This window comes from Bradyrhizobium hipponense, assembly GCF_008123965.1.
Lineage (GTDB): Bacteria > Pseudomonadota > Alphaproteobacteria > Rhizobiales > Xanthobacteraceae > Bradyrhizobium > Bradyrhizobium hipponense.
This window is the reverse complement of sequence record NZ_VSTH01000192.1, coordinates 1-43,530: the sequence shown is the minus strand read 5'-3', so window position 1 is coordinate 43,530 and position 43,530 is coordinate 1. Positions and strand designations below refer to the sequence as shown.

General features: G+C 64.1%; 38 protein-coding genes and 3 pseudogenes. 13 read left to right on the top strand and 28 right to left on the bottom strand.

Annotated features, from left to right (window positions below; translation table 11 throughout):
- Positions 1-87: 87 nt before the first annotated feature.
- From FXV83_RS39170 to murI, 6 genes are all read right to left on the bottom strand, one after another.
- Positions 88-1,155: a threonine aldolase family protein gene (locus FXV83_RS39170; protein WP_148745394.1), complete on the bottom strand. Its 1,068-nt coding sequence runs from the start codon at positions 1,153-1,155 to the stop codon at positions 88-90.
- On the bottom strand, positions 1,155-1,322 hold the full coding sequence (locus FXV83_RS43310; protein WP_187436470.1) for a hypothetical protein: 168 nt from the start codon (positions 1,320-1,322) through the stop codon (positions 1,155-1,157). The genes FXV83_RS39170 and FXV83_RS43310 overlap by 1 nt, the downstream gene beginning before the upstream one ends.
- Before the next feature lie 116 nt (positions 1,323-1,438).
- Positions 1,439-2,056, bottom strand: a complete 618-nt coding sequence (gene rpsD, locus FXV83_RS39165) for a 30S ribosomal protein S4 (RefSeq protein ID WP_148745393.1) — start codon at positions 2,054-2,056, stop codon at positions 1,439-1,441.
- A 200-nt stretch (positions 2,057-2,256) separates the two neighbouring features.
- A complete protein-coding gene (locus FXV83_RS39160) occupies positions 2,257-3,024 on the bottom strand; it encodes an acyltransferase (protein ID WP_148745392.1) in 768 nt (255 codons plus the stop codon).
- Between the two features lie 263 nt (positions 3,025-3,287).
- Positions 3,288-4,061 (bottom strand): HpcH/HpaI aldolase family protein, encoded by a 774-nt coding sequence (locus tag FXV83_RS39155; RefSeq protein WP_148745391.1) that lies wholly within the window; start codon positions 4,059-4,061, stop codon positions 3,288-3,290.
- A 62-nt stretch (positions 4,062-4,123) separates the two neighbouring features.
- The gene (murI, locus tag FXV83_RS39150; RefSeq protein ID WP_148745390.1) at positions 4,124-4,921 is read right to left on the bottom strand and encodes a glutamate racemase; all 798 of its coding nucleotides are present in this window, start codon (positions 4,919-4,921) and stop codon (positions 4,124-4,126) included.
- A 301-nt stretch (positions 4,922-5,222) separates the two neighbouring features.
- Here murI and FXV83_RS39145 point away from each other — a divergent pair, with 301 nt between their 5' ends.
- On the top strand, positions 5,223-5,864 hold the full coding sequence (locus FXV83_RS39145) for a glutathione S-transferase family protein (RefSeq protein ID WP_148745389.1): 642 nt from the start codon (positions 5,223-5,225) through the stop codon (positions 5,862-5,864).
- Positions 5,865-5,891: 27 nt separating this feature from the next.
- Here FXV83_RS39145 and FXV83_RS39140 read toward each other — a convergent pair whose 3' ends face one another.
- Positions 5,892-6,698 carry a Crp/Fnr family transcriptional regulator gene (locus FXV83_RS39140; RefSeq protein ID WP_148745388.1) on the bottom strand — a complete coding sequence of 269 codons (807 nt, stop codon included), beginning with the start codon at positions 6,696-6,698 and terminating at the stop codon, positions 5,892-5,894.
- A gap of 229 nt (positions 6,699-6,927) precedes the next feature.
- Positions 6,928-8,014 (bottom strand): annotated as a pseudogene (locus FXV83_RS39135) (SecDF P1 head subdomain-containing protein).
- Between the two features lie 244 nt (positions 8,015-8,258).
- Here FXV83_RS39135 and FXV83_RS39130 point away from each other — a divergent pair.
- Positions 8,259-10,166, top strand: a complete 1,908-nt coding sequence (locus FXV83_RS39130) for an acyl-CoA synthetase (RefSeq protein WP_148745387.1) — start codon at positions 8,259-8,261, stop codon at positions 10,164-10,166.
- Between the two features lie 80 nt (positions 10,167-10,246).
- On the opposite strand, the gene FXV83_RS39125 is transcribed toward FXV83_RS39130, so the two are convergent.
- Positions 10,247-11,617: an ABC transporter substrate-binding protein gene (locus tag FXV83_RS39125; protein ID WP_148745386.1), complete on the bottom strand. Its 1,371-nt coding sequence runs from the start codon at positions 11,615-11,617 to the stop codon at positions 10,247-10,249.
- Positions 11,618-11,778: 161 nt separating this feature from the next.
- Here FXV83_RS39125 and FXV83_RS44615 point away from each other — a divergent pair.
- The 3 genes and pseudogenes from FXV83_RS44615 to FXV83_RS39115 all read left to right on the top strand — a co-directional run.
- A pseudogene (locus FXV83_RS44615) lies at positions 11,779-12,300 on the top strand (CHASE3 domain-containing protein); the annotation flags it as partial.
- Positions 12,301-12,393: 93 nt separating this feature from the next.
- A pseudogene (locus FXV83_RS39120) lies at positions 12,394-13,689 on the top strand (sensor histidine kinase); the annotation flags it as partial.
- 256 nt (positions 13,690-13,945) lie between these two features.
- Positions 13,946-15,796 carry a caspase family protein gene (locus tag FXV83_RS39115; RefSeq protein WP_148745384.1) on the top strand — a complete coding sequence of 617 codons (1,851 nt, stop codon included), beginning with the start codon at positions 13,946-13,948 and terminating at the stop codon, positions 15,794-15,796.
- 54 nt (positions 15,797-15,850) lie between these two features.
- On the opposite strand, the gene FXV83_RS39110 is transcribed toward FXV83_RS39115, so the two are convergent.
- The 4 genes from FXV83_RS39110 to purB form a co-directional block, all read right to left on the bottom strand.
- Positions 15,851-17,023, bottom strand: a complete 1,173-nt coding sequence (locus FXV83_RS39110) for a M20 aminoacylase family protein (protein WP_148745383.1) — start codon at positions 17,021-17,023, stop codon at positions 15,851-15,853.
- Positions 17,024-17,285: 262 nt separating this feature from the next.
- On the bottom strand, positions 17,286-19,394 hold the full coding sequence (locus FXV83_RS39105; RefSeq protein WP_148745382.1) for a HAMP domain-containing methyl-accepting chemotaxis protein: 2,109 nt from the start codon (positions 19,392-19,394) through the stop codon (positions 17,286-17,288).
- A 410-nt stretch (positions 19,395-19,804) separates the two neighbouring features.
- Positions 19,805-20,641: a PAS domain-containing protein gene (locus tag FXV83_RS39100; RefSeq protein WP_148745396.1), complete on the bottom strand. Its 837-nt coding sequence runs from the start codon at positions 20,639-20,641 to the stop codon at positions 19,805-19,807.
- A 488-nt stretch (positions 20,642-21,129) separates the two neighbouring features.
- On the bottom strand, positions 21,130-22,437 hold the full coding sequence (purB, locus tag FXV83_RS39095) for an adenylosuccinate lyase (protein WP_148745381.1): 1,308 nt from the start codon (positions 22,435-22,437) through the stop codon (positions 21,130-21,132).
- A 585-nt stretch (positions 22,438-23,022) separates the two neighbouring features.
- Here purB and FXV83_RS39090 point away from each other — a divergent pair.
- Entirely contained in the window at positions 23,023-23,610 is a 588-nt protein-coding gene (locus tag FXV83_RS39090; protein WP_148745380.1) for a TetR/AcrR family transcriptional regulator, read from the top strand.
- A gap of 32 nt (positions 23,611-23,642) precedes the next feature.
- On the opposite strand, the gene FXV83_RS39085 is transcribed toward FXV83_RS39090, so the two are convergent.
- The 3 genes from FXV83_RS39085 to FXV83_RS39075 all read right to left on the bottom strand — a co-directional run bounded on the left by FXV83_RS39085 (position 23,643) and on the right by FXV83_RS39075 (position 26,128).
- The gene (locus FXV83_RS39085) at positions 23,643-23,945 is read right to left on the bottom strand and encodes a hypothetical protein (protein WP_148745378.1); all 303 of its coding nucleotides are present in this window, start codon (positions 23,943-23,945) and stop codon (positions 23,643-23,645) included.
- Positions 23,946-24,096: 151 nt separating this feature from the next.
- Positions 24,097-24,750: a response regulator gene (locus tag FXV83_RS39080; RefSeq protein WP_148745376.1), complete on the bottom strand. Its 654-nt coding sequence runs from the start codon at positions 24,748-24,750 to the stop codon at positions 24,097-24,099.
- Between the two features lie 7 nt (positions 24,751-24,757).
- Positions 24,758-26,128 carry a sensor histidine kinase gene (locus FXV83_RS39075; RefSeq protein WP_148745374.1) on the bottom strand — a complete coding sequence of 457 codons (1,371 nt, stop codon included), beginning with the start codon at positions 26,126-26,128 and terminating at the stop codon, positions 24,758-24,760.
- A gap of 181 nt (positions 26,129-26,309) precedes the next feature.
- Between FXV83_RS39075 and FXV83_RS39070 the strand changes: the two genes are divergently transcribed.
- From FXV83_RS39070 to FXV83_RS39050, 5 genes are all read left to right on the top strand, one after another.
- Entirely contained in the window at positions 26,310-27,080 is a 771-nt protein-coding gene (locus FXV83_RS39070; RefSeq protein WP_148745372.1) for a MotA/TolQ/ExbB proton channel family protein, read from the top strand.
- Positions 27,077-27,748 carry a DUF2135 domain-containing protein gene (locus FXV83_RS39065; RefSeq protein WP_148745370.1) on the top strand — a complete coding sequence of 224 codons (672 nt, stop codon included), beginning with the start codon at positions 27,077-27,079 and terminating at the stop codon, positions 27,746-27,748. Before FXV83_RS39070 ends, FXV83_RS39065 begins: the two co-directional genes overlap by 4 nt.
- Positions 27,741-28,346 (top strand): hypothetical protein, encoded by a 606-nt coding sequence (locus tag FXV83_RS39060; protein ID WP_148745368.1) that lies wholly within the window; start codon positions 27,741-27,743, stop codon positions 28,344-28,346. The genes FXV83_RS39065 and FXV83_RS39060 overlap by 8 nt, the downstream gene beginning before the upstream one ends.
- Before the next feature lie 116 nt (positions 28,347-28,462).
- A complete protein-coding gene (locus FXV83_RS39055) occupies positions 28,463-29,203 on the top strand; it encodes a metallophosphoesterase family protein (protein WP_148745366.1) in 741 nt (246 codons plus the stop codon).
- Between the two features lie 5 nt (positions 29,204-29,208).
- On the top strand, positions 29,209-30,642 hold the full coding sequence (locus tag FXV83_RS39050) for a serine/threonine protein kinase (protein ID WP_148745364.1): 1,434 nt from the start codon (positions 29,209-29,211) through the stop codon (positions 30,640-30,642).
- Between the two features lie 16 nt (positions 30,643-30,658).
- Here the strand turns inward: FXV83_RS39050 and FXV83_RS39045 are convergent, their stop codons facing one another.
- The 3 genes from FXV83_RS39045 to rpe form a co-directional block, all read right to left on the bottom strand.
- Positions 30,659-30,850 (bottom strand): hypothetical protein, encoded by a 192-nt coding sequence (locus tag FXV83_RS39045; protein WP_148745362.1) that lies wholly within the window; start codon positions 30,848-30,850, stop codon positions 30,659-30,661.
- A gap of 24 nt (positions 30,851-30,874) precedes the next feature.
- Complete coding sequence (locus FXV83_RS39040) at positions 30,875-31,054, bottom strand: hypothetical protein (protein ID WP_148745360.1); 180 nt, start codon at positions 31,052-31,054, stop codon at positions 30,875-30,877.
- A gap of 308 nt (positions 31,055-31,362) precedes the next feature.
- Positions 31,363-32,064 (bottom strand): ribulose-phosphate 3-epimerase, encoded by a 702-nt coding sequence (gene rpe / locus FXV83_RS39035; RefSeq protein WP_148745358.1) that lies wholly within the window; start codon positions 32,062-32,064, stop codon positions 31,363-31,365.
- Positions 32,065-32,316: 252 nt separating this feature from the next.
- On the opposite strand from rpe, the gene FXV83_RS39030 reads away from it, so the two are divergent.
- Positions 32,317-33,114: an EF-hand domain-containing protein gene (locus tag FXV83_RS39030; protein ID WP_148745356.1), complete on the top strand. Its 798-nt coding sequence runs from the start codon at positions 32,317-32,319 to the stop codon at positions 33,112-33,114.
- Between the two features lie 7 nt (positions 33,115-33,121).
- Here FXV83_RS39030 and FXV83_RS39025 read toward each other — a convergent pair whose 3' ends face one another.
- From FXV83_RS39025 to FXV83_RS39015, 3 genes are all read right to left on the bottom strand, one after another.
- Complete coding sequence (locus FXV83_RS39025; RefSeq protein WP_148745354.1) at positions 33,122-33,334, bottom strand: KTSC domain-containing protein; 213 nt, start codon at positions 33,332-33,334, stop codon at positions 33,122-33,124.
- A gap of 35 nt (positions 33,335-33,369) precedes the next feature.
- A complete protein-coding gene (locus tag FXV83_RS39020; RefSeq protein ID WP_148745352.1) occupies positions 33,370-34,386 on the bottom strand; it encodes a P1 family peptidase in 1,017 nt (338 codons plus the stop codon).
- A 61-nt stretch (positions 34,387-34,447) separates the two neighbouring features.
- The gene (locus FXV83_RS39015; RefSeq protein WP_148745350.1) at positions 34,448-37,258 is read right to left on the bottom strand and encodes a PAS domain S-box protein; all 2,811 of its coding nucleotides are present in this window, start codon (positions 37,256-37,258) and stop codon (positions 34,448-34,450) included.
- 240 nt (positions 37,259-37,498) lie between these two features.
- Here FXV83_RS39015 and FXV83_RS39010 point away from each other — a divergent pair, with 240 nt between their 5' ends.
- Complete coding sequence (locus FXV83_RS39010; RefSeq protein WP_148745348.1) at positions 37,499-37,885, top strand: response regulator; 387 nt, start codon at positions 37,499-37,501, stop codon at positions 37,883-37,885.
- 78 nt (positions 37,886-37,963) lie between these two features.
- Here FXV83_RS39010 and FXV83_RS39005 read toward each other — a convergent pair whose 3' ends face one another.
- The 6 genes from FXV83_RS39005 to FXV83_RS43645 all read right to left on the bottom strand — a co-directional run.
- Positions 37,964-39,082, bottom strand: coding sequence for a branched-chain amino acid ABC transporter substrate-binding protein (locus tag FXV83_RS39005; RefSeq protein ID WP_148745346.1), 1,119 nt, complete (start codon positions 39,080-39,082; stop codon positions 37,964-37,966).
- Between the two features lie 169 nt (positions 39,083-39,251).
- Positions 39,252-39,986 (bottom strand): ABC transporter ATP-binding protein, encoded by a 735-nt coding sequence (locus tag FXV83_RS39000; RefSeq protein ID WP_148745344.1) that lies wholly within the window; start codon positions 39,984-39,986, stop codon positions 39,252-39,254.
- Positions 39,983-40,816: an ABC transporter ATP-binding protein gene (locus FXV83_RS38995; RefSeq protein WP_148745342.1), complete on the bottom strand. Its 834-nt coding sequence runs from the start codon at positions 40,814-40,816 to the stop codon at positions 39,983-39,985. The genes FXV83_RS39000 and FXV83_RS38995 overlap by 4 nt, the downstream gene beginning before the upstream one ends.
- Positions 40,813-42,138: a high-affinity branched-chain amino acid ABC transporter permease LivM gene (gene livM / locus FXV83_RS38990; protein ID WP_148745340.1), complete on the bottom strand. Its 1,326-nt coding sequence runs from the start codon at positions 42,136-42,138 to the stop codon at positions 40,813-40,815. Before livM ends, FXV83_RS38995 begins: the two co-directional genes overlap by 4 nt.
- An 11-nt stretch (positions 42,139-42,149) precedes the next feature.
- Complete coding sequence (locus FXV83_RS38985; RefSeq protein ID WP_148745338.1) at positions 42,150-43,067, bottom strand: ABC transporter permease subunit; 918 nt, start codon at positions 43,065-43,067, stop codon at positions 42,150-42,152.
- A 253-nt stretch (positions 43,068-43,320) separates the two neighbouring features.
- A partial coding sequence (locus FXV83_RS43645) for a hypothetical protein (RefSeq protein ID WP_210250790.1) occupies positions 43,321-43,530 on the bottom strand: 210 nt, incomplete at its 5' end.

Sequence of the window (43,530 nt, the reverse complement as noted above, 5' to 3'; positions counted from 1 at the left end):
AGCCCGGATGGAGCGAAGCGAAATCCGGGAATCCATCCGCTCGGCGAGAATCCCGGATTGTGCTACGCTCCATCCGGGCTACGGGACTCAGGCCCCGCGCACGATCTCTCTGATGTGGCCGATCGTCTCCTCGATCTGGTTCGCATTGACATCGAGATGCGTGCAGGCGCGGATGCGGCCGTCCATCATCGCGAGCGTCACGCCGCGCTGGCGGAGCGCGGCGACCATCTTGTCGCCGGGAATGCCGGCGCCGTCGGGCTTGAAGAACACGAGATTGGTCTCGGGCTCCTGCACTTCCACGCCCGCGATCTGAGACAGCCCGCGCGCCAGGGCGCGCGCGTTGGCGTGGTCGTCGGCGAGACGGTCGACGTGGTGGTCGAGCGCGTAGATACAGGCGGCCGCGCAAATTCCGGCCTGCCGCATCGAGCCGCCGAGGCGCTGCTTCCACTGCCAGACCGCGTCGATGAACGCGCGCGAGCCCGTGAGCACGCCGCCAATCGGTGCGCCGAGGCCCTTCGAGAAGTCGATCCACGCCGAATCCCAGCCCGCGGTCATGTCGCGCGGAGAGATGCCGGTTGCCACCGTGGCGTTCAGCAGGCGCGCGCCGTCCATGTGGGTGACGAGGCCGTGTTGCTTCGCGATGGCAACGATCTCGTCCAGCGCGGCCTTCTTCCAGATCGTGCCGCCGCCGATATTGGCGGTCTGCTCGACGCTGACGACCGTCTGCGGCGGCTGGTAGCGGGTGCGGGGGTGCAGCGCCTTGCGCAGGGTTTCCGGTGTGAATTGGCCGTCGGGTCCCTTCAATTGCGTGACCTGAAAGCCGCCGATCGCGGCGTGCGCGCCGCCCTCGCGCGCGATGATGTGCGCGCTCTCATGGGCGAGAATCTCGTCGCCGGGACGGCAATGCACCAGCGTCGCCGTGACGTTGCACATCGTGCCGGACGGCATGTACACGGCGGCCTCCTTGCCGAGCAGCCCGGCGACGCGCTCGCACAGCGCATTCACGGTCGGATCGTCGCCGACCTGTTCGTCGCCGACCTCCGCCCGCGCCATCGCCTCGCGCATCGCCGCCGTCGGCTTCGTCTGCGTGTCCGAAAGCAAATTGATGCGCACCGGCGGCGCCTTGGAATCGACGGGGGGAGGGGTGTAGAGCATCACAAACCGTGTTTCTTCCACATGGCGCGAACTTCGTCGGCACAGGCTAACTCGCCGCGGGCGATTTCAGCTTCTGCCTCTTCTAGTTCGGCCTCTTCCATTGTTGTCAGCTGTAGTGGAGGCCGATCATCAACCTTGTCAAAGGCCTCGTCGAGAGGACGCGTCATGATCAATCTCCATCGATCGCGACTGTAGCACAGGGGGATCGTGGGATGGAGAGGCTGCCTCAAACGAAAAAGGCCCCGGAAAAACCGGGGCCTTTGAATATCGATCTTCCGAGCTATCAGCGCGAATAGAATTCGACGACCAGATGCGGCTCCATCTGCACCGGGAACGGCACGTCGGAGAGGCCGGGGATGCGGATGTATTTCGCGGTCATCTTGCCGTGGTCGACTTCGAGATAGTCGGGAGTGTCGCGCTCGGCGAGCTGGCTGGCTTCGAGCACATGGGCGAGCTGCTTGGAGGCTTCCTTGACCTCGATCACGTCGCCGACCTTGAGCTGGTAGCTCGAGATGTTGACCTTGCGGCCGTTCACCTTGATGTGGCCGTGGTTGATGAACTGGCGCGCGGCGAAGATCGTGGAGACGAACTTGGCGCGGTACACGACCGCGTCGAGACGGCGCTCGAGCAGGCCGATCAGGTTCTCGCCGGTGTCGCCCTTGAGGCGGCTCGCCTCGACATAGACGCCGTGGAACTGACGCTCGCTGATGTTGGCGTAATAGCCCTTCAGCTTCTGCTTGGCGCGCAGCTGCACGCCGAAGTCCGAGAGCTTGCCCTTGCGGCGCTGGCCGTGCTGGCCGGGGCCGTACTCGCGGCGATTGACGGGGCTCTTCGGGCGGCCCCAGATGTTCTGGCCCATACGGCGATCGATCTTGTACTTCGCCTCACTGCGCTTAGTCATCGCGTCCTCTGTCGGTTCATGGTTTGAGGAAACGCGCCCTCCTGTGTGACGGGCTATGCCCGGCACCGACAGGTCCGATCCCCAAAGCTGGAAGGGACAGGACCACGGGTCGCGAAACGCTTCGCGGGCCGAAATCGGCCCGCGAGCAGGCGGCTTTTAGGAGAGTTTGGGGCGTGCTGTCAATGAGAATAGCCGCGAAATCAGGTCCTGACCGCCCGAACCGACTTCGGTCCGGCCGCGCGCAATTCGGTAGCGATTTCAGTGTTCAGCACCTGTTCCAGCCGGGTTAGGACCCGGGCGATCGGGGCGGCGTCAGTGACCCGATGGTCCCAGCGGATCACGACATGGATGGTCTGGTCCGGCGCCACCGCTCCGTAGCTGACGATGAAAGGGCCCGGCGTGATGGCCTGGAGCTCGCCGCCGCCATAGGCGGCCACCGAGGTCACCGAGAAGCTGCCGAACCAGTTCCCTCGCTGTCGGCCGAAATTCAGGCCGATCGCCCAGGACAGGCGCCGCAGCGGCAGCGGCAGCCGGGTCGCCCGCATGATCTTGCGAAACATGGGGACGTCCTCGATCGGCGCCGTCTTGGCGTGCCGGATCAGGGCGTCGACCTCAGCCAGGGGCAGGGCCTCCGGGGCCGCGATTCGCTGCGGCAGCACGCATTCCTCGCCGTCCTCGATCCGGGCGATGGCTATCGACGCCACGCTCTTTGGAAGCTCGTAGAGCATCGGCCACGGCCACTTAGCGTAGACCGTGCGCAGGATCGGCTCATCCCGGGCAACCAGGGCGAAAGCCTTGACGAACATCGCGGCCCAGCCGGCCGGTACGGCCGCGCCAGCGCGGGCCTCGAGCAGGGAGCGGATACGGAGCGGGCGGGACAGCGAGACGAAAGGCACGCCCATCGAGGCGCGCATGAGGTCGACGATGAGGCGGCGCGGCAGCGAAATGTTCTTCGGTTGACCGCGCATCGTTCTCTGGTTCCTGCGGGATTAAAATATGTGCAGCGAGGGGCTTCTCCGCTCGCCGCCTGCTCTAGCATGAACCAACCGGCTTGGGGCCAGTCGGTTCGCCGCATCATGAGGGCGCTGGCGTCGCCAGCGTTTTGGACCTGTCACGATGAAAATTCTCATGATTTTCAATGGCTTATCGGAATTGGTCTTGGCGTCTTGAACTCCCTGGAACGGCCGACCCTGGCAGCGCAGCGGTTCCCGGCAAGACTGGCCGCAACTGCTTAGCGCTTGATCCCCTCGAACGCCGCCAGGATGCCGCGCTGGAATAACGACCAGTCGAAGCCGAGCGCGATCGCGCGGTAGCCGCGGTCGACCAGGGCGTTGGCCTGTTCGGCGGTGCGCGCCACGCCACCGATCGGCACGCCGCTCTTGAGGATGCCGGCTTCGGCGCGCGCGATCAGCTCCAGGAGCTTCGGATCGTCCATCTGGCCGCGCTTGTCGATGGAGGTGGCAAGGTCGCCGGGGCCGATCACCGCGACGTCGATGCCAGGGGTGGCCATGATCTCGTCGATGCGGTTGACGGCATCGACATGCTCGATGGTGATCATGCAGATCATCTCGTCGTCGGCGCCGGCCATGTAGTCGGGCATTGACTGTCCCCAGCGGAACGGCGCGTGGAAAGGCCCCCAGAGGCGGTCACCGCGCGGCGGATAACGCACGCTGCGCACCGCCTTGTCGGCCTCGGCGCGATTGGTGATCATCGGAAAGTTGATGCCGAAGGCGCCGATGTCCATTGGGGCCTTAGCAAGCCAAGGCTCGTTCGCCGCGATCCGCACCAGCGGCATGCAGGGCGTGCCCGTCGTCGCCGCGATCATCGCGTGCGCTTCGGTCAGGCCGATCGGCCCATGCTCGAGATCGACGATGATCCAGTCGAGCGAGCGCGCCATGATCTGCACGGTCTGCACGCTCGGGATGGTCGCGATTGCGCCGAAGGCAGGGCGGCCCTCGCGCCACAATTGGCGCAGACGGTTGAGCGGCGTAGTCGGAGCCGACATGGGAGAAACCTGCAGGCAGATGACGATGGCAGAGCCTAGCAGCGCGCCGCCGGCGCGCAAAGTCAGGCCGGCACGCGGCCGCCGAAGAACGGCGTCAGGGCTGCGCCGAGACCATGCACGCGGTTCGAGGTGAAGATCATCTCGGCGCCGGACTGCACGATGCCGCCGATGTGCGAGCCGAGCAGGTCCGAGACGCGGCGGGCGATCGCAGGTGCCGGATCTATCCAGTCGACCGGCCAGGGCGCAAGCCGCGTCAAGCGCTCGAGCAGCAGCGGGTAATGCGTGCAGGCGAGCACCACCGTATCCGTGCGCGCGCCTGCGTCGGCGGGATCGCCGACGAAGCAGGGGGAGAGCTCGGCCAGAATGGCGCCGTCGCTGATCGTATCGCCGCCGAGCGCGCGTTCTGCGAGCGAGGCGAGCTCGGGCGAGCCCACCAGCGTCACCTCGCAACCCTGGGCGAAGTCGCGGATCAGCGCGCGGGTGTACTCGCGCTTCACCGTGCCCTTGGTGCCAAGCACCGAGACGCGGCGGCTCTTCGAGTGGGCGCAGGCCGGCTTGATCGCCGGCACCGTGCCGACGAAGGGCACGGAATAAACGGCGCGCAGGTGCGATAGGACCAAGGTGGAGGCTGTGTTGCAGGCGATGACGACGAGGTCAGGATCATGTGTGCCGATCAGTTCGCCCATCAGCGGCACCACACGGGCGATGATCTCGTCCTCGCTGTGGTGGCCGTAGGGAAAGAAGGCGTCGTCGGCCACGTAAACGTAATGCGCATCCGGGCGCGCAGCCACGACCTCACGCAGCACCGTGAGCCCGCCAAGGCCGGAATCGAACACCAGGATCGTCGGAGAATTGGTCACGTGATTACCCTACCCCGTCATGGTTACCATTCGGTTTTTGGGGCGGTTTTGCGGCGAATCTTCCTTTTACCGGTCGATCCATACCGTCAGCGGCTATGTGATCGTGCGGCTCAGCGCCACTGGCCTGATCTGGGAAGTCATCAACCCGACGCCGGCGCTGCCGCTAAGACCTCAAGCCGGCAGAAGCGGGGCAGGGCGCCGCTCTGCGCTGCGTCTGTGCACGGCGAAAGTTGACGGCCTTTGCCAAGCCGTAGAAACAATGCGGTGTTTCGCCCGACAGGCAAATGTCGCAGGAGGCGCCATGCTCACCGTCCATCATCTCGGCAAATCGCAATCCGAGCGCATCGTCTGGCTCTGCGAGGAGCTCGACATTCCCTATGAGCTGAAGCGCTATACGCGCGATCCCCTGACTATGCTGGCGCCGGCCGAGTACAAGGCGCTACATCCGATCGGGGCGGCACCGGTCATTGCCGACGGCGATCTCATGCTCGCCGAATCCGGCGCCATCGTCGACTACATCATTGCCAAATACGGCAACGGCCGCCTCGTGAAGCGCCCGGATGATCCCGACTTCGCGCAGTTCCTGTACTGGTTTCACTTCGCCAACGGCACGCTGCAAGCTGGTATGGGCCGGCTGATGCTTCTGAACCGGCTCAAGCTCGCCGAGGACAATCCGATGCTGCTTGCGATCAAGGCGCGCGTCGATCGGGCCTTCGATCTCGTCGATGCCAGGGTGGGCGCCGCCGAATATCTGGCCGGCAGCGGCTTCACCACCGCCGACATCATGATGGGCTTCTCGCTCACCACGATGCGCTACTTCCAGGCCTACGATCTCGCGCGATGTCCGAACGTGGTCAAATATCTCGGCCGCGTCGGCGCCCGTCCGGGCTACCAGCGCGCGATGGAGAAGGGCGATCCTGGCATGGCGCTGCTGCTGAGCTGAGCGGCGACGCCGGGTCGCTCGCGCCGATCATGCGATCCTGTTCGTGGTCGCGGCTCGTTCAGCGCTCAGCTGGTCCTGCAAACGCTGGATGTTTTGCAGCAGGCGCTGGCTGGTGAGGACCAGGAAGTAGTAGCCGAATTGCGGATCCTGGAAGTAGATCTCGAGCAACCGGTCATAGGTGATCGTCAAGACCTGACCGTCTTCGATGCACTCGACCGTTCCGGTTCGCCGGTTATCCGGCGTGAGGAAGCCCAGTTCTCCCATGAGAGTTCCCGGCAAAATCTCGATGTTGATTTCCTTGACGAGGAACTTGCCGGTAACCGTGAGAAACATTTCATTCGCCGGATCGCGCATTTTGAAGAGCGTGTCGCCGCGGCGATATTTCCGTTCGGTCATGAACGGCTTCAGCCACTCGATCGACATGTCGCCTTCGGCGGCATGGCGCGCCTTCTTGACGAGCTTGAGCATTTGCCGCAGGCGCAAGGCGTTGATCGGAAGCAATAAGAGATACAGCAGGAACGTCGAGACATTCGCGGAGAGCGCGCCGAAAAGGGCGAAGAACGCGCAGCCGATCATGTTGGCGACGCGCAGCGGCACCATCGTCCGCATCAGCAGGGTGGCGACGAAGAAGCCGGCGCCGACCGCGGCGAACAGATTGGCAAACGTGATGTTGTGGACCACGATCTCCAGTATCCGATTGAACAGCGCGTCATAGGTGATGTTGTCGGGATCGAGGCCCATCTGGACGAAAATCTTCGCGATCCTGAGATTGTCCGCCGCCGCATTGAGAATGCGGTCGAGGATCGACGAAATGTCTGCGCTGCCGGACGGCATCATAATGTCCTCTGCGTAAGACCGCCGGTCTTCGTCGCTGTCCCGAAGAGGGATAATCGAAATCGGATGACGGGCGTTTGACCAGCATTTCCGGCGGTCCGGCAATTCTATCCCGAACGGCGGATTCGGCAATTGGCCGCCTGTCGCACGCGGGACCCGCTTCGTGCGTTTTCGACACCCGGAAGGGATGGGGCCGTCGGCGTGATCGGAGAGGCGGAGACCGGCGGCTTTACGGCTTGGCGGCGGGCTGGATGATCTGCTGCTCGATCAGGGCCAAATGCCCCGGCAGCGAGCCTGCGCGCAGCATCATGGCGACGCTGTTGGCCTCATTCAGGGTGAAATTGCCGGAGATCTGGCCCGAGCCGCCGGTGATGGGCTCGCGAATCACGGGGGCCGAGATCACCTTGTCGTCGAGCACGATCGCAAAGGGTTTTCCGATATTCTCTTCCGTGACGTGGGCAAAGCGGCGGGTGCCGCGCCCGTTGAAGCGGAACGAGGCGATCGGATCCTGCGTGCCGCTCGCATAGCCGGGGCCGGCGTAGCTGAGGTCGTCGCCCTCAAGCGCGCTTTCCTTGGCGACCAGGTAGGGACGCTTGTCCTTGAACCCGAACAGGATTTCCGCCCCCGCGGGAGGCGTGCCTTGCTGCGCCTGTTCCGCAGGCATCGAAATGTCGATCAGGCGGAAGCTGACCCGGACCTTCTTGGCAAAGACCGCAGTCACGCGCTCCGGCTCCATCACGTCCGGCAGGAAGATGCGGATGCGGTCCGGCCCGTCGGGCTGGACGCTGGTGAGCTTGATGCCGATGTCCTTGAGGCGCTGCTCGATCATGGCGACGGAATCTTCGAGGAGATCGTGCAGCCCGCTGGCGAGTGCAGCGTCAGTGGGCGCGAGTCTGGTCAGGCCGTCGCCGCCATCTGTCACGGAGAGCGCATGCGTGGGCAAATTCTCCGCGGCTGACGCGAGCTTGCGCACGAGTTGCTCGCGCCCCTTGGCATCCGCGATCTTTACCTCGACGCTTCCTTCGCGAATTGCAAGGCCGGAGAACGCAATGCGGCTCTCACGGAGGTTCACGGAGGTTCTTGTAGGCGTCGTCGCGCAATTCGGTGACCACAGACTCGCGCAAGGCGCCGGCATCGACCTTGTAGACGATGCGCGAGCCGCCCTGCTTCTCCATCATGTTGCTGATGAAGGCCGAGACCTTCGCGCGCATCTTGTCGAGCTGCGCCTCCTCGGCCACCGCGGCGCAGGGCAGGGCGATCGCCGAGGCTACGGCGAGTGCGACGAGCAGCCGCGTGATCCGGTTCGGGGTGGGCATGGTGTCCTCAAGTCTTGCGGCAAGGCGCTGGCTGGCGGCCCGGTGCCAGTTCTTGGTCCCCGGATCGTGCGAGGAGGTTCAAAGGACGTTTCAACGGGGCTCGATCGCCGCAGCCGGTAAGGAATAGACGAACGCCAAATCATCCATCATTCTGTCCGCGCGACCGGCAATCGGTCGCGGCCTCGCCTGAACCAATGTCAAAAGACAGGAGGCGGGGAAATGCACCTGAGGGAGGACGGAATTCATGGCGGGCATCCACGCGCTCGATCGGCTCATCGGCAACGACTATCCGGACCTGGCGACGGACGAGGGGCTCCGGGCATTCGAGCAGGTCCCCTACGCGAAGCGCGTCGCGGCCGAGAGCACCTATGACGCCATCAGCTTAGGCGCCGCGCGCAACCCCGATGGGGCCGCGATCCAGTTTCTGCAAAACGCCGATCCGGCCGACACGCCCGTCGTGGTGACCTATCGCGATTTCGTCGCCCGCGTCACGCAGGTCGCCAACATGTTTCACGCGCTCGGCGCGGAAAAGGACGACGTCATCAGCTTCATGCTGCCGCTGGTGCCGGATGCCTTCGTGACGCTGTTCGGCGCCGAGGCCGCGGGCATCGCCAATCCCGTCAATCCGCTGCTGGAGCCGCATCAGATCGCGGAGATCCTGGAGGCCGCGAAAACGAAAATCCTGGTGGCGCTCGGGCCGATGCCGGGCACCGACATCTGGCAGAAGGTCGAGCAGATTCGCCCGCAGCTCAAGCATCTCAAGGCGATCGTGCAGGTGTTCGGCGGCGGCGATCCGGCGAAAGGGATCTTTGCGTTCAGCGATCTGATCAAGCAGCAACCGTCCGACCGGCTCGTCAGCGGCCGCAAGATTGCTGGCAGCGACATCGCCGCCTATTTCCACACCGGCGGCACCACCGGTACGCCAAAACTGGTGCGGCACACTCATGCCAACCAAGTCTATCAGGCCTGGGCGCTCAATTTGCTGCTGAAGCCGAAGCCGGGCGCCAACATGCTGTTCGGCATGCCGCTGTTTCACGTCGGGGGATCGCTGACCCAGGTGCTGACGACGTTGTCGGGCTGTGGCTCGCTGGTCGTGCTGTCGCCGAGCGGATGGCGCAATCCGAATTCGGTGAAGAACATCTGGGGGCTGGTCGAACGCTTCAAGCCGGAGGCGCTGTCGAGCGTGCCGACGGTGCTTGCCGCCACGCTGGCGGTGCCGCCGGGCAATGCCGACATTTCCAGCCTGAAATATGCCGCCGGCGGCGGCTCGGCGATTCCCGTCGCCGTGGGCTCTGCGATCCAGGACAAGCTCAAGCTGCCGGTGGTCGAGGTCTATGGCATGACCGAGACCTCGAGCGTGCACACGCTGGCCTATCCTTCGCGGCCGATCAGGCTCGGTTCGGTCGGCCTGCCGATGCCGTACGCGCGCGTGCGCATTGTGCAACTCGATGCCGACGGTCGCCTGATCCGCGACTGCGCGCCTGACGAGATCGGCGTCGTCATCATGGCCGGGCCCGGCGTGTTCGGCGGCTATCTCAACGACGAACACAACACGGGCGCCTTCGTCGACGAGGTCTGGGTCAATTCCGGCGATCTCGGCCGGCTCGACGCCGACGGCTATCTCTGGATCACCGGCCGCGCCAAGGATCTCGTGATCCGCGGCGGTCACAACATCGATCCGGCGCCGATCGAGGAGATCATGTTCCGTCATCCCGCCGTCGGCTTCGCCGCCGTGGTTGGTCAGCCCGATGCCTATGCCGGCGAGCTGCCTGTCGGTTACGTGCAATTGAAGCCAGGCGCGAAAGTCGAGCCTGGCGAGCTGGAGACGTGGGTTCGCGAGCGCACGCCGGAGCGCGCGGCCGTTCCTGTGCAGGTCATCCCGATCGATCCGATGCCGGTGACCGGCGTCGGCAAGGTATTCAAGCCGCATCTGCGTTGGGACGCAGCCCAGCGCGTGTTCACCAAGGTGCTGACGCCGCTCGCCGGGCGCGGCATCGACTGCAAGGTCAAGGTCGGCGCCCATGGCAGCCACGGCTCGATTGCGACTGTCACGCTTGCGGGCTTGCCGGAGGATCAGCGCGAGGTAGTTGCCGACGAAGTGCACACGCTGCTCGCCCCATTCGTGATGCGGCACGAGGTGGTTTTCGCCTAACCAGCATGGCCGAGCGGGTAGGCCTGATGGGGCCGCGCACAGCGTGGCTCCAGCTCTTCCGATTGGACAACGCATCGCCGCTACCCGCGGATCGCCGCATTGGCCCTTTCGGCTGCGCCGGTCATCGCATCCTTCGCCGATTTCGCACCGTTGACCACCTCATTGACGCCGATCATGAAGGCGTCCAGGATCGGTCTCGATTGCGGATGGAAAAGGATTGCCTTGGCGCGGTCGACATCGGCATTCTGCAAGTTGGTCAGCGCCGCCTCGGCGGCTTGCGAGCCGAACGCCTTCTTGAACCCCTCGCTCGACCAGGCCGACACGCGTGTCGTCGCCAGCCCTGCTGCAGCAGTCTTCAGCGAGGTCGCCCTGCTCGTGGCCCAGAGCAGGAACAGAAAAGCCGCCCGCTTGTTTCGAGATTTGGAATTGATGCACGCCTGCCAGTGCGACATGAAGGGGACGGGTCCGCGACCGGCGAGATGCGGAAAGGTTGCAAACCCAGCTTGCTTGACGACACGGCTTTTCGCTGGATTGGAGATGTCGGTAGCGAAGTTGCTGCTGTCGATTGCCATGGCCGTCCGCCCCTGCAGGAAGTCATCCAGCACGTTGTACCATTCATAGCTGCCGACGCCGGCAGGCCCGGCCTGACTGAGCAGCCGTCCGTACATCTCGACGGCCGCGATCGCCTCCGGGCTCGCGAAAGCGACCCTGTTGTGCTCGACCATGGCCCCACCGTAGGAGAACAGGAAGCCCATGGCCGGTGGGGAGGAATTGCCGCTGGCCTGGGCCCGCATGGCGATCCCCGACATCGCGTTGGCCTTGACCGCCTTGGCGGTGACAAGCAGTTCTTCGAAAGTCTGGGGAATCGGCTGGTCCTTGGCTGCCAGCGCATCCCTGTTGATGAACAGGGTCATCGCCTCTGAGGTAATCGGGACAGCGTACCGTTCGCCGTCCGACCACAGCGGGAAGGCTCGGGCCGTCTTGAGCAGATCGCTCTCGTCATACCAGGTGGGGTCGGTCAGCGACCTGTTGGAATAATAGCCGTTCAGTGGCTCCAGCCATCCGTTCGAGATGCCCTGGCCATAGGTCGTGAACATGAAGACGTCGGGCGTGCTGCTGCCGCGCGCGAGCCTGATCGGCAGCGCGCCGAGGTACGTGGTTTCCAGTTGGAAATCGGTGGTGATATTGATGCCGGTGAGTATGGTGAACTCCGGCAACAGCGGCGTGATCGCAGCCGACCACGGATGGATCGCGCCCGAAAGCGCGATCGTCTGTCCCGCAAATTGCTTCCAGTCGATCGCGGCGCTGGTGTGGATCGCGGCGGCATCCTGGGCAACACTCCACCGCGGCATCATGGCCGGCAGCACCGCCCCCGCCGCGCCCAATCCCTTAACGAAACTGCGCCGGCTGGCCGGCATTTGACGGTTCAGTGACTTTTCACCCTGCGCCATGCTAATGCTCCTTCCCCAAGGCAGTCATTCACGACACGTGAGCGGGGCCGCATCCTACGGCATCGTGGCCCTCGCCAGACGACTTACGGGGTCCGAAGCCGATGTAACCTAGTCAGGTTCCGGCTCACCCTTGCGGGCTTATCCATGCTATCATCCTAACAATGCTCTGGCCTTGGCACCAGAAGACGCGCCGGTCACGCGAGCATGACCCTAGGCAAATGTCAGCCTCTGCTTCGGCCCTATCTTTGCGATGGTTTTCTCGTCCGCTGATCCTTGCGGTCGCAGTGCTTGTGACCCTGTTTGCCGCGACCAGCTTCCTCGGCCTGCAATATTGGCAGGAGCGGCAAGCAGCTCATCACTTCATCGAGCATAGCCGCCAAGTACTCGAAACGCTCGATCGGCTGCGGGCGATCGTCGCGGAACTGGAGACCGAAAGGCGCGGGTATCTCATGACCTTCGACCCCGCCTATCTCAAGGCCTACGGCGTCTCTGACGAAAGTGTCCGACGGGAGGCTCAGGCGCTGCAGACGCTGGTCGAGGACGATCCGTTGCAGGGCCTTCGGGCCGGACATCTGGCACTGACCGTTGCAGCAACGTTGCGCGAGATCGACGAGCTGCTGAAGACGGCCGGTACGTCCGGGCTGGCCGCGCTGGCAATGATCCGCAGCATGGACGAGATCCGCTCGCAAATCGACCAGATGGTGGATCACGAGCGCTTTCGGCTCGCCGACCGGGAGGCGCGCGCCGAAGCATTCGAGCGACGCTGGACCTGGCTGATCGCCGGCGCCGTTGTCCTCGTCGTCGCGCTGGCCGGGGCAGCGCTGGCGCTCGCGCGGCTCGAAGCGAAACGGTGGAGAAAGGCGACAGAGGAGAACATCCAGCTCCAGAGTGATCTTGCAGCACGAGATATCAAGATCAGGCGGCTGTTCGATGCCAACATCATCGGCATCATTATCTGGGAAATCGAGGGGCGCATTCTCGAGGCCAACGATGCATTCCTGCGCATCGTGGGATACGACCGAGAAGATCTCACAACAGGGCGCCTGCATAGGACCGACCTCACGCCGCCGGAATGGCGCGACCGCGACTTGTATACCGTGGCGGAATTGAAGCGGGTGGGGACGGCCGAACCGTTCGAGAAAGAGTATGTGCGGAAGGACGGAAGCCGTGTGCCCGTGCTGATCGGCGGGACTATGTTTGGAGAAGGTACGGATAAAGGCGTCGGCTTTGTCCTTGATCTGACGGCTCTCAAGCGGGCGGAAGCCGAAGCCCGCGAACACGAGCGGCGCTACCGTGAAGCCCTGATGGAACTTGCGCACGCAAACCGCGTCACCACGATGGGGCAACTAACCGCTTCGATTGCCCATGAAGTCAACCAGCCGATCGCCGCGATAGTGGCGAACGCCGAGGCCGGGTTGAATTGGCTGGAGGCCCAACCGCCAAACCTGGAGCGGGTTCGACAGACGTTCGACTGGATCACCAGTGACGGCACGCGAGCCGGCGATATCATCGGTCGCATCCGGGCGCTCATCAGGAGCGCTCCCCCGCAAAAGGAGAATCTGGAGATCAACCAGGCGGTGCTTGACGTCATCGCTCTGACCCGGAGTGAAGCATTCAAGAACGGCGTGTCGGTGCGAACGCAATTTGTCGAGGGCTTGCCGTCCGTTCAGGCAGATCGGGTCCAACTTCAGCAAGTGATGCTCAACCTGATCGTCAACGCGGTCGAGGCGATGGGCGCGGTCAGCGAGGGGGGACGCGAGTTGTTGATCAGCACCGGCAGAGATGCATCGAACGGCGTGCAAGTCACCTTGCGGGATTCCGGTCCGGGACTGGATCCGAAGAATGTGGAGCGTCTGTTCGAAGCCTTCTACACCACCAAGCCCACAGGCATGGGGATGGGCCTCGCCATCTGTCGCTCGATCATCGAGGCGCATGGCGGACGGATGTGGGCCGGCGCAAACGAGCCTCGGGGCGCCGTCTTTCAGTTCACCCTGCCTCTCGCGCCGGACGAGACCGCATCCCGCCTGCTGAGGGCGCGTGAGCCAGCGGGTCTACGCTCTGCGGCCCAATGACGACGAACTCTGCGGTGCCCGCACCTCTGATAGAGGTGCACGCACTGCTTGCACCCTTCGTGATGCGCCACGAGGTGGTGCAAGTATAGCGACCCGAAACAGGATCGGGCTGTGGCCCCACAGGAGGGGGCGACGCTTCGCCGCATTATCCATATCGCCGTTCGAGAGCCTCTATGTGACGGCCATCACATAGTAAGAATTGGCAATTGGGCGATCATCCGAATAGTCTCGTAGAATTGCATTCGGGGGAACGCAAGTGATTCCGTTTCGGCTATTTGCTTTGTTGATTTTTGCCATTGGCCTTTGCTGCGGACCGGCACATGCCGATCGGCGGGTTGCGCTCGTGATCGGCAATTCCGCCTACAAGAGCGTGCCCAAGCTCGGCAATCCCGCGAACGACGCCACCCTGATTGGCGGCATGTTCAAGAAGGCCGGCTTCGATTTCGTTGACGTCAGGCTGGATCTCAACGCCAGCGAGATGCGGCGCACGTTGCGCGAATTCGCCGGCAGGACGCGCGATGCCGACATGGCGGTCATCTACTATGCCGGCCACGGCATCGAGCTCGAAGGCACCAACTATCTCATTCCGACTGACGCGGCGCTGGAGACGGATGGCGATGTTCTCGACGAGACTATTCCGATGGAGCGCGCGCTGTTCGCGGTCGAGCCTGCCAAGCAGCTGCGCCTGATCATCCTGGACGCCTGCCGCGACAATCCCTTTTCCAAGACCATGAAGCGCACGCTGGCCTCGCGCGCGATCGGGCGCGGGCTCGCCAAGGTCGAGCCGACCAGCCCCAACACCATGATTGCCTTCGCGGCGAAGGCGGGATCGACGGCGTCCGATGGCGATTCCAGAAACAGTCCGTTCGCCATCGCGCTGGTCGAACACCTGCCGAAGCCGGGCCTGGACCTGCGCAAGGCCTTCGGCTTCGTGCGCGACGATGTGCTGCGGAGCACCACGAACAAACAGGAGCCCTTCGTGTATGGCTCGCTGGGCGGCGATGACGTGCCGCTGGTTCCTGCCAGGCCGGCCGCAACCGGTCCGCAGGCAAATCCGCAGTCCGAGCTCCGGCGGGACTATGAACTTGCGCTCCAACTCGGCACGCGGGACGGCTGGGAGGCCTTCCTGGCGCAATATCCCGAAGGCTTCTATGCCAACCTGGCCAAAGGCCAGTTGAACAAGATCGGTGCCGAGGAGACGCGCGCGTCGGCCGAACAGAAAGCGAAGTCGGCCGAGCAGGAGAAGGCAAGGCTTATTGCCGAACGCGCCCAGAAGGCCGAGCAGGACAGGGCGGCTGCGGCCGCCAAGGCCGCTGAAGAGGCCCGGATCGCCGCGGAGAAGCAAAAGCAGATCGAGCAGGCGAGGACCGACGCAGCCGAACAGCAGCGCAAAGTGGCGGAGGCTGCCGCTGCAAAAGCACAGGCCGAGAAGCAGGCGGCGGAGAAGGCCAAAGCCGAACTCGCCGCCCGGCAGGCCGCGGAGAAGGCGTCAGCACAGCCTGCGGCAAAGCCGGCAGCCGATCGACAGATTCCCGAGCCAGAGAACCAGAAGGTGGCCGCGCTCTCGCCTGCGCCGGCATCCGCGTTGTCTGCAGCCGATCTGGCGAAAGCCGTGCAGAGCGAATTGCGCCGCGTCGGCTGCCTGTCCGCGGCGGCCGACAGTGACTGGAGCCCCGCATCGCAGCGTTCGCTGACACTGTTCAACAAATATGCCGGCACCCAATTCGATGTGAAGCTCGCCAGCGTCGACGCGCTCGATGCGCTGAAGACGAAGCCGGGACGCGTTTGCCCACTCGTGTGCAACTTCGGATTCAAGGCCGACGGCGATCAATGCGTGAAGATCACCTGCCGGGCCGGTTATCGCGTGGGCGACGACAACGAATGCGAGAAGGTGCAGGAGAAGAAGCCGGTTGCGACGCGCGATGATTCCAAGAAGCGCGATCAGGACCGGAAGCAGTCTGAGTCTACACCCCCGACCTCGCAGGCTTCCGGGCAGATGATCTGCAACCCAGCCGGCTGTAGACCGGTTGCGAAAGGCTGCCGCCTTGGTTCGGTACCCAGTCCAGGCCTCGGAACCGTGAAAATTCCTGGCGAGATCTGCAACTGACTCGCCCGGCTGCGCCCCCTGTAGGGCAGGGCGCCGACATCGACATTGTCTTAGCTAGCCCGCTGGCATCCGTGTCTCCACCAGCCGCACCCAGTATGACGCGCCGTGGCCGAGGATGTTGTCGTTGAAGACGTAGGCCGGGTGATGGCAATCGTTGCCGTCGCCCATGCCGACCAGGATCATGGCGCCTGGGCGCGCTTCCAGCATGAACGAAAAATCCTCGGCGCCCATCATCGGAATGAACTTCTCGTTGACGCGATCGGCGCCGACGATGTCGCGGGCGACCCCGGCGGCAACGCCGGCTTCGCGCGGATGGTTCATCGTCACCGGATACATGCGGGTGTATTTGGTTTCTGCCGAGCCGCCATAGGCGCGGGCGACGCTGTCGGCGACCTCGCCGATGCGGCGCTCGACCAGATCGCGCACTTCAGGATCGAGCGTGCGCACGGTGCCGCCGAGCTCGGCAACCTCGGGAATGATGTTGAAGGCGGTGCCGGCATGGAATTGCGTGATCGAGATGACGGCGGATTTGAGCGGATCGACGTTGCGGGCGACGATCGACTGTAGCGCGCCCACGATCTGCGAGCCGATCAGGACGCTGTCGACCGACTTGTGCGGGCCGGCGCCGGCATGGCCGCCCTTGCCGTGAACGGTGATCTGGATGTTGTCGGAGGAGGCGAGCATAGGGCCGGGCGTGGTCGCGAAATGGCCCTCCGCCAGGCCCGGCATATTGTGCATGCCGTAGACTTCCTGGATGTTCCAGCGGGTCATCAGGCCGTCCTCGACCATCGCCTTGCCGCCGTCGCCGCCTTCCTCGGCGGGCTGGAAGATCATCACAGCCGTGCCGTCGAAATTGCGCGTCTCGGCGAGATATTTTGCCGCGCCGAGCAGCATGGCGGTGTGACCGTCATGGCCGCAGGCGTGCATCTTGCCGGGGACCTTTGAGGCATAAGGCACGCCGGAGGTTTCCATGATCGGCAGCGCGTCCATATCGGCGCGCAGTCCGATGGTCTTGCCGGAAGCGGACTTGCGGCCGCGGATCACGCCGACCACGCCGGTTCGGCCGATGCCCGTCACCACCTCGTCGCAGCCGAATTCGCGCAACTTGTCGGCGACGATGCCGGCGGTGCGGTGAACTTCGTAGAGCAGCTCGGGATTCTCGTGGAAGTCATGGCGCCAGGCGGCCATTTCGTCGGAGAGGGCGGCGATGCGATTGACGATGGGCATGGGGAGGGTCGTTCCTGAAACAGTGCGATGCGTCGAGTTGTCGGCGCAGCGTAACCTGCCATCGTGCCACGGGCAAATCGCAGGCTGTATTTCGCCCCGGCACTCTATACCGCGGAACGTCAGCGACATATCCATAGGACGCGTTGATTTGAAGCTTCGCCCGACGTCATACCTCGTGAAGCTCTTCGCCGCAGCGACTTCGAGAGGAATCGGGATGAACAGTCCGGCGAAGCGCGTCGTGCCAGCAGCCTCTCAAGATCGGTCATGCGGCGCGGACGGTGGTCAGGAATTTGTCGACCTCCGTCTTCAGCCGGGCACTGTCGCTGGCCAGAGTTTGCGCTGACATAAGGACCTGACCGGATGCCGAGCCGGTCTCGGTCGCACCGCGCTGAACATCGGAAACGCTCGATGCAACCTGATGGGTGCCCTGTGCCGCCTGTTGAACGTTGCGAGAGATCTCCTGCGTCGCAGCACCTTGCTCCTCGACCGCCGATGCAATCGCAAACGAGATCTCCGAGATCCGGCTGATGGTGCCACTGATCTCCCTGATTGCGCCGACCGACTCCTGCGTGGCTGTCTGGATGCCGGAGATCTGCTGGCTGATTTCGCCCGTTGCTTTCGCGGTCTGCTCAGCGAGCGCCTTGACTTCGGATGCAACCACCGCAAAGCCTCGGCCCGCATCGCCGGCCCGGGCAGCTTCGATCGTCGCGTTCAGAGCTAGGAGGTTCGTCTGCCCGGCGATGGTGTTGATGAGCTCCACAACATCGCCGATCCGGGTTGCCGCGTGCGACAGGGCATTGACGCGGTCGTTGGTCCTTTTTGCCTGCTCGACGGCTGCCACCGCAATTCTGGCGGCATCCTGCACCTGGCGACTGATCTCGATGACCGAAGAACTCATCTCTTCGCTGGCCGAGGCGACCGACTGAACGTTCGTCGAGGCCTCTTCCGAAGCCGCCGCGACCATCACGGACAGCTCCTGGGTGTTCTCCGCCGTCTTCGTCAGCGTGTTGGCCGCAGCTTCGAGTTCGGTCGACGACGACGAAAGAGTCTCGATGATTTCCCCGACGGCGTTCTCGAACTGACCTGCCAGCTCGTTCATGTCGGCCTTGCGGCGCGCCGCCGCATGGGCCGCCGCCTGCGCCTGCTCGGCGCGGAGACGGTCAGCCTCGATTATGTTGTCCTTGAAGACCTGAACGGCGCCGGCCATCTCGCCTATTTCGTCGGCGCGCCCGACCCCTGGCACAAGCGTGGAGGTTTCACCGCCGGCAAGCTTGCCCATCGCCGCGGTCATTTCCTGGATCGGCGTTGCGATGGCACGCGATGTGAAGAGCGCAATGATGGCGCCCAAGGCTAGGCCGAACGCGAGCAGTCCCCACAAGACCGTCATCAGGAGCGAGATGCCATCGTGCACCTCCTCCTTGGCTTGCGCGAGCATCTCCTTCTGGTTGGTCTTGATTCCTCCCGAGCGCGTGCCGTCGGCGCCCTTCGGCCCGTCAAGCAAATCGAGAATCCTGAGCGCGCGCGGTGCCGCTTCCGTCACGAGGATGTCGACCGGCGCATTCCAGCCCGTCGATTCCCGAAGCGCAAAGATCTTGTCCGAAAGCGGTGCAAGCTCCCCGCGCGCCTTGGCGATCTTGTCAAAGGACACGAGCTGAGCTGCCGTCAGCAGGCCCTTCTGGGCGCTCACCGCCGCAAAGCCCTTCTCGAAGAGTTCCCATGGCCTCGCGAACTTCTCCCTGTCGCTCTTGTCGCCCGACAGGAGATACATGCGGAGCTGAGCCATGGAGGCGGCGAAATTGCCGCGCGTATCCGCCATCGCCTTGAGCACTCGCTTGCGCTCCGGGGTTGCCTCCAGAACCTCCTCCTCGTTGATCATCCGCGTGAGCTCCGAGAAGATCGCCTCGGCGCGGGGACTTGCCTCGGAGGTGAGGAGCTTGCTTGCGGGATAAGCGTCGGGCGTGAAGGCGATCGTCTCGGCCTTGTCCTGGGCGGTGCGGAATTCGGCGAGCAGCGCCCGGACCTGCGCCCATCTCTGCTTGTTCTCCGGATTGGTGAATTGCGTTGCCATTTCGTCGAACGCGGCAGCGGTCGCATCCATTTCCTTCCACATCGCCTGACGGTCAAGCTTGCCCTGCGGATTGCCCGTCAGAAGGTAGCCACGCAACGTCGCGAGCGTCGAATAGACATTTCCGACCAGCTCGGTGCTTGCGAGCGCAACCGGCGTGCGCAGGTTCACCATGCGATCTACAATCCTGGAGACTCCGTCGACGGCAAAAACCGTGTAGCCGACGGAAAGTGCGATAATGGCGCAGACGGCGGTAAAGCCGGCAAGCAGTCGTCCGCGTATGCGCAGGTTGAAATTGAACGGCATGGCAATACTCCTCGATCCCTGCGAACTGCTGCCGCAAGGAATTGGCGAAATGAATTATCGTGCTCCGCCCAATGGGCTGTGGGTTGCGAGGGCAAAGGCGTCGGCGCAGCGGCACCCGCGGCATCTTAGTGTTGGCTTGACCGTGAGGATGAATGCTCGGTCTGCGCGCAACTACCACAGTGTCCCACTTGCGAAGTCCGAAACCCTTGCGTGCAGAGCAGTGTGGGGCAAAATATTTATGCGCGCGTTAAGAAAGAATTATCCACCCCGCATCGGGCGGTCGCAAAAAGTTGTCCTTCAACCCAGCCGCGGGAGCGGAAGTTGCACACGTGAATCAAAATTTGCGTGGCAACGCCATTTGCGACGAAAAAAGACTCAAAATTTGAGTCGGGGGTGGAGTCGCTCGACAATCATCGCGGGCGGACGCCGGGCTTCCCGACATGTGAAAACAAGAATTCGATGCCCGCGGTCGAGAGCGTATTGCGAATAGCCTCCATGGCATCGCCAGGCATTGGCGGAGAATCATTGTAATCCTCGATCCGCCGGATGACCGCGGACGAAATCCCGGTCCGCCCGGCCAAATCCTTCACCGACCAGTTCAGAATGCCCCGTGCGGCGCGGATTTGCGCTCCGGTGAGCCTCGACGATGCCGCGGCACGGCTTGCGAGCTTTTCGTCGTGCACATCGACCGAGACGCCCACCCATTCCCGGATGTTGCCGTCCGGATTGGAGACGGGCACAGCGCTGCAGCGGAACCATCGGTAAGTGCCATCAGGCTGCCGCATCCGATGTTCGGTGGTGTAGGGACGCCGCATTTCAACGGCGGCCGACCATTGATGCAGCGCCGTCTCGCGCTCCTCGCCATGCAATAAATCCAGCCAACCCCTGCCAAAGAAGAGAGGTGCCTGCGGCATTCCGTTCGCATTCGGCAGGGCCGTAATCCGACCGTCAGAGCTGCCGATCCACAACAATCCACGGACAACTTGGGTGAGCGCGCTGTAGCGCTCGGCATCGGTTCTGAGAGACTGCAACTTCTTGCGGTTGGCGGTGATATCGAACATCACGCCCAGAATGCCCGACGGCTCGCCGGAGTCATCGAGCAACAGCTCAGCCTGGTTGTAGACCCAGCGCAACGTCCCGTTCGGTCGAATGATTCGAAATTCGCCCTCAAGCGGAGACCGGTCGAGCATTAGCTCGCTCACATCGAGTTTCGGGCGTCGATCCTCCGGGTGAATCCGTCGGTCCATCTCCGCGTAAGGGCGCATCCTTCCGAGGGTCTAACCCCAGCAGCTCGTAAAAACCGCGCGACCATTGCATTTGGCCGGCGGCATCATAGCGCCAGATGCCAGCGCCAAGCTTCTCCTCGACAAATCGAAGCATATCGGAAGGGACGAGATGCCCCTCAAATTGAGGCATAATAAACCTCCGATTGTAGTTAAGAGTTCACTTCGAAAAAACTCAACTCCGTTAATTTGCGGGATCATACTCAATACCGACAGCGCTTCCGTTTGGCGGTTTTCCAATGCGAATCGGCTTTGAAATTCAACGGGCTCGCTTCGCGTAGCAGGATAGCGGTTGACGTCCCTGACAAATATCAAAAGAACGTCGGTGCCAAACGAATATTCCACTACAAGGTGTTCTGCTCAATTCTTAAGCAGCGCGGTTCCGCTCGACCGCCGCAGGTGCATGCTGCTAGGACGATCGCGCTCCACTCATCGGCGAGTTAGGCTGGTCCTCAGCTCTCGCCGAACACGCGCTTGAAGATCGTGTCGACGTGCTTGAGGTGATAGCCGAGGTCGAACTGCTCCTCGATCTCGGCGTCGGAGAGATGCTTCTTCACCTCAGCGTCCTTCTTCAGCAGCTGCAAGAAGTCGCCTTCGCCGCGCCAGACCGGCATGGCGTTGCGCTGCACCAGCTTGTAGGCGTCCTCGCGGCTCGCGCCCTTCTGGGTCAGGGCCAGCAGCACGCGCTGCGAATGCACGAGGCCGCCGAGGCGGTCGAGATTCTTCTGCATGTTGGCGGGATAGACCAAGAGCTTGTCGATCAGCCCGGCGAGGCGCACCAGCGCGAAGTCGAGCGTCACGGTGGCATCGGGCGCCATCATGCGCTCGGCGGAGGAGTGCGAGATGTCGCGCTCGTGCCAGAGCACGACGTTCTCCAGCGCCGGCGTCACATAGGCCCGCACCATGCGCGAGAGGCCGGTGAGGTTTTCCGACAGCACCGGGTTGCGCTTGTGCGGCATCGCCGACGAACCCTTTTGCCCCTCCGAGAAGAACTCTTCGGCCTCCAGCACCTCGGTGCGCTGCATGTGGCGGATCTCGACCGCGAGACGCTCGACCGAGGAGGCAATCACGCCAAGGGTCGAAAAATACATCGCGTGGCGGTCGCGCGGGATCACCTGGGTCGAGATCGGCTCGGGCACCAGCCCCATGGCTTTGGCGACATGCGCTTCGACGCGCGGATCGATCTGTGCAAACGTGCCGACGGCGCCGGAGATCGCGCAGGTCGCGACCTCCTTCCGCGCCGCGATCAGGCGCTCCTTGGCGCGCGAGAATTCGGCATAGGCATAAGCGAGCTTGAGGCCGAACGTCACGGGCTCGGCATGGATGCCGTGGCTGCGCCCGATGGTCGGGGTCATCTTGTGCTCGAAGGCGCGCTTCTTCAGTGCGGCCAGCACCTTGTCGAGGTCGGCGAGCAACAGGTCGGCGGCGCGGGTGAGCTGGACGTTGAGGCAGGTGTCGAGCACGTCGGACGAGGTCATGCCCTGGTGCACGAAGCGGGCGTCGGGGCCGACGATCTCGGCGAGGTGGGTCAGGAAGGCGATGACATCGTGCTTGGTCTCGCGCTCGATCTCGTCGATGCGGGCGACGTCGAAGGTGGCGTTCTTCGCCTTCTCCCACACCGTCTTGGCGGCCTGTTTCGGAATCGTCCCGAGCTCGGCGAGAGCGTCCGCCGCGTGCGCTTCGATCTCGAACCAGATCTTGAACCGGGTCTGCGGTTCCCAGATCGAGGCCATTTCCGGTCGGGTGTAGCGGGGGATCATCTGACGGCTCCAAAGAGGTGGGCAGGCGCGGCCCAAGGGAGTCCCCAAGCGACTTAAGGGGCGCGGCTCCGGCCAAAACGCTTTTTACGCCGCGATTTAGCAGAGCGGGGAGGACGAAACAAACGCCGCCGGCAAGGTAGCGGGGGATGAGTGGGGCAGCTTACCTAGCCCGGCCCCTACAGCCTGAAGCCGGCCGGGATCAGAAATTAACTATCAATCACGGATCATTGACTGACAGATATTGAAATCTGTCAGCGGGACGTGTATATCCGTTCCCGGACGCTCCGATTGGGCGTCTCGCGGCCACCCCCGGAAGGCCTGAGATCCGAAACAAATGCGGATCGAGGGCGAAATTGAAGAGAGGGGCCCGCGGACGAATGGAGACTTACGACAATGACCACCGAAATCATCAATTTAACCGGGACGATTGGGCATTGGCTCAATTTACTGGTGGCGCGCCAGATCGCGGCGCAGGCTGCAAAACTGCCTCATTAAGACGAGAGCTTTGCGAAACGACCGGCAGGGGCGCATCGGAAGCGGCTCCATCGCCGGGCAACTGAGCCTCAACGGGAACATGGTGCTGGCATGAACGAAGCCGTTATCTTGACGCCGGAGCGGATCCTCGAAGTCACCGAGGATGTGCTCAGGCGCTACGGACTCGCCAAGGCCACCGTGGTTGACGTTGCCCGCGCGCTCGATGTCAGCCACGGCAGCGTCTATCGACATTTTCCGAGCAAGGCCTCGCTGCGCGAGGCCGTCGCGAAACGCTGGCTGGACCGTATCGACGCTCCGCTGCGCCAGATCGCCGAGGAGCAGGGCCCCGCGCCGGTGCGGCTGGACCGCTGGCTACGCACGCTGTTCGCCGCCAAGCGCTCGCGCGTCCTCGACGACCCCGAGATGTTCGACACTTACCTGACGCTGGCGCGCGAAGCCTGCGCGGCCATCAAGTGTCACAAGGACACCATGATCGACCAGATCGCGTCGATCCTGTCCGATGGCGTGAAGCAGGGCGAATTCGCTGTGAGCGACGTCAAGACGACCGCGCGCGCGATCTTCGATGCCACTGTCCGCTTCCACCATCCGGCCCATGCCGACGAGTGGAAGGATGCCGATTTGCCCGCGCGTGTGGATGCGACGCTTGCACTGGTGCTGCGCGGGTTGAAGGCTGCCTAGGGGCGGATGCCCACCCGCTTGTAACGGCTGTTTCAACCTCGTCCCTTGTGGAGCAGAGCGCTTTCCCGCGCCGGCGACGCGTGAGAGGTCCGCTTGGTCGCATGAAATGCGCCATCCGACGGCACGATCGGCGGGCTCTCCGGATAGGTGTTGACTTCGACTTCGACAAGGTCCTTTGACCGCTTTCGTAGCCGGTAGAATGCCAGCTGTTGTTCGAGCATGGGGCAGCGGAAGCTGACGACGGCCGTATCTGGCAGGCGGCAAAGCTCGTCGATGAGTTCGCCTACAGTGATGATAGCGGGATGGGCGGCTACCTTGTGAATGGCCTTACTCATGGCGTTATTCCTCCACTCTGCTACCAACAGAAGCTGAATGAAGTCCGTTCCAATCTGTCCAGCAATAACAGGGCAGTAATCATCGGAACGTCACATGAGACCAAGCGCATCGGGAGCGATGCACGAGGATCTCCGTGCGACAGCATTGCTGCTAAATCTTCGTCAGCCCGCAAGCCGCCGCTAGCCGCACCAGCTGTGCATCCGTGCGTGCGCCGGTTTTCGTTTTGATCAGATAGTGATAGTTTTGCACCGTCTTCACACTGAGATTGAGGTGCGCCGCAATCTGTTCGGTCGTCGCGCCGCCGGCGAACTGTCGCAAGATCTCAATCTCACGTTCGCCCAATTGATCCAGCGCCGAGCCGGTCGGTGACAGGCTGTCATCGGCGAGCACATGTGCGATGTCGTCGCTCATGGCGCGCTCGCCGCGGGCGACGGCGCGGATCGCGGTGACGACGGCGGAAGGCTCGCTGCTCTTGGTGACGAAGCCGCTGGCACCGGCGTTGAAGGCGGCTTTCACCAGCACGGCCTCGTTGTGCATGGTGAAAACGAGAATCCGCGCCCGCGGGCTGCGCGCTCGGATGTTGCGGATCGCCTCCAGCCCGCTCGCGCCCGGCATCGAGATGTCCATCACGATGACATCGGGATCATGCGCCTTGAATGCGGCGTAGGCGTCCGCGGCATTGTCGGCTTCCGCCACGACACGCAGATCGCCCTGGCTCTCCAGCACGCGCCGGTAGCCTTGCCGGACGATCGGGTGATCGTCGACCAGCAGCACGGAGATGCCTGTTGCCGCGACCTCGCTCATCGTGGCCTCACGCGGCGAGCGGGATCATGGCGGCGACGCTCAGCCCGCGATTGGCAGGCAGGATCGACAGCGATCCGCCGGCTGCGGCCAGGCGCTCGCGGATGCCGGTGAGGCCGAAGCCCGCCGACTGCGCCACCCGCGCTGCGTCGCCGCCGCCATCGTCCTCGACGCGGATCAGAAGCGCATCGTCCTCGCCGGCGCGCCGCTCGACGCGCAGGGAGATCTCGCGCGCCGCGCCGTGGCGTAGCGCATTGGTCAGGCATTCCTGGGCGACGCGATAGGCGGTGGTGGCGGCGGGGCCGCTGATGGCGGTGAGGTCGCCCCTGAGATCGAGCTGGATCGTCGGCTGTGTCGCACTCTGTGAGCGCCAGCTGTCGACGAGATTGATGAGGCTGGCCTCCAGCCCGAATTCCTCGGGCAGCGGATTGCGCAGGCGCTTCAGCGCGTCGCGCAGTGAGGCCATCAAATGATGCGTGGCCTGGGAGATCATGCGCGCGTCCTGCGCGATGCCGCTATCGCTGCTCTGCCTTGCGCCCGCGGTCTCGATTGTGTTGGCGAAGGCGAGGATGGCCGAGAGATTTTGCCCGAACTCGTCGTGCAGCTCGCGGGCGAGCGCGCGCCGCTCGTCGTCGCGGATCTCGATCAGGCGCCGCGTCAGCGCCGCGCGCTGCTCGGTGGCTTCCTCCAGACGGCAGCCGAGCGCGTCGACGGCGCCCCCGATCATCGCAAGTTCCACCGAGCGGAAGCGCGGCAGTTTCGTGCGATATTGCCCGCGCGCGATGCGCTCCAAGGCGGTGACGATCGCCCGTGCCGGGGCCAGCGTGTGCGCGATCGCGAGCGAGGCCAGCAGCGCGATCGCCGCCGCCATCAGCAGCGCGACGTCGATCACGTTGAGGATGTACTCCCAGGCGAGCGAGATCGCGGCTGCGGCATCCGGTGTCGCAACGACCGCGCCGGCGGATGCGGCGCGTGGACTGACCGGCCGCACCACCTCGGCGTGGCTGCCAAGGAAGGTGGGCACGATCGATGCGAACCAGCGCGGTGGCGTCTTGCCGATGCCCTGGCTTTGGCCGCAGAGTGGCTTTTCGAATGCCGCCGCGGGCTGGAATTCGACGCAGACGCCCGGCGAGATCAGCTTCATCGTCTCCAGCGTGCGCCAGTCCGGAACCGGCAGCAGATGCTCGCGCGTTCTGCTGCTGCGCAACAAGAGCTCGCGCCAGTACAGCGCCTGAAGCGCCTGCGCGACCCGCTGCGCGGAGGCCGCGGTCGCCCGGTCGACGCTGCGATAGGCGTCGAACGTGGCCCACAGTGTCGCGGCGGCGAGGCACAGCGCGACGATGACAAGCAAACGGGCGATAAGCTGAAGCACAAGGCGCATGCGATCACCCCAAAGTTTGGTAAGGTCAGACTAACAACGCCGCCACGCCTTGCCAATTGCGGGGAACGGCAGGATCGCAGCTCGGGCAAAATTCCCGGGCCGGATTGGGCATGGCTCTTTGGACCCGGCCCGGCGGCTTTGATCTAATGGGCGAGGAATCGCTGGCCGGGAGCAGTGCAGCATGAGTTCGATGACAATTGGACCGATCGCGGGCAGCACTGCCGACCCGTCCGAGCGCAGCGCGCTGCTGTTCTGGATGATCTTCACAGGGCTTTCGATCTTCGCTGTCGTGCTGCTGTGGCGGTTCGGCCTGATCCACCTGATGCTGACCTCGGACCGGACCTACATTTCGAGCGTGATCGCGCTGCTCTATGTCGTCACCTGCGGCCATTGCTTCCTGCGGACCCGGGCGATCGCGCGCGAAGGGGCGGCGGCACGGCGCTGCCGCGCGGTGCTGGCGGCGCCTGACGGCAGCAAAGTGCTCGATGCAAGTGCGACTTCGCTGCCGCGCGGGCTGGTGCGGGATCACATCGAGAGCCTGGTGACCAAGGCCGCGGCGCAGGACTTCCGTGCTGTCGACCAGACGCTGCTGCTGCGGACGCTGGCCGACCGCATGCGCGGGTCCAACGGGTTCGGCGCGTTCGTCTCCGACACGCTGATGAAGCTCGGCCTGCTCGGAACCATCGTCGGCTTCATCATCATGCTGGCGCCGATCGCGGGCCTCGACGCGGCCGACAAGGTCGCGATGCGGTCTTCGATGGGACTGATGAGCGACGGCATGGCGGTCGCGATGTACACGACGCTTGCAGGCCTTGTCGGCTCGATCCTGGTCCGGATTCAGTACTACATGCTGGATGCTGCGACCCAGCGGGTATTCTCGGACGCGGTGGTGCTGACCGAGACCTATGTGACGCCGGCTCTGGAACGCCGGCGTCCGGAAACGCCGTCATGATGGACGACTTCGGTCTCTATCCGCGCGAGGAATCGTTCGATCCGCTGGGCGTGATGCTGTTCAAGGCGCTCCAGGTGATCGCCTTCCTGTTCTTCCTCGCGCTGCTCGCGGTCTCCCCGGACGCCAAGGACGGCAAGATCGACTCCAAGGCGGAGTTCATGATCACGCTGGACTGGCCGGACAATCACCCCGACGATCTCGACCTGTTCGTGCAGGATCCCGCCGGCAATATCGCCTGGTATCGCCACCGCGAGGCCGGCTTTCTCACGCTCGACCGTGACGACCGGGGCGGGGCCAACGATTTCATCATGGTCAACGGCAAGAAGATAGCCTCGCCGATCCGCGAGGAGATCGTGACCGTGCGCGGCATCGTCGCCGGCGAATACACCGTCAACGTCTCGCATTTCGTGGCCACGACCGGCGAGCCGGTTTCGGCCAATGTGAAGGTGCAGAAACTCAACCCGACCGCGCAGGTGATCTTCGACAACAAATTCACGCTCGATCACACCGGCGACGAGAAGACTGCGGTGCGGTTCAGGCTCGATGCCGAAGGAAAGGTGGTCAATGTGGACCAGCGGCCGAAATCGCTGCTGGAGACGTTCCGCAGCAGTTGGCGCAACGGCGCGGATGTCGACCCGAAGACTGGTGTGAGGATACGCCGTGAGTAATTTGCAAGCGGTCATCCTCACGCTGTCGGTCGCCTACGCCGTGATCGGCGCGCTGCTCTTGGTCGTTTTGGTCTACGCGCGACTGCACTGGTCGCTGAAAGCGATCACGGTGGTCGTGACCAGCGCCTTTTATGTGGTCAGCTTCACGGAAATGCGCGGGCTGCTCGGCTGGGCCAGCGCGGACCGCCTGCCGGGCTCTTTCAAGCTGCTCCAGGCCCGCATCGTCGAGCCGCATTCGCTGGAGGGCGATCCCGGCTCGATCTATCTGTGGGTCGAGGAGCTCGACGAGGACAATCGCCCGAGCGGTATCCCCCGGGCCTTCCGCGTCCCCTACAATGACCGGCTGGCCGATAAGACCCACGCGGCACAGAACGAGATCGCGGCGGGGCATCTGCAAGGCGGGCGCGCCGCGGATTTCGGCGGCGGAGAGGGCAGCGTGATCGACATGGTCCGGGAATATGTAACGCCCAAGACGATCATGGAGACGAGCGGCGGCGATTCCTCGACGGGCGAGTTCAGCGCTCCACCGGCCGGCGCGCAAGGCGCCGTGTTCACGCCGCTGCCGCCGCCCCGGATGCCGCCAAAGGACGAGCAATAGGCCCTTCACCATTGCCCCGGGGTGCGCTGGAAAACCGCGCCGCGCTGGCGCATCTTGTTGACCTCCCTCAATTTGGCCTTATCGGCTTTCGATAAGACCTCAAGGGTGGAGGGTGCGTGCTCCTAGCTGTCTTCTCGGATATCCATGGCAACCGGCAGGCGTTCGAGGCGTGCCTGAAGGTGGCCCGCGCGAGAGGCGCGGAGCGGTTCGTTCTGCTCGGCGATCTCGTCGGCTATGGCGCCGATCCCGAATGGGTCGTGGACACCGCGATGAGGCTGGTCGAGGAAGGCGCCATCGCGGTCCGGGGCAACCACGACGAGGCGGTCAGCACGACCAGCGAGACCATGAACGCCGAGGCACAGGTCGCGATCGAATGGACCCGCGGGCGGCTCGACGTGGCGCAACGGCGCTTTCTGGCCGAGCTGCCGATGCTTGTGCAGGACGGCGATCGTCTCTTCGTCCACTCGGAAGCATCGAATCCCCAGCGCTGGCACTATGTCCGTTCGACGGCGGACGCCGCCAAGAGCCTGATCGCCACGCCTGCCCATGTTACCTTCTGCGGCCACATCCACCGTCCGGCGATCTATTCAATGTCGGTGACGGCGAAGATGACGAGCTTTGTACCCAAGCCCGGCGTCGCCGTGCAGTTCCTGCGCGGCCGGCAATGGCTGGCCGTGCTCGGCGCGGTCGGCCAGCCGCGCGACGGCGATCCGTCCGCCGCTTTCGTGCTCTTCGATACGGTTTCGTGCGAGATCACCTATTGCCGCGTGCCCTATGACATCGCGAGCGCGGCGGGCAAGATCCGCGAGAATGGCCTGCCGCCCTGGCTCGCCGACCGCCTGTCACAGGGACGCTGACGGCGATGCCGAAACCCCTGGTCAAGCCGGGCGCCGAGATCGACGGCTACACCATCGGCGAATGCGTCCATGCCGGCGGCATGGCGACGCTGTGGACCGTCACCCATCCCGGCATCGAGGTGCCGCTGCTGATGAAAATCCCGCGGGTATCGGAAGGCGAGGACCCGGCCGCGATCGTCTCCTTCGAGATGGAGATGATGATCCTGCCGCGGCTGGCAGGACCGCACGTGCCGGCCTGTTTCGGCACTGGCGACTTCGCCCACCAGGCCCATGTCGTGATCGAGCGCATTCCCGGGACCACGCTCTACAAGCGGCTGCCCGACCTGCCGTTGCCCTACGAGGAGGCGCGGCAGCTGGTTGCGAAGATCGCGGCCGCGCTCGCCGATTTGCACCGCCAGAACGTGATCCATCACGACATCAAGCCGAGCAGCATCATGTTCCGCGATAGCGGCGAAGCGGTGCTGATCGACTATGGTCTGTCGCACCACAATCATCTGCCGGACCTGTTGCAGGCGGAGTTCCGGCTGCCTTACGGCACCGCGCCCTATATGGCGCCGGAGCGGCTGCTGGGGGTGCGCGACGATCAGCGCAGCGATCTGTTCTCGCTCGGCGTGCTGCTTTATTTCTTCACGACGGGCGAGCGGCCATTCGGGGAAGGCGAGACACTGCGCGCGATGCGGCGCAGGCTGTGGCGTGATCCGCAGCCGCCGCGCAAATTGCGGGCGGACTATCCGCCCTGGCTCCAGGAGGTGGTGCTGCGTTGTCTCGAGATCGAGCCGGTCTGGCGCTATCCGACCGCATCGCAGCTCGCCTTTGATCTCACCCATCCGAGCCAGGTCAAGCTCACCGCACGCTCGGAGCGGATGAAGCGCGATCCCCTCAGCGTGGCGTGGCGGCGCCGCTTCAACCTGGGCGTCATGCAGCCGCGCGCGAAGTCCGATATCGCAGAGCAGATCGCCTCGAGCCCGATCCTGGCGGTCGCGCTCGACACCGAGGAAGGCGCGCTGGAGCTGAACGAGGCGTTGCGCATGACGACGGAGCGGATTCTCGCCACGCTGCCGTCGGCGCGGCTGGCCTGCGTCAACGTGCTCAAGCTCAACCGCATCGCGGTCGACCGTACCCTGGACGAGCAGGGCTCCAACAAGCATATCGACCGCTTGGTGGCGCTCAGGCATTGGGCGACGCCTCTGAAGCTGGACGAGAGCCGGCTGTCGGTTCATGTGCTGGAGGCGGTCGATCCCGCCGCCGCGCTATTGGAATTCGCCGAGGTCAACCAAGTCGACCACGTCATCATCGGCGCGCGGCAGGGCTCCTTGAGGCGTACGTTGCTCGGCAGCGTCTCGGCCAAGGTCGCCGCGGAAGCGACCTGCACCGTCACCGTGGTGCGGCCGCCGCGGATGGCTGCGGATGCGTCCGACGCAGGGGAAGCGGCCGGCTAGGCGCCCTGCGGGGGGATCAGGCCGCGCGGGCGGCGTGGCCGTCGCGCTTGCGGCGGATAGGCCAGGTGAACCGGGGGCCATGCTCGCAATGCTCCGCATGACCGCCGAAGAACTGGATGATCTCGCGGCAGGGTTCGCAATTGAAGAGGTTACGCGACGCGGTTGCCTTGGTCATTTCCTTCAGGCAGTTCGGGCAATGCGGTTTCATGGGGTTTCCCGGAAAAAGGAATTCTCAGTGCCGCCGTGGCGAGTGGAGCGAATGGTCCGGGTCCGAATTGTCGAACCCGGCATCGTCGTTCGGTGCGCCCGCCGCATGCTCGAGGCGGCCCAAGAAATAATCGAGGTTCGGATGCGGGCGGCGCGGGATCCGGCACCGGCGCTTCGGCTGACGTTTCACGATCGCGACCTGCATGGCGTCAATCCCGGAGAAGGCGGGGGTGAGCGATGCGGGCCGAACGTGCCGTGACTTTCACCGGCCCGGCAGATGGGCCAAACACAACAAATGCACTGAAACCAATCCACAACGCCACGCCAGTCCAAACCAGGGTCGTCGTCATGATGTGCTCCCGTCAAAAGCAGGCGGAAGTAACTTGCGATGATTTGCGCGAATCAGTGAAGTCCGGATGAGTACGGATTCAGGTTGTAATTTTAGGCATTGCGTGCCGCAACGCCCGTAAGAACCGCTGGCTTGCGGATGCCTCTGCCGCGTCTGACGATGGCTCAGATCGCTTCGCCGCGCGCGCCCGCGGCCGCGTTGCGGATCGCGGCGATGTTGGTCTTGTAGGCCTCCTGCGTGCCGCCCCTGAACACGGACGTGCCGGCGACGAAGGCATTGGCGCCGGCCGCCGCCAGCGCGCCCGCGACGTCGGGACCGACGCCGCCATCGACCTCGATGTCGATCGGGCGTCCAGCCGTCATCGCGCGGATATCGCGGATCTTGCCGATCGCGGAGGGGATGAAGGCCTGGCCGCCGAAGCCGGGATTGACCGACATCACCAGCACGAGGTCGATCAGGTCGAGGACGTATTCGAGCGTGCTGATCGGAGTTCCCGGATTGAGCGACACGCCGGCCTTCTTGCCCAGCCCGCGGATCGCCTGGAGCGAGCGGTGCAGGTGAGGACCCGCCTCCGCATGCACGGTGATGTGGTCGCAGCCGGCCTTTGCAAACGCCTCGAGATAGGGATCGCAGGGCGAGATCATCAAATGCGCGTCGAAGATCTTCTTCGTGTGCGGGCGCATCGCCTTGATGACATCGGGGCCATAGGAAATGTTCGGGACGAAGTGGCCGTCCATCACGTCGAGATGGAGCCAGTCGGCGCCGGCAGCATCCACCGCCCGCACCTCTTCGCCGAGCCTGGAGAAATCCGAGGCCAGGATCGAGGGCGCAATTACCAGGGGTCGGGGGGCGAAATCTTGGGTCATGGCGCAGTTTCCCGTCGCGGCCGTGTGAGAACAGGCCTCGCCTAACATGGGTCCTTGTGCCCGGCAATGCAGGGGAAGCGGGCTTCCTGTGGGCGGAAATTTCTGCCGTCTGCGGCATGAATTGCCGATGTTCCCGAGCTGCGTGAGGCGTGAGGGAGGCGGATTTCATTGAGCTTTTCGCGCTGGCACGACGCTTGCTAACTTCACTCCGGAACATTGGCTGCGGCATGCCGCATCGGTTGGAGTTGTGCAATGTTGTTCGCGCTTGGTGCCGTAGGCAGTGCGCTCGACGCGTTACAGGCGCTGACGAACTCGAAATCGTCATCGTCGACACAGAAGGCTGGGTCGACGCAGAAGACCGGCTCTTCGCAAGGGGCGACCAACCCGTTCGCGATCGACAGCACGTCCAGCACTGTAACCTCGCCGGTCGGCTCAGGCAAAGGTCCACAGATCGCGCCGGAGACGATGAGCGCGTTGCTTGCCGCGCAAGGTCTCTCGCCTGACAGCGCGAGCAGCGCCACCAACTCGGCGACGTCGAGTTCGACTTCCTCGAAGTCGATGAGCCGCGAGGATGCACTGAAGGACCTGTTCTCGCAGATCGATGCTGACGGCGACGGCAAGATTAGCAAGTCCGAATTCGAGGACGCCCTCGGCGCCGGTGGCACCAACCTGGCGCACGCCGACGACGTGTTCTCCAAGCTCGATGCGAATTCGGACGACGGCGTCAGCCTCGGGGAGATGTCGAAGGCGCTGAAGGGCGGCCACCGCCACGCAAACTCGGGCGACGCGTCCGGCAGCGGCTCGGAGTCTTCGTCGCAGGGAAGCGGCGGGTCGACCTCGACCACGACGACCGCCGCCGACGGCTCGAGCACGACCACCGTTACCTATGCCGACGGGTTCAAGATGTCGACGACGGTCCCGGGCGCGTCCAGCGCTTCGAAGGCATCGGGCGCTGGCAACTCCGCCTATAACTGGTTCGAGCAGATGATGCAGCGCGAGGCGGAGGCATCGTCGGGATCCAAGGCTTCATCCATGTCGATGAGTGTGTGACGCGGGCCTAGTCCGAATATGCGCGCGTGATCTCGCGATAGGTGTAGTGATCGCGGATTTCATGGTTGAAGAACGTCCCCTTCGAGCGCGCAGCCCTGAAGTCGTCGGCAACCTCCGGCGGAACATCCTCATAAGCGTAAATGCGCCCGCTGACGAAGCTTACCTTCAGCTCGCGGGTATCGGGGGCGTAGCGGAAAAAGCGGATCACGGACGACGGCATGACTGTGCACCTTGGCCCGTCGCAACAACGCTGTATCAGGCGTTTGGTTGCGAGCCGAACCGGTCCTTCCACGCCGGCAGCGCGCCCGGGAATGGCAGCGCCGTTGCGTTGTAGACGCCGCGGGCGATCGCGCGCGCAACAACGTTGGCCGCGACCATGCCGAGTTCGGTGAGCTCGACCAGCGGCTCGATCGGCTTCTCGCAGGTGGCTGCGGCAAACAGCACGTCGCCGTCGAGCGGGGCGTGCACCGGATAGATCGCTCGGGCAAAACCGGTCTGGGCGATCATCGCGAGCCGCTTGGCCTGCGCCTTGGTCAGGATGGCGTCGGTGACGACGAGGCCGATCGTGGTGTTCTCGCCGGCGTTTGCGGCGGCTCCGCCCTTGATGCGCATCGCCAGCATGTCTGGCGTGAACTTTTCAGGCAGACCGCGGGCGCCGAACTCACCGTTCTGCTCGAACGGCGCGGCCCAGAACCAGGGGCCGGTGCCGACGGTGACGCTACCGACTGCGTTGACGACCATGATGGCGGCGACCTTGACGCCGCTCCGCATCGTCGCCGAGGCCGAACCGAGGCCGCCCTTGAGGGTGGCTGTGGTGGCGCCGAGGCCTGCCCCGACGCTGCCGAGCGCGAAGTCGTTGCCGGCAGCGGCTGCCGCAGCCGCGGCGTAGCCGAGATCGCGATAAGGCGAGAAGCGGCCCCAGGCCTTGTCGCCGCCATTGAGCAGGTCGAAGACGATAGCGCCCGGCACGACCGGGATCACGGCCTCCCGGATCCGAAAGCCGCGGCCCTGCTCGGCAAGCCAAGCCTGGACCCCGCCTGCGGAATCGAGGCCGAAGGCCGAGCCGCCCGACAGCGTGATCGCGTCGACGCGCTCGACCGTATTGGCGACGTCGAGCAGCGAGACTTCGCGCGTGCCGGGGCCGCCGCCACGGACGTCGATCGCCGCGACCGCTGGCGAATCGAAGATGATCGCGGTCGTGCCGGAGGCGAGTTTCGCATCCTCGGCGTGGCCGACGCGGACACCGGCAATATCAGTGAGAAGGTTTTTCATGGGCGGCACTCCTGCGCTCCAGGCGGTTGGCCTGAAGCGATAGCGCACGCATGCGCCGCGCTCAACTCGCCAGCGCTGTCCTGAGCATCTTGGCGAGCTCGGATTTGCGGTAGGGCTTTGCCAGCAGCAGCACGCCGGAGTCGAGCCGGCCATGATGGACGATGGCGTTCTCCGTGTAGCCTGAGGTGAACAGCGTCTTCAGCTCGGGGCGCCGCCGTGCCGCCTCGTCGGCGAGCTGCCGGCCGTTCATGGCGCCGGGCATGATGATGTCGGTGAAGAGCAGGTCGATCCCGTTGTCGGCATCGATGATGGTGAGGGCCTCGGCCGCATTGGCAGCTTCGAGCGCGGTGTAGCCGAGACTCTTGATCTGGGTCACCACATATTGCCGCACCAGCGCATCGTCCTCGACGATCAGGATCTTCTCGTTGCCGCCGGTGATGGGTACGTTCTTGCTCGCCTCGAACTCGGTCTCCTGCACGCCGCTTGAGCGCGGCAGGTAGATCTTCACGCTGGTGCCGTGGCCTTCCTCGCTGTAGATCTTGACGTGGCCTCCGGACTGCTTGACGAAGCCGAACACCATGCTGAGCCCGAGGCCGGTCCCTTTGCCGACCTCCTTGGTGGTGAAGAAGGGATCGAACACCCGGTCGATCAGCTCGGCAGGGATTCCGGCGCCGGTGTCGCTCACCGCGATCATGACGTAATTGCCGGGAGTGACGTCGGCATTCATGCTGGCATAGCCGTCGTCGAGAAAAATGTTGCGCGTCTCGAGCACCAGCGTACCGCCTTCAGGCATGGCGTCGCGCGCATTCAGCGCGAGATTGAGGATGGCGGAGGTGAGCTGGTTCGGATCGACCAGCGCCGGCCAGGCGTCCTCGGTGAGCTGCGGGTTGATGGTGATCTGCTCGCCAAGGGTGGGATGCAGCAGCTTGGCGGCCTCGAGCGCCAGCGCGTTGACATCGATTTCGCGCGGCTGGAGCGGTTGCTTGCGGGCGAAGGCGAGCAGGTGCTTGGTCAGTTGCGCGCCGCGTTCGGCGGCGTCATCGATCAGCTTGGTGATGGCGGCGAGTTCGGGCCGGTCGGCGACGGCGTCGCCAAGGATACCGATCGTGCCGGTGATCACGGTCAGCACGTTATTGAAATCGTGGGCAACGCCGCCTGTCAGCTGGCCGATAGCATCCATCTTCTGGACCTGCCGGAGCTGGGCCTCGGCGGCCTGCTTGTCGGTCAGATCGCGGCCGATGAAGAAATGGCGCTTCACGGGCTCCGACCAGGTGCCCATCCAGTTCAGCGTGACCTCGTGACCGTCGTAATGGTAGTAACGTGCCTCGAAGCTGCGCTTGATCTGGCCGCGGCGTGCCGCGCGCATCTCGCCCCGCGTCTTCTCGAGGTCGTCGGGATGGATGAATTCGGTCGCGCTGTGTCCGATCATGTCCTCCGGGTTGAGGCCGAGGATTTCCTTCACGCTCGGGCTCACCTGGATGAAATTGCCATAACCGTCGGTGACCAGGATCAGGTCCTGCGAGGTCTCGAAGATGCGCTGACGCTCCTCGATCTCGCGGCGCAGCTTTTCCCTGGACTGTTTCTCTTCCGTGATGTCATGCGCGATTTTGGAGACGCCGATGATCTCGCCGCTGTCGGTCTTAAGCGGAGAAATATTCAGGACGACGTCGAGCGGACGACCATCCTTTCGGATCCGGACCGTCTCGTGCTGGGCGATCGATTCGTTGCTGCCGACCCGGTTGAGGATGCCCCGGACTTCGGCCCTCCGATCCTGCGGCACGATGATGTCGATCGACTTGCCGATGGCCTCAGCGGCGGAATAACCGAACAGGCGTTCGGCGGCCTTGTTCCAGCCCGTGATGATACCGTCGAGCGTTTTCGTGATGATGGCGTCATTGGCAGACTCGACGACGGCGCCGTAGAGCGCGAGGCGCTTGCCGTAATAGTCACGCTCCGAAGCCGATTGTTGGCGCAGCCTGCCGACAAGCCTCACCGTGTGCGACTGGAGGCGGACGTTTTCGATCAGCAGTACCGCAAGCACGAAGGTCGCCGCGCAGAGGCCGTAGAGGCGGCCGGCGTAGAAGCCGAGATCGAACCGGGCGACGTTGACGATCGCCGACAGCGCGATGTCGAACAGCCACGCGCACATCACGACCATGAGCCAGACGTCGATCACGGAATACGGGCGGCGGAACCACAGCGAGACGAGCGCAGCGAAGCTCAAGGACCACACAAAGGACACCACACCGATCATGACCTGCGTGTAGCGGCCGTCGCGCAGCAGGACTGGAAGCATGTCGCGCCCGGCGGTGAGGATCCAGGTGAAGACGATGATGGCGGCAACGACGCCGAGCACGCTGGCGCAGATCGCTTTGGTTGCCGAGCCCGCGATCCTGACACCGCCGTCGGCGTCCTTTAGCCAGGCATAGGCCAGCACGCATAGCGGGAAGGCGCCGTGCCAGATCATGTAGAGCCAGACGGTGGTCTGCGGGCCAGCGCCCAAAAGGCCTGTCGGCGTGAAAAGCCCGGGGAAGGTGAGGGCGTGGACCAGCGCCGCGGCGGCGGTGAACAAATAGCCGGTCGCGAGCAGCAGCAGCGCTCGCGTCCGCAACACCACGAACTGCGACAACAGCAGGACCGCAGTGACGATATCGGCGACGGCGAGGGCGGATTGGTAGCTCGCCACGAAGGCGGGCATTGGCAGCAGCGGGATACCGGCGAAGGGAACGGCCAGCGCGAAAAGGACTGCGGAAACGCCGACGATCGCCGTTGCTGCAGTGCGGTCTGTCTGGGTGGCCGGCAACGTCGACAGAAATGCGCTTCGATCGGTTGTCGCTGGCAGGTCCACGTCTTGTAGATGGGTCTTGAGCATCAGCGCCATCTCATCCGGTCGATAGTTTTGCGTCCATGGTAGCGGTTCTGGGCACACATCGTGAACGGAAACGGCCGAGACACAACCAAAGGTTACAGCTTACTTAATTTTAGTGGGAACGCGGAATGGGGACCGGGTAAGATGCGCTTTACAGGGTGGTGTCATAATGCCCCTCCGCTGCGGCAGGTTCCAGGTTTGGATCATACGATTTTGATCTCAAATATCCGGGAGTTGTTCCCCATGCCTCGCGTTCTCATCATTGACGACCAGAAGGACGTCCGCGCGATGGTTGCGATCGTGCTCCGGGTCAACCGTTACGAGGTCGTGGAGGCCGACTGCGGCGCCGCGGGGCTGAAGGCCTTCACCGAGGCATCCTTCGACGCGGTCATTGTGGACATTTTCCTCGGCGACACCAATGGGGTCGAGGTTATTGCGGTCCTGCGCGAGCGTGTGCCGGGACTCCCCGTCGTTGCGGTGTCCGGGATGACGGCGCTCGATTTCATGGAACAGTCGCCCCACCTCGCCAACGTGGTCTGTCTGCAAAAGCCGTTTCGGCCGAACGATCTTTTGCGAGCGCTCCATAAGGCGCAGGCCGCGGCGGGCGACGAGCTGCCGGCGGCCGTCTGATTGTCCTGCAAAGGCGAAACGCCCCGGACAAGCCGGGGCGTGGTGGTGATTGTATCGTGGCTCGATCCCGGCGAGGCTTCAGGTGCCCTGGCCGCTGATCTCGGTGTAGCCGCCCTTGGCATCCCACTTGTAGACGACATAATCGATCTGCTTGATGTCGCCCTTGGCGTCATACTCGATCGGGCCGATCACGGTGTCCCACTTGCCGGCCTTGATCGCCGCCATGACCTTCTTGGCGTCGGTGGTACCGGCCTTCTTGGCCGCCTGCGACCACACCTGCATCGCAGCATAGGTGTAGAGCGTGTAGCCCTCGGGGTCGATGTTCTTGGCCTTGAAAGCGTCGACGATCTTCTTCGCGGTCGCTTTGTTGCGCGGATCGGGGCCGAAAGTGAACAGCGTGCCTTCACCGGCCGGACCGGTGATGGAGGCGTACTCCTTGTCGGCGAGCGCGTCGCCGGCCATCAGGATCGTCTTGAGGCCCTGGTCGCGCATCTGGCGCAGGATCAGGCCGCTCTCCTGATGGTAGCCGCCGACATAGACGAGATCGATGTTGTCGCGCTTCAGGCGCGAGACGATCGCGTTGAAGTCCTTATCGCCCTTATTGTAGGACTCGTACATCTTCTCGGTGATGCCGGCCTTGTTGAGCGCCTTCTTGGTCTCGTCCGCAAGACCCTTGCCGTAGGTGGTCTTATCGTTGAGGATCGCGATGTTCTTGCCCTTGAAGTTCTTGGCAATGTACTGCGCCGCGATCAGGCCCTGCTGATCGTCGCGGCCGCAGACGCGTGCCACGTTCCACAGCTTGCGCTCGGTGAACAGTGGGTTGGTCGAGGCCGGCGTGATCTGGAGCACGTTGCCGTCGGCATAGGCCTCCGAGGCCGGGATCGACGACGACGAGCAATAATGTCCGGCCACGAACGGGATTTTTGCGCCGGCGATCTTCTCGGCGACCGAGCGCGCCTGCTTCGGATCGCAGGCGTCGTCCTCGATGTTGAGCGCGAGCTTCTTGCCGTTGACGCCGCCGGCGGCGTTGATGTCGGCCACGGCCATCTCGGCGCCGTTCTTCATCTGGCGGCCGAAGGCGGATTCGCCGCCCGTCATCGGGCCGGCGACTGCGATGGTGACATCCTGCGCGAACGCTGCGCTCGACAGCGCGATCGACGCGCCGAATGCCAGACCGATGAGCTTCAGTGATTTCATGAGATACCTCGCGGGTGGTCGCCTGTGGGAGTTGCCGGGCACGCCCGATCCAAACCGGCGCCATTCTCGAATGAAATTGCGGAGAAGTCACCGGCAAAATACGGGCATTGGCCGAGATATTCGCCTCATTCGGCCGCACGCGGGTCTGCGCGGGCGTTCCCGGGCGGACTCAGCCGTGCCGGCCGCCTTCCAGGTAGGCGGCGCGAATCTCGGGGCGCTGCAACAATTCGGCGCCGGTCCCGGCCAGCGATATCAGGCCATTGACCATGACATAACCGCGATGGGCGAGCTTGAGCGCGTGGTTGGCGTTCTGCTCGACGATCAGGACGGTCAGGCCGTCCTGCCGGTTCAGGGTGCGGATCGCATCGAAAATCTGACGGGCGATCAGCGGAGCCAGGCCGAGCGAGGGCTCATCCAACAGGAGCAGGCGGGGACGGCTCATCAAGGCGCGGCCGATCGCCAGCATCTGCTGCTCGCCGCCGGACAGGGTTCCGCCGCGCTGGGCATAGCGTTCCTTCAGCCGCGGAAACAGCGCGAACACGCGCTCCAAGGTCGCGTCCCGTTCGGCCTCGGTGCCGCCGGTGGCGTCCGCTCCCATCTGGAGATTTTCCGCCACGCTCATGCGCGGGAAGATGCGCCGTCCTTCCGGCGATTGCGCGATGCGCAAATGTGCGATCTCGTGCGTGGGCACGTCGGTGATGTCGCGGCCTTCATATAGGATCTGGCCGGCGCGGGCGCGCGGCTTGCCGAAGATCGTCATCATCAGCGTTGACTTGCCGGCGCCGTTGGCTCCGATCAGAGCAACGATCTCGCCAGCCTTGATCTCGACGTCGACGCCCTTCAGCGCCTCGATCTTGCCGTAAGCGGCGCGCAGGCCACGGATCGCGAGCAGGGGAGCGGTCACGACCCGCTCTCCATGACGGCGATCGCCTCTTCCTCATCGGTGCCGAGATAGGCGGCTATCACCTTGGGATCGTCACGGACCTCGCGCGGCGTGCCTTCCGCGATCTTGAGGCCATGGTCCATCACCACGATGTGGTCGGAGATTGCCATCACGACCGACATGTCGTGCTCGATCAGCAGGATCGAGGTGCCGAGTTCGTCGCGGATCGAGAGCAGTAGCTCGCTCAACGCCGCGCTCTCGCGCGCATTGAGGCCGGCGGCAGGCTCGTCCAGGCACAAAAGCGCGGGCTCGGTGCACATCGCGCGCGCGATCTCGAGCCGGCGCTGGTCGCCATAGGCGAAATTGCCGGCGGCATCGTCGGCGCGGTCGAGCAAATTGACCCGCTTCAGCCATTCGGTGGCGAGCTCGATCGCGCGCTTTTCGGCGATGCGGTAGACCGGCGCGCCGATCAGTCCGAGCAAGGTGAAGCCGGAGGCGCGCATCAGCGCATTGTGCTGCGCCACCATCAGGTTTTCCAGCGCGGTCATGCCGGGAAACAGGCGGATGTTCTGGAAGGTGCGCGCCACATTGGCCTGCTTGGCGATCCGAAAATCGTTCAGCCGCTCCAGCGCGATGACCCTGCCGTCGTCGTGGGTCAGGCGAATGGTGCCGCCGCTCGGCTTGTAGAAGCCGGTGATGCAGTTGAAGACGGTGGTCTTGCCGGCGCCGTTCGGTCCGATCAGCGCGGTGATCTTCTTCGGCTCGGCCGCAAACGAAAGCTCCTGCACGGCGACGATGCCGCCGAAGCGCATGCTGAGCCGGTCGACGTTGAGGATCTGGTCGCCGCTCATCCGTGCCCCTCCTTGACGAGGTCGGAGGAGATCGCGTGTGCCTTGGTCAGAAACACGGTCGGTGCGCGATGGCCAATCAGGCCGCGCGGCCGCCAGATCATGATCAGCACCATCGCCATGCCGAACACCAGCATGCGGTAGTTCTCGAGGCCGCGGAACAGCTCGAAGCCGCCGATCATGGCCAGCGCCGCAAGCGCGACGCCGAGCTGCGATCCCATGCCGCCGAGCACGACAATGGCGAGCACCAGTGCCGATTCCTGGAAGGTGAAGGATTCCGGGCTGATGAACCCCTGCCGGGTGGCGAAGAACGCGCCGGCAAAGCCGCCGAACATGGCACCCGTCGCGAACGCCGTGAGTTTCGTGGTCGTGGTGTTGATGCCGAGCGCGCGGCAGGCGACCTCGTCCTCGCGCAAGGCCTCCCAGGCGCGACCGATCGGCAGGCGGCGCAGGCGGATCGTCACCCAATTGGTGAGGAGTGCGAGCGCCAGGATCACATAGAACAGGAAGACGATGCGATGGGTCGGCGAATACTCGATGCCGAGCCTGGCAGCGAGGCCGTTGTCGCTGTTGTCGAGCGGGATGCCGAAGAAGGAGGGGCGGGGAATGCTGGAGACGCCGTTGGGGCCGCCGGTCAGCGACTGCCAGTTGATGATGACAAGGCGGATGATCTCGCCAAAGGCGAGCGTGACGATGGCGAGATAGTCTCCGCGCAGGCGCAGCACGGGAAAGCCGAGCAGCACGCCCCAGAACGCCGCAAGGATGCCCGCGAGCGGCAGGCAGATCCAGAACGACCAGCCGAAATTGGTGGCAAGCAGCGCGTAGGAGTAGGCGCCTACCGCGTAGAAGGCGACGTAACCGAGATCGAGCAGACCGGCGAGTCCCACCACCACGTTCAAGCCCCAGCCCAGCATCACATAGGTGAGGACGAGGATCCCGAGGTCGAGGATGTAGCGCTGGTCATAAAAGATCACCGGCACCAGGAAGGTGAAGATCAAAAGCGCCGGCGCAAGGTAGCGGCCGAGAAAAGACATGCCGCTGCGTACAGCAGGCGGCACCAGGCTGTCGGTGCCGTTGGGGCCGATCCATTGCCGCAAGAGCTCGATCACGATCGAGCCGCCGAACACGACGGCGACGAGGGCGGCGACCTCGCCGAAACGGGTCCAATAGGTGAGCTGGCCCTCGGAGCCCGCCTCGGTGCGGACACCGACCATCAGCGAGAACAGCACCAGCGCGACCAGCGCGCTGATGAGGGACTTTTTCAGGATGTAGGCGATGCCGGCGGTGCGGCTTGCGTGGGTGGTCTCGTGCGGGATGGCTGTCACGCGGCGGTCCGTCAGACTTTTTCGACTTCGGGACGGCCGAGCAGGCCGGTCGGCATGAAGATCAGCACGACGATCAGGATCGAGAACGCCGCGACGTCCTTGTACTCGACCGAGAAATAGGCCGACCAGAACGTTTCGATCAGGCCGATTGCGAGACCCCCGAGCATGGCGCCCGGCAGCGACCCGATGCCGCCGAGCACGGCGGCCGTGAATGCCTTGATGCCGGCGACGAAGCCCATGAAGAAATCGACCAAGCCGTAGTAGAGCAGATACATCAGGCCCGCGACGGCGGCGAGTGCGGCGCCGATCACGAAGGTCATGGAGATGGTGCGGTCGACATCGACCCCGAGCAGCGCCGCCATGGTCTGGTCCTGCTCGCAGGCGCGCATGTCGCGACCGAGCCGGGTGCGCGAGACCAGCCAGGTGAAGATCGCCAGCAGCACGATGGTGGTGATGACCACCACGATCTGGATGTTGGAGAGCTGGATCACGAAGCCGGCCGCGCTCTCATGCAGCGTATAGCCGCCGGTGATGAGGGGCGGGATCGGCTTGACGCGCGCCCCTTGCGCCACCTGCGAGTAGTTCGTGAGCACGAAGGACATGCCGATCGCCGACAGCATCGGGGCGAGGCGGAAGGAGTGGCGCAGCGGCCGGTAAGCGACGCGCTCGATGGTCCAGCCATAGAGCGCAGTGATCGCCATCGAGACCAGGATCACGATCAAGAGGATCACCGGGACCGCAGTGAGGCCGGTGGAGACCAGCAGAAGGAACGTGATCAGCGCGATGAAGCCGCCGATCATGAAGACGTCGCCATGGGCGAAGTTGATCATGCCGACGATGCCATAGACCATCGTGTAGCCGATCGCGATCAGGCCGTAGATTGAGCCGAGCACGAGGCCGTTGATGAGCTGCTGGGTGAAGTAATCCATAGGCTGCCGTACCCAAACCTGACACCGCTCAAAGGGAGCTCTTGAGAAAGAGTTCTTGGGCCCCGGCAGCCCTTGAGCATTCTTCCCGTTTTGTAACAGGAGGGAACTGGCGCCCGCAACTGGCCATCCCCGGCCATTGGGGTTTTGCAGAGCTCATTTCGCCGCGGACGTCGTTTTCTCGGTTCCGCACCAGCGAGGAACCCGGTTCCGCGGGCAACCAAATCAGGTGCCGGTCGTTGTTGCGCTCTTACGTTCAACAAGGGAGTTTCCCCCGATGACGAAGCAGCAGAACCAGATTCCGGGTCAGCAGACTCAGAACCCCGGCCAGCAGCGCCCCGGGCAGCAGCAGGGCGGTGGCCAGAAATCCGGACAGCAGCAGCAGGCCCCGCAGCGCCAGGGCGAAAAGCCCGGCCAGCAACAAGACGGCCAGCGCAGTCAGGATGACTAGACGACCGATTCCATG

What these genes read in the sequence shown, in the direction of transcription:
- FXV83_RS39005 (WP_148745346.1), bottom strand. Translation starts at nt 39,082, where the DNA reads ATGAAATCACTGAAGCTCATCGGTCTGGCATTCGGCGCGTCGATCGCG.
- FXV83_RS39025 (WP_148745354.1), bottom strand. Translation starts at nt 33,334, where the DNA reads ATGCCGTCGTCCGTGATCCGCTTTTTCCGCTACGCCCCCGATACCCGC.
- FXV83_RS39145 (WP_148745389.1), top strand. Translation starts at nt 5,223, where the DNA reads ATGCTCACCGTCCATCATCTCGGCAAATCGCAATCCGAGCGCATCGTC.
- rpsD (WP_148745393.1), bottom strand. Translation starts at nt 2,056, where the DNA reads ATGACTAAGCGCAGTGAGGCGAAGTACAAGATCGATCGCCGTATGGGC.
- FXV83_RS38995 (WP_148745342.1), bottom strand. Translation starts at nt 40,816, where the DNA reads ATGAGCGGCGACCAGATCCTCAACGTCGACCGGCTCAGCATGCGCTTC.
- FXV83_RS39110 (WP_148745383.1), bottom strand. Translation starts at nt 17,023, where the DNA reads ATGCCCATCGTCAATCGCATCGCCGCCCTCTCCGACGAAATGGCCGCC.
- FXV83_RS38985 (WP_148745338.1), bottom strand. Translation starts at nt 43,067, where the DNA reads ATGGATTACTTCACCCAGCAGCTCATCAACGGCCTCGTGCTCGGCTCA.
- FXV83_RS39015 (WP_148745350.1), bottom strand. Translation starts at nt 37,258, where the DNA reads ATGCTCAAGACCCATCTACAAGACGTGGACCTGCCAGCGACAACCGAT.
- FXV83_RS39080 (WP_148745376.1), bottom strand. Translation starts at nt 24,750, where the DNA reads ATGAGCGAGGTCGCGGCAACAGGCATCTCCGTGCTGCTGGTCGACGAT.
- FXV83_RS39065 (WP_148745370.1), top strand. Translation starts at nt 27,077, where the DNA reads ATGATGGACGACTTCGGTCTCTATCCGCGCGAGGAATCGTTCGATCCG.
- FXV83_RS39010 (WP_148745348.1), top strand. Translation starts at nt 37,499, where the DNA reads ATGCCTCGCGTTCTCATCATTGACGACCAGAAGGACGTCCGCGCGATG.
- FXV83_RS39140 (WP_148745388.1), bottom strand. Translation starts at nt 6,698, where the DNA reads ATGCCGTCCGGCAGCGCAGACATTTCGTCGATCCTCGACCGCATTCTC.
- FXV83_RS39040 (WP_148745360.1), bottom strand. Translation starts at nt 31,054, where the DNA reads ATGCAGGTCGCGATCGTGAAACGTCAGCCGAAGCGCCGGTGCCGGATC.
- FXV83_RS39050 (WP_148745364.1), top strand. Translation starts at nt 29,209, where the DNA reads ATGCCGAAACCCCTGGTCAAGCCGGGCGCCGAGATCGACGGCTACACC.
- FXV83_RS39105 (WP_148745382.1), bottom strand. Translation starts at nt 19,394, where the DNA reads ATGCCGTTCAATTTCAACCTGCGCATACGCGGACGACTGCTTGCCGGC.
- FXV83_RS39045 (WP_148745362.1), bottom strand. Translation starts at nt 30,850, where the DNA reads ATGAAACCGCATTGCCCGAACTGCCTGAAGGAAATGACCAAGGCAACC.
- FXV83_RS39100 (WP_148745396.1), bottom strand. Translation starts at nt 20,641, where the DNA reads ATGGACCGACGGATTCACCCGGAGGATCGACGCCCGAAACTCGATGTG.
- FXV83_RS39130 (WP_148745387.1), top strand. Translation starts at nt 8,259, where the DNA reads ATGGCGGGCATCCACGCGCTCGATCGGCTCATCGGCAACGACTATCCG.
- FXV83_RS43310 (WP_187436470.1), bottom strand. Translation starts at nt 1,322, where the DNA reads ATGACGCGTCCTCTCGACGAGGCCTTTGACAAGGTTGATGATCGGCCT.
- FXV83_RS39155 (WP_148745391.1), bottom strand. Translation starts at nt 4,061, where the DNA reads ATGTCGGCTCCGACTACGCCGCTCAACCGTCTGCGCCAATTGTGGCGC.
- FXV83_RS39160 (WP_148745392.1), bottom strand. Translation starts at nt 3,024, where the DNA reads ATGCGCGGTCAACCGAAGAACATTTCGCTGCCGCGCCGCCTCATCGTC.
- FXV83_RS39070 (WP_148745372.1), top strand. Translation starts at nt 26,310, where the DNA reads ATGAGTTCGATGACAATTGGACCGATCGCGGGCAGCACTGCCGACCCG.
- FXV83_RS39030 (WP_148745356.1), top strand. Translation starts at nt 32,317, where the DNA reads ATGTTGTTCGCGCTTGGTGCCGTAGGCAGTGCGCTCGACGCGTTACAG.
- FXV83_RS39125 (WP_148745386.1), bottom strand. Translation starts at nt 11,617, where the DNA reads ATGGCGCAGGGTGAAAAGTCACTGAACCGTCAAATGCCGGCCAGCCGG.
- purB (WP_148745381.1), bottom strand. Translation starts at nt 22,437, where the DNA reads ATGATCCCCCGCTACACCCGACCGGAAATGGCCTCGATCTGGGAACCG.
- FXV83_RS39075 (WP_148745374.1), bottom strand. Translation starts at nt 26,128, where the DNA reads ATGCGCCTTGTGCTTCAGCTTATCGCCCGTTTGCTTGTCATCGTCGCG.
- FXV83_RS39090 (WP_148745380.1), top strand. Translation starts at nt 23,023, where the DNA reads ATGAACGAAGCCGTTATCTTGACGCCGGAGCGGATCCTCGAAGTCACC.
- FXV83_RS39020 (WP_148745352.1), bottom strand. Translation starts at nt 34,386, where the DNA reads ATGAAAAACCTTCTCACTGATATTGCCGGTGTCCGCGTCGGCCACGCC.
- FXV83_RS39085 (WP_148745378.1), bottom strand. Translation starts at nt 23,945, where the DNA reads ATGAGTAAGGCCATTCACAAGGTAGCCGCCCATCCCGCTATCATCACT.
- FXV83_RS39170 (WP_148745394.1), bottom strand. Translation starts at nt 1,155, where the DNA reads ATGCTCTACACCCCTCCCCCCGTCGATTCCAAGGCGCCGCCGGTGCGC.
- rpe (WP_148745358.1), bottom strand. Translation starts at nt 32,064, where the DNA reads ATGACCCAAGATTTCGCCCCCCGACCCCTGGTAATTGCGCCCTCGATC.